At 62.2% G+C, this 56,959-nt stretch carries 57 protein-coding genes and 1 tRNA gene (2 of these 58 cut by a window edge); 14 read left to right on the top strand and 44 right to left on the bottom strand.

The genetic code is table 11. The features are described 5' to 3' along the window. From HU737_RS01265 to HU737_RS01255, 3 genes are all read right to left on the bottom strand, one after another. Positions 1-1,722, bottom strand: the 5' portion of a protein-coding gene (locus HU737_RS01265) for a TonB-dependent siderophore receptor (RefSeq protein WP_186554066.1). 702 nt of this gene lie to the left of the window's left edge; only the first 1,722 of its 2,424 coding nucleotides appear in the window; the start codon lies at positions 1,720-1,722; its stop codon lies off the left edge, out of view. 108 nt (positions 1,723-1,830) lie between these two features. After that, entirely contained in the window at positions 1,831-2,793 is a 963-nt protein-coding gene (locus HU737_RS01260) for a FecR family protein (RefSeq protein ID WP_186554067.1), read from the bottom strand. 17 nt (positions 2,794-2,810) lie between these two features. Beyond that, positions 2,811-3,299: a sigma-70 family RNA polymerase sigma factor gene (locus HU737_RS01255; RefSeq protein ID WP_186554068.1), complete on the bottom strand. Its 489-nt coding sequence runs from the start codon at positions 3,297-3,299 to the stop codon at positions 2,811-2,813. 685 nt (positions 3,300-3,984) lie between these two features. Here HU737_RS01255 and HU737_RS01250 point away from each other — a divergent pair. Then, positions 3,985-5,148 carry a type III PLP-dependent enzyme gene (locus HU737_RS01250; protein ID WP_186554069.1) on the top strand — a complete coding sequence of 388 codons (1,164 nt, stop codon included), beginning with the start codon at positions 3,985-3,987 and terminating at the stop codon, positions 5,146-5,148. Between the two features lie 102 nt (positions 5,149-5,250). Here the strand turns inward: HU737_RS01250 and HU737_RS01245 are convergent, their stop codons facing one another. From HU737_RS01245 to HU737_RS01230, 4 genes are all read right to left on the bottom strand, one after another. Further along, entirely contained in the window at positions 5,251-5,784 is a 534-nt protein-coding gene (locus HU737_RS01245) for a hypothetical protein (RefSeq protein WP_186554070.1), read from the bottom strand. A 285-nt stretch (positions 5,785-6,069) separates the two neighbouring features. After that, positions 6,070-6,591, bottom strand: coding sequence for a hypothetical protein (locus tag HU737_RS01240; protein WP_186554071.1), 522 nt, complete (start codon positions 6,589-6,591; stop codon positions 6,070-6,072). Between the two features lie 53 nt (positions 6,592-6,644). After that, entirely contained in the window at positions 6,645-7,415 is a 771-nt protein-coding gene (locus tag HU737_RS01235; RefSeq protein ID WP_186554072.1) for a tetratricopeptide repeat protein, read from the bottom strand. Positions 7,416-7,417: 2 nt separating this feature from the next. Further along, the gene (locus HU737_RS01230; RefSeq protein WP_186554073.1) at positions 7,418-8,098 is read right to left on the bottom strand and encodes a Fe2+-dependent dioxygenase; all 681 of its coding nucleotides are present in this window, start codon (positions 8,096-8,098) and stop codon (positions 7,418-7,420) included. Positions 8,099-8,317: 219 nt separating this feature from the next. Between HU737_RS01230 and HU737_RS01225 the strand changes: the two genes are divergently transcribed. After that, positions 8,318-10,594, top strand: a complete 2,277-nt coding sequence (locus HU737_RS01225) for a TonB-dependent receptor (RefSeq protein WP_186554074.1) — start codon at positions 8,318-8,320, stop codon at positions 10,592-10,594. Between the two features lie 105 nt (positions 10,595-10,699). Then, positions 10,700-13,255 carry a PepSY domain-containing protein gene (locus HU737_RS01220; protein ID WP_186554075.1) on the top strand — a complete coding sequence of 852 codons (2,556 nt, stop codon included), beginning with the start codon at positions 10,700-10,702 and terminating at the stop codon, positions 13,253-13,255. A gap of 138 nt (positions 13,256-13,393) precedes the next feature. On the opposite strand, the gene HU737_RS01215 is transcribed toward HU737_RS01220, so the two are convergent. The 21 genes from HU737_RS01215 to trmJ form a co-directional block, all read right to left on the bottom strand. Then, on the bottom strand, positions 13,394-14,185 hold the full coding sequence (locus HU737_RS01215; protein ID WP_186554076.1) for an amidohydrolase: 792 nt from the start codon (positions 14,183-14,185) through the stop codon (positions 13,394-13,396). Then, positions 14,173-15,321 carry a pyridoxal phosphate-dependent aminotransferase gene (locus HU737_RS01210; RefSeq protein WP_186554077.1) on the bottom strand — a complete coding sequence of 383 codons (1,149 nt, stop codon included), beginning with the start codon at positions 15,319-15,321 and terminating at the stop codon, positions 14,173-14,175. The genes HU737_RS01215 and HU737_RS01210 overlap by 13 nt, the downstream gene beginning before the upstream one ends. Before the next feature lie 222 nt (positions 15,322-15,543). Beyond that, positions 15,544-17,010 (bottom strand): ribosome biogenesis GTPase Der, encoded by a 1,467-nt coding sequence (der, locus tag HU737_RS01205; RefSeq protein WP_186554078.1) that lies wholly within the window; start codon positions 17,008-17,010, stop codon positions 15,544-15,546. Between the two features lie 116 nt (positions 17,011-17,126). Continuing rightward, complete coding sequence (gene bamB / locus HU737_RS01200; RefSeq protein WP_186554079.1) at positions 17,127-18,269, bottom strand: outer membrane protein assembly factor BamB; 1,143 nt, start codon at positions 18,267-18,269, stop codon at positions 17,127-17,129. Between the two features lies 1 nt (position 18,270). Beyond that, entirely contained in the window at positions 18,271-18,912 is a 642-nt protein-coding gene (locus tag HU737_RS01195) for a tetratricopeptide repeat protein (RefSeq protein WP_186554080.1), read from the bottom strand. A gap of 38 nt (positions 18,913-18,950) precedes the next feature. Then, positions 18,951-20,240, bottom strand: coding sequence for a histidine--tRNA ligase (gene hisS / locus HU737_RS01190; protein WP_186554081.1), 1,290 nt, complete (start codon positions 20,238-20,240; stop codon positions 18,951-18,953). Between the two features lie 24 nt (positions 20,241-20,264). Further along, positions 20,265-21,374, bottom strand: coding sequence for a flavodoxin-dependent (E)-4-hydroxy-3-methylbut-2-enyl-diphosphate synthase (gene ispG, locus HU737_RS01185; protein ID WP_186554082.1), 1,110 nt, complete (start codon positions 21,372-21,374; stop codon positions 20,265-20,267). Between the two features lie 3 nt (positions 21,375-21,377). Further along, positions 21,378-22,406, bottom strand: a complete 1,029-nt coding sequence (locus tag HU737_RS01180) for a RodZ domain-containing protein (RefSeq protein WP_186554083.1) — start codon at positions 22,404-22,406, stop codon at positions 21,378-21,380. After that, positions 22,403-23,164: a type IV pilus biogenesis/stability protein PilW gene (gene pilW, locus HU737_RS01175; RefSeq protein ID WP_186554084.1), complete on the bottom strand. Its 762-nt coding sequence runs from the start codon at positions 23,162-23,164 to the stop codon at positions 22,403-22,405. The genes HU737_RS01180 and pilW overlap by 4 nt, the downstream gene beginning before the upstream one ends. A gap of 14 nt (positions 23,165-23,178) precedes the next feature. Then, positions 23,179-24,324 (bottom strand): dual-specificity RNA methyltransferase RlmN, encoded by a 1,146-nt coding sequence (gene rlmN / locus HU737_RS01170; protein WP_186554085.1) that lies wholly within the window; start codon positions 24,322-24,324, stop codon positions 23,179-23,181. Positions 24,325-24,352: 28 nt separating this feature from the next. Beyond that, positions 24,353-24,778, bottom strand: a complete 426-nt coding sequence (ndk, locus tag HU737_RS01165) for a nucleoside-diphosphate kinase (RefSeq protein ID WP_033701183.1) — start codon at positions 24,776-24,778, stop codon at positions 24,353-24,355. 88 nt (positions 24,779-24,866) lie between these two features. Then, positions 24,867-25,067, bottom strand: coding sequence for a Fe-S cluster assembly protein IscX (iscX, locus tag HU737_RS01160; RefSeq protein ID WP_136916531.1), 201 nt, complete (start codon positions 25,065-25,067; stop codon positions 24,867-24,869). Positions 25,068-25,081: 14 nt separating this feature from the next. Then, positions 25,082-25,423: an ISC system 2Fe-2S type ferredoxin gene (fdx, locus tag HU737_RS01155; protein ID WP_186554086.1), complete on the bottom strand. Its 342-nt coding sequence runs from the start codon at positions 25,421-25,423 to the stop codon at positions 25,082-25,084. Positions 25,424-25,426: 3 nt separating this feature from the next. Next, entirely contained in the window at positions 25,427-27,289 is a 1,863-nt protein-coding gene (hscA, locus tag HU737_RS01150; protein WP_186554087.1) for a Fe-S protein assembly chaperone HscA, read from the bottom strand. Positions 27,290-27,330: 41 nt separating this feature from the next. Beyond that, positions 27,331-27,843 carry a co-chaperone HscB gene (gene hscB, locus HU737_RS01145; RefSeq protein ID WP_186554088.1) on the bottom strand — a complete coding sequence of 171 codons (513 nt, stop codon included), beginning with the start codon at positions 27,841-27,843 and terminating at the stop codon, positions 27,331-27,333. 8 nt (positions 27,844-27,851) lie between these two features. Further along, positions 27,852-28,175, bottom strand: coding sequence for an iron-sulfur cluster assembly protein IscA (gene iscA / locus HU737_RS01140; RefSeq protein WP_186554089.1), 324 nt, complete (start codon positions 28,173-28,175; stop codon positions 27,852-27,854). A 44-nt stretch (positions 28,176-28,219) separates the two neighbouring features. Further along, positions 28,220-28,606: a Fe-S cluster assembly scaffold IscU gene (gene iscU, locus HU737_RS01135; RefSeq protein WP_011532337.1), complete on the bottom strand. Its 387-nt coding sequence runs from the start codon at positions 28,604-28,606 to the stop codon at positions 28,220-28,222. A 46-nt stretch (positions 28,607-28,652) separates the two neighbouring features. Continuing rightward, on the bottom strand, positions 28,653-29,867 hold the full coding sequence (locus HU737_RS01130) for an IscS subfamily cysteine desulfurase (protein ID WP_186554090.1): 1,215 nt from the start codon (positions 29,865-29,867) through the stop codon (positions 28,653-28,655). Between the two features lie 43 nt (positions 29,868-29,910). Continuing rightward, positions 29,911-30,402: a Fe-S cluster assembly transcriptional regulator IscR gene (iscR, locus tag HU737_RS01125; protein ID WP_042111731.1), complete on the bottom strand. Its 492-nt coding sequence runs from the start codon at positions 30,400-30,402 to the stop codon at positions 29,911-29,913. A 165-nt stretch (positions 30,403-30,567) separates the two neighbouring features. Next, a complete protein-coding gene (gene cysE, locus HU737_RS01120) occupies positions 30,568-31,383 on the bottom strand; it encodes a serine O-acetyltransferase (protein WP_186554091.1) in 816 nt (271 codons plus the stop codon). A 3-nt stretch (positions 31,384-31,386) separates the two neighbouring features. After that, on the bottom strand, positions 31,387-32,142 hold the full coding sequence (gene trmJ / locus HU737_RS01115) for a tRNA (cytosine(32)/uridine(32)-2'-O)-methyltransferase TrmJ (RefSeq protein WP_186554092.1): 756 nt from the start codon (positions 32,140-32,142) through the stop codon (positions 31,387-31,389). Positions 32,143-32,292: 150 nt separating this feature from the next. Here trmJ and suhB point away from each other — a divergent pair, with 150 nt between their 5' ends. Beyond that, positions 32,293-33,111, top strand: coding sequence for a type III secretion system regulator SuhB (gene suhB, locus HU737_RS01110; protein ID WP_186554093.1), 819 nt, complete (start codon positions 32,293-32,295; stop codon positions 33,109-33,111). A 215-nt stretch (positions 33,112-33,326) separates the two neighbouring features. On the opposite strand, the gene HU737_RS01105 is transcribed toward suhB, so the two are convergent. The 6 genes from HU737_RS01105 to queA form a co-directional block, all read right to left on the bottom strand. Continuing rightward, positions 33,327-33,875: a glycine zipper 2TM domain-containing protein gene (locus HU737_RS01105; RefSeq protein WP_186554094.1), complete on the bottom strand. Its 549-nt coding sequence runs from the start codon at positions 33,873-33,875 to the stop codon at positions 33,327-33,329. A gap of 121 nt (positions 33,876-33,996) precedes the next feature. Beyond that, positions 33,997-34,905, bottom strand: coding sequence for a protein translocase subunit SecF (gene secF, locus HU737_RS01100; RefSeq protein ID WP_186554095.1), 909 nt, complete (start codon positions 34,903-34,905; stop codon positions 33,997-33,999). Between the two features lie 10 nt (positions 34,906-34,915). Continuing rightward, on the bottom strand, positions 34,916-36,778 hold the full coding sequence (secD, locus tag HU737_RS01095) for a protein translocase subunit SecD (protein ID WP_186554096.1): 1,863 nt from the start codon (positions 36,776-36,778) through the stop codon (positions 34,916-34,918). A 63-nt stretch (positions 36,779-36,841) separates the two neighbouring features. Further along, positions 36,842-37,177 carry a preprotein translocase subunit YajC gene (gene yajC, locus HU737_RS01090; RefSeq protein WP_186554097.1) on the bottom strand — a complete coding sequence of 112 codons (336 nt, stop codon included), beginning with the start codon at positions 37,175-37,177 and terminating at the stop codon, positions 36,842-36,844. Between the two features lie 55 nt (positions 37,178-37,232). Next, positions 37,233-38,348 (bottom strand): tRNA guanosine(34) transglycosylase Tgt, encoded by a 1,116-nt coding sequence (tgt, locus tag HU737_RS01085; protein ID WP_186554297.1) that lies wholly within the window; start codon positions 38,346-38,348, stop codon positions 37,233-37,235. A gap of 14 nt (positions 38,349-38,362) precedes the next feature. Then, on the bottom strand, positions 38,363-39,412 hold the full coding sequence (queA, locus tag HU737_RS01080; RefSeq protein ID WP_186554098.1) for a tRNA preQ1(34) S-adenosylmethionine ribosyltransferase-isomerase QueA: 1,050 nt from the start codon (positions 39,410-39,412) through the stop codon (positions 38,363-38,365). A 108-nt stretch (positions 39,413-39,520) separates the two neighbouring features. On the opposite strand from queA, the gene HU737_RS01075 reads away from it, so the two are divergent. The 7 genes from HU737_RS01075 (at position 39,521) to HU737_RS01045 (ending at position 46,051) form a co-directional block, all read left to right on the top strand. Beyond that, positions 39,521-39,605: transfer RNA gene (locus HU737_RS01075), tRNA-Leu, on the top strand. A 445-nt stretch (positions 39,606-40,050) separates the two neighbouring features. Further along, positions 40,051-40,284 (top strand): hypothetical protein, encoded by a 234-nt coding sequence (locus HU737_RS01070; protein ID WP_186554099.1) that lies wholly within the window; start codon positions 40,051-40,053, stop codon positions 40,282-40,284. 13 nt (positions 40,285-40,297) lie between these two features. Further along, positions 40,298-40,561 (top strand): DUF3077 domain-containing protein, encoded by a 264-nt coding sequence (locus HU737_RS01065; protein WP_186554100.1) that lies wholly within the window; start codon positions 40,298-40,300, stop codon positions 40,559-40,561. A gap of 336 nt (positions 40,562-40,897) precedes the next feature. Further along, positions 40,898-41,398, top strand: coding sequence for a sigma-70 family RNA polymerase sigma factor (locus HU737_RS01060; RefSeq protein WP_186554101.1), 501 nt, complete (start codon positions 40,898-40,900; stop codon positions 41,396-41,398). Positions 41,399-41,401: 3 nt separating this feature from the next. Next, positions 41,402-42,340 (top strand): FecR domain-containing protein, encoded by a 939-nt coding sequence (locus HU737_RS01055; protein ID WP_186554102.1) that lies wholly within the window; start codon positions 41,402-41,404, stop codon positions 42,338-42,340. Between the two features lie 225 nt (positions 42,341-42,565). Further along, on the top strand, positions 42,566-44,974 hold the full coding sequence (locus tag HU737_RS01050) for a TonB-dependent siderophore receptor (RefSeq protein WP_186554103.1): 2,409 nt from the start codon (positions 42,566-42,568) through the stop codon (positions 44,972-44,974). Between the two features lie 186 nt (positions 44,975-45,160). Continuing rightward, on the top strand, positions 45,161-46,051 hold the full coding sequence (locus HU737_RS01045) for a bestrophin family protein (RefSeq protein WP_186554104.1): 891 nt from the start codon (positions 45,161-45,163) through the stop codon (positions 46,049-46,051). Positions 46,052-46,057: 6 nt separating this feature from the next. On the opposite strand, the gene phnE is transcribed toward HU737_RS01045, so the two are convergent. The 4 genes from phnE to HU737_RS01025 are packed head-to-tail and all read right to left on the bottom strand — an operon-like array spanning position 46,058 to position 49,288. Then, on the bottom strand, positions 46,058-46,825 hold the full coding sequence (gene phnE, locus HU737_RS01040) for a phosphonate ABC transporter, permease protein PhnE (protein ID WP_186554105.1): 768 nt from the start codon (positions 46,823-46,825) through the stop codon (positions 46,058-46,060). Further along, on the bottom strand, positions 46,822-47,649 hold the full coding sequence (locus tag HU737_RS01035; RefSeq protein WP_186554106.1) for a PhnE/PtxC family ABC transporter permease: 828 nt from the start codon (positions 47,647-47,649) through the stop codon (positions 46,822-46,824). The genes phnE and HU737_RS01035 overlap by 4 nt, the downstream gene beginning before the upstream one ends. Then, positions 47,643-48,437: a phosphonate ABC transporter ATP-binding protein gene (locus HU737_RS01030; protein ID WP_186554107.1), complete on the bottom strand. Its 795-nt coding sequence runs from the start codon at positions 48,435-48,437 to the stop codon at positions 47,643-47,645. Before HU737_RS01030 ends, HU737_RS01035 begins: the two co-directional genes overlap by 7 nt. After that, positions 48,434-49,288 (bottom strand): putative selenate ABC transporter substrate-binding protein, encoded by an 855-nt coding sequence (locus HU737_RS01025; protein ID WP_186554108.1) that lies wholly within the window; start codon positions 49,286-49,288, stop codon positions 48,434-48,436. Before HU737_RS01025 ends, HU737_RS01030 begins: the two co-directional genes overlap by 4 nt. Positions 49,289-49,526: 238 nt before the next feature. Here HU737_RS01025 and selD point away from each other — a divergent pair, with 238 nt between their 5' ends. Continuing rightward, positions 49,527-50,561: a selenide, water dikinase SelD gene (selD, locus tag HU737_RS01020; protein ID WP_186554109.1), complete on the top strand. Its 1,035-nt coding sequence runs from the start codon at positions 49,527-49,529 to the stop codon at positions 50,559-50,561. Next, positions 50,561-51,673: a tRNA 2-selenouridine(34) synthase MnmH gene (mnmH, locus tag HU737_RS01015; protein ID WP_186554110.1), complete on the top strand. Its 1,113-nt coding sequence runs from the start codon at positions 50,561-50,563 to the stop codon at positions 51,671-51,673. The genes selD and mnmH overlap by 1 nt, the downstream gene beginning before the upstream one ends. Before the next feature lie 46 nt (positions 51,674-51,719). Here the strand turns inward: mnmH and HU737_RS01010 are convergent, their stop codons facing one another. Together HU737_RS01010 and HU737_RS01005 are read right to left on the bottom strand one after the other, a co-directional pair. After that, positions 51,720-52,112 carry a lysozyme inhibitor LprI family protein gene (locus HU737_RS01010; protein WP_186554111.1) on the bottom strand — a complete coding sequence of 131 codons (393 nt, stop codon included), beginning with the start codon at positions 52,110-52,112 and terminating at the stop codon, positions 51,720-51,722. 80 nt (positions 52,113-52,192) lie between these two features. Continuing rightward, positions 52,193-53,110: a LysR family transcriptional regulator gene (locus HU737_RS01005; protein WP_186554112.1), complete on the bottom strand. Its 918-nt coding sequence runs from the start codon at positions 53,108-53,110 to the stop codon at positions 52,193-52,195. An 88-nt stretch (positions 53,111-53,198) separates the two neighbouring features. Between HU737_RS01005 and HU737_RS01000 the strand changes: the two genes are divergently transcribed. Then, on the top strand, positions 53,199-53,672 hold the full coding sequence (locus HU737_RS01000) for a DMT family transporter (protein WP_186554113.1): 474 nt from the start codon (positions 53,199-53,201) through the stop codon (positions 53,670-53,672). A gap of 68 nt (positions 53,673-53,740) precedes the next feature. On the opposite strand, the gene HU737_RS00995 is transcribed toward HU737_RS01000, so the two are convergent. From HU737_RS00995 to HU737_RS00980, 4 genes are all read right to left on the bottom strand, one after another. Beyond that, positions 53,741-54,280 (bottom strand): hypothetical protein, encoded by a 540-nt coding sequence (locus HU737_RS00995; RefSeq protein WP_186554114.1) that lies wholly within the window; start codon positions 54,278-54,280, stop codon positions 53,741-53,743. Next, on the bottom strand, positions 54,262-54,465 hold the full coding sequence (locus tag HU737_RS00990) for a hypothetical protein (RefSeq protein WP_186554115.1): 204 nt from the start codon (positions 54,463-54,465) through the stop codon (positions 54,262-54,264). Before HU737_RS00990 ends, HU737_RS00995 begins: the two co-directional genes overlap by 19 nt. A 31-nt stretch (positions 54,466-54,496) precedes the next feature. Further along, positions 54,497-55,060: a GNAT family N-acetyltransferase gene (locus HU737_RS00985; protein ID WP_186554116.1), complete on the bottom strand. Its 564-nt coding sequence runs from the start codon at positions 55,058-55,060 to the stop codon at positions 54,497-54,499. 204 nt (positions 55,061-55,264) lie between these two features. Then, positions 55,265-56,959 carry the 3' end of an autotransporter-associated beta strand repeat-containing protein gene (locus HU737_RS00980; RefSeq protein WP_367616005.1) on the bottom strand. 13,590 nt of this gene lie beyond the right edge of the window, so 1,695 of the gene's 15,285 nt are visible here — the last part of the coding sequence; its start codon lies beyond the right edge, outside the window — the gene reads right to left on this strand; the stop codon is at positions 55,265-55,267.

Below are 56,959 nucleotides of genomic sequence, written 5' to 3'. Positions count from 1 at the left end.
GAGCTGGAAGTACTGCAGGCTGCCGAACGAGGTCTCGTAGTTGGCGAACACTTTCCACGCATCGGAGAGGTGGTACATCACGCTCAGTGCCGGCAGCGGCTCGTTACTGGTAATGCTGCGATTCTTCTCTGGCACCGGTTTGCCATTGGCGCCGAGCACCGGGCGATCACGCCAGTCGGTGTTGATGTGCTCGAAGCGGATGCCAGGGGTGATGGTCCAGTTGCCCACATCGATCTTGTCGTCGATGTAGTAGGCGCTGGCCTCGGTGCCACCGCTACGGTCCTGGAATACATGGCCATCGGAGGTAGGCGTTGGGGTAGGCACATTGTCGATCAGTTCCAGACGGGTCGACTGCTCACGCATGGCTTCTTTCAGGTAGCGATAACCGACGCTGACTTCCTGGGTCGTTGGGCCGGCGAAGAAGATCCGCGACACGCGCGGCTCGATCGCGAAGGTGTGGTAGTTGCGCGGATACGACGACAAGGTTTTCTGGTCACGCGAAGCGATGGCGCTGCCGCGGAAGCTGTCGGTGTAGTAGGTCAGCACTTCGAACTGGGTGGCGTCATCGATCTGCCGCTGCCATTTGAACGAGACATCTTTGCGCCGGCCAGCAAAATAGTCGTAGTCCCGCACCGACTGGTACGGATCACTGTCGAACTGCGCCTGGGTCAAACCACCGGGCATGTCGGCGCGGCCGTCGTAGTAGTGAAAGTTGAGCCAGAACTCGTCGCTGTCGGTCGGCGCCCAATGGGTCTTGAGGATGACGTCGTCGATGTCGTTGCCATTGTTGCTGCTGCGATAGCCATTGCCGTTGACCCCGGTGTACAGCAAGGCCACCCCCATGCCATTGTCGGCGGTGCCGCCAACGAACGCCGATTCGGTGTGTTTCCAGCCGCCATGGCGGGAGGTTTCCAGGGTGGTGGACAACTCGGCACTGGCCTTCTGCGGGATTGCCCGGGTAACGAAGTTGATCACCCCGCCGACGTTCTGCGGGCCGTAGCGCACCGAGCCTGCACCGCGCACGACGTCGATGCTGTCGAGGTTGCCCGAGGAAATCGGCGCCATCGACAGCTGCGGCTGACCATAGGGGGCAAAGGCTGCGGGGATGCCGTCGATCAACACGGTCGAGCGCGGCGAAAGGCGCGAGGTCAGGCCGCGCACGCCGACGTTCAGCGACAAGTCGCTGCCGCCCGTGCCGTTGGAATCCTGCACCTGCACACCGGGGATGCCGCGCAGTACATCGCGCACGTTCATCGCGCCCTCTTCGACCATCGCTTCACGGCGCACCACGGTGCGCGCGCCGGGGTGATTCTGCACCACGCTTTGCTGGGCATCGCCCAGCCAGTCGCCGACCACCTTCACATCAGTAGGCGCCAGCTCCAGGCTGCCGGTGGTGAGGGTGCCCGCGCCCTGCGCCGGTTTGACCACCACGGTGTCCTGGGAAATTTCGTAGGTCAGGCCACTGCCCTGCAGCAATTGTTGCAGGGCCTGCTCGGGCGCCAGGCTGCCGGACACGGCCGGGGCCTGCTTGCCGGCTACCAGCTCCGGGCTGAAGAACAACTGCAGGTTGGTCTGCTGGCCGAGCTGGGCCAGGGCCGAAGACAGCGGCTGGGCTTGGATCTGGATGGCAGCAGGCGCCTGCTCGGCATAGGTGTGGGCAGAGGCGGCACTGACCGCCAGGGCCAAGGCCAGGGAGCGAAGCTTGGGCTTATTGTTTTTCACGTCGTCGAATGATCCTGAATGTCGGGACAAACGCCAACTGCACGCAAATGTAAATGCTTGGCAGTTGCAGCTGGCGGGGAAGACGAACGGGCGAAAAAAAACCTGAATCTATTTTGCGATTATTTCACTGGAGCCATCGTCATGGGTCTTGATGGCCACCGGCAGAATACTCGGCAAGGCCCGCAGCAGAGCGTCGGGATCGTCAATGCTGAAGGTACTGGAGAGACGCAGATTGGCCACTTTGCCAGGGGTTACCCGCAACGGCTGGGCGCGATAACGGGACACCTCGCTGACCACCTGCGCCAAGGTGGCGTTGTCGAACACCAGCTTGCCTTGGCGCCAGGCAGTCAGTGCGCCAGCGTCGATCGCATAAGGCGCGGCGACCGAACCCTGGGCATCGATGTGCGAACCTTGGCCGGCCGAGAGCAGGGCCAGTGACTGGCCTGTACCCTGCACGCGCACCGAGCCCTGCTCCACCGCGACCCTTGTGCGCTGTGGATCCAGGCGTACGTCGAAGCGGGTGCCGGTGACGGTGACGCTGCCTTGGCTGGTCTGCACCACAAACGGCCGGGCAGTGTCATGAGCTACGGTGAACATAGCCTCACCAGCGTCCAGTACCACGTGGCGCTCAGCTGGGCTGAACTCGACCTTCAAGTGCGTGCTGCCATTGAGCTCCAAGCGCGAACCATCCGGCAGCTCGAGCTGGCGCCGCTCACCCAATGCGGTCTGGTAATGCTCGTGGGTATTGAGCCGTTGGTAGTGCCAGCCGCTCCAGCCCAGCCCCAGCGCCACCACCGCCACGCTGGCAGCCAACGCCAGGCGCAACAAGCGCCGCCGCGGCAGCTGGCGAACCGGGTCGGGCTGGCACAGGGCCTCCAGGCGTTGACCGGGAATCAGGTCAGCGGCCAGCCACAACTGACCAAGCAACTCGTACTCGGCACGGTGACGCGGGTCAGCCTCGAGCCACTGGCGCAGTTGCGCCTGCAGGCCGGCGTCGTGCTGCGCATCCTGCACGCGGGCGAACCATTGCGCCGCCTGCTCGGCTACCGGATCAGCGCCGTGCTGTTTCATCGAAAGGGCCTCCTGACTCATCTGGTCGACACATCCAGGTGCTCACGCAGATGTCGGAGCGTGCGGATCATATACTTTTCGACCATGTTCTTGGTCAAACCCATGCGCTCGGCAATCTCCGCCTGACTCAGACCCTCGATTTTCTGCCAGATGAATACTCGCCGGCAATTGAGCGGCAGTTCAGCCAACGCGCGCTCGACGCTAGCGGCCAGCTCCAGGGCATGCACGTAGGCCTCAGGGTCGCCGTTGGCAGCGGCGCCGTCGTCGAACACGTCATGCGCCATGGCCTGGCGGCGATCCTCGCGGCGAAAGCCGTCCACGGCAATGTTGCGCGCGGTCTGGTGCAAATAGGCACGCGGCTGCTCGACCTGCTCGCGCGGGTTTTCCAGAACCCGGACAAAGGCATCATGGGTGAGATCTTCGGCCTGCTGGCGATTGCGCAGCTTGCGCGTCCAGGTGCCGATCAGCTCATGGTAATGGTCGAGAAAGCCTTTATGTCCGGACACGATCAAGGTCGTCAGGGAGGCAAGATGAGGTCGCGAATAGTAATGTTTCTCATCAAAGCCGGCAATCGACGTTTAGCCAAGCCGACCAAACGTCTGTCAAAGGCCTCGGTAACAAAAAATTTATGGCGAATTTCATCGCTAAAGCCGCGCGCTTTATGTGGCCATAAATATGAACACTTGGCCCTTGCCTACACAAGATCAAGCGGTGATCGCCGAGAGACCGCCTGGCTCTTTTCGTGGCTAAGCCCACTCTTGCATTCCCCTGCTATAGGCACATTGGCAGATCGCCGCGAGCCCGGTGGGAACGGGCTTGCCTGCGAACAAGCCAGCGCGCTATTCCACAATATTTAACGCTGCAAAGCCCTCAGGGAACATCTGCCGGTCATACGAGTCGGTTATTCAAGTGACTGCTCGTCGATCCACGACGAACACGTCGGGATTGCCTGTTGATCTTGCCTGGTTCACGCCCTAAAGTGCGCGCCGAACGTCCATGCTGGAAACGATCCATCCGGCTCAAGTACTGACGACGAGACAGCAAGGTCATCCGCAGCTCCCTACCTGGGCACGGTTGACCTTTTTGCTTTCGGCGACATGCCTTGGGAAGTAGGCGAACCAAAGTGGGGATACGGAGGGCGTTCAGTTTGCAGCCACTTTCTTTTTCAGTTTGCCCATGGAGTCCCTGAGCATGTCGATCCAAGTCGAAGACTATTTCGCACGCGACACCTTCCAGAAGATGAAGGCGTTCGCCGACAAGCAAGAAACCCCGTTCGTACTCATCGACACCCAGATGATCAGCCAGGCCTATGACGACCTGCGCGCCGGTTTCGAGTTCGCCAAGGTCTACTACGCGGTCAAGGCCAACCCAGCCGTGGAGATCATCGACCTGCTCAAAGACAAAGGCTCGAACTTCGACATCGCCTCGATCTACGAGCTGGACAAGGTCATGGGCCAGGGTGTCAGCGCCGATCGCATCAGCTACGGCAACACCATCAAGAAATCCAAGGACATCCGCTACTTCTTCGAGAAGGGCGTGCGCCTGTTCGCCACCGATTCGGAAGCCGACCTGCGCAACATCGCCAAGGCCGCCCCGGGTTCGAAGGTTTACGTGCGTATCCTCACCGAGGGTTCGACCACTGCCGACTGGCCGCTGTCGCGCAAATTCGGCTGCCAGACCGACATGGCCATGGACCTGCTGATCCTCGCCCGCGACCTGGGCCTGGTGCCATACGGCATCTCCTTCCACGTCGGCTCCCAGCAGCGCGATATCAGCGTGTGGGACGCCGCTATCGCCAAGGTCAAAGTGATCTTCGAGCGCTTGAAGGAAGAAGACGGCATCGTCCTCAAGCTGATCAACATGGGTGGCGGCTTCCCGGCCAACTACATCACCCGTACCAACAGCCTGGAAACCTACGCAGAAGAGATCATCCGCTTCCTCAAGGAAGACTTCGGTGACGACCTGCCGGAAATCATCCTCGAGCCGGGCCGTTCGCTGATCGCCAACGCCGGCATCCTGGTCAGCGAAGTGGTACTGGTCGCGCGAAAATCGCGCACCGCCGTCGAGCGCTGGGTATACACCGATGTGGGCAAATTCTCTGGCCTGATCGAAACCATGGACGAGTCGATCAAGTTCCCGATCTGGACCGAGAAGAAGGGCGAGATGGAAGAAGTGGTCATCGCCGGCCCGACCTGCGACAGCGCCGACATCATGTATGAGCACTACAAGTATGGCCTGCCGCTGAACCTGGCCATTGGTGATCGCATGTACTGGCTGTCGACCGGTGCCTACACCACCAGCTACAGCGCTGTGGAATTCAATGGATTCCCGCCGCTGAAGGCCTACTACCTCTGAAACGAACCTGGGCGCGGGTGAAGACCCGCGCCCAGGCAGTTACCGGACCGTGCGCTCCTCAAACCGAGGCTGAAGGAAACTGCAAGGCCACTCATTGCTACCTTAGCGATACTTTACGTCTTTGATAGCCTTGAACATAAAGTGCGAGGCGTTTTCACTCGCCGTTAACTGCAAGTACGTAAAGGGCGAGTAATGAACAAGCCTGACAAACTTAGCCTGGGCTACATTCCACAGTTTGAATACTGCACGGGGTTCGCCTTCATATTCCCTCACCTCGCCGGTATAGATCAAATCCCATTGGGCGCTTTTACCAAAGTCCTCAGGCTTTTCCCAGAAGTCTGAAGCGAGATAGGGATAATCACGTTCGTCATAAAGAAGTATGTCGTCTTTAAAACCCGCGAAATCAGTCGCACAGGTAATATAAGTCCGCATCTTCTCCAGATATGGGCTGATCACCTGAAAACTAAAATCCAGGGTTTTCACTTGAAACGAACGCGTTCCGCCCTCCGTTACCAGTCGGCCATTATATCCCGGCAGCCAATGATCACTCCTGGTGATAACCTTGACGGGGCGAACCTCTTCACCCACATGGTACAGCACTGCGACAAATGAGCGAACAAGATTGTTATCCGACATGACAATGCTCCTGACCCTGAACTGGTAATCGCACTTCTCAGGAACCAATTCAGGCAATGATCGTGGGGGCGAGAAGTGAGCTCAAGCATGAAACGAAGCGATAAAGCATTTAATGCTGAACAATTTCCCTACTGCACTGCGTGCTGAATAAGACGCACCTAGACAGTTACCAAACCTGCTATTTTCAACTTACTGCAAAACAAAAAAAGCACACACCGAACAGTTCGGTGTGTGCTTACGGCGCAGCAAGCGATCTCGTTACATCGCCGACACATCAGTCACAACTTACAGAGGCGCATCGACGCCCATCCGGATGATCTCAACCTCAAATACTGCAGCCGGCGCCACGTCAACACAGAGATAGCTGGCCATACGTCCGGTGGTCCAGGCAGCCCTGTCCCAGTAAATACCAATCGCTTTGTCAGCCAGCGTAGTAATACGAACTTGCGATCCACCTACTTGTTGCAGGCGCCACAGCGGACCCACAGTAGCCTTGTGCTCATAGAGACCAAGGTATCCATTGGTACTGACATCTACCCGGCGGTTGAACAGCGGATGGGCGTTGTTACCGGTCCACAGACGGATCTCATACGCATCCTCGCCGCCAGCCTGCTGCACTGCGCCGAACCACAGGGTCAGCGGCTCTCGATCCTGGCGCGATGTGGTCAGCCACTCGCTGGCGTGCCAGAAAGTATTACCGTTGTAGCCTGGGCTGTATTCCCAGCGCCCGACTGGCCCCGTATACTGGGTGTTCACTACATTCAGACGAGCGATGAAGGATTTCTCGGCGATATAGGACTTGGCCATGGTGCAACTCCGTTGGATGAGTCACCACAGCATGGCTATTGCCCCTGGCCCATTTAAGACTGTAGGTTTTCCCCGGCAGACTCTCGGCGCCGGATCTCATCGGCATAGGCCAGGACATCGGTGGCGAGCAACGCACCAGCCCCCTGCAAACTCTGCAAGGCTGTGCGCAGAAACTTCATATTGCCCTGCGCGCGTGCTCGTTCAAGCCATGGCGCCGCCGCCAGTACATCGCCGCGTTCGACCAGCACCATCGCCAGGCTGAACATGCCACGAAAATCCCCCGCCTCGGCGGAGCGCCGATACCAACGCAAGGCGCGCGCGGGGCTGGCGGGTGTGGCAATGCCCTCTTCCAGATACCGGCCTAGCAAGTTCATCGACTTGGCGTGGCCCAAGTGCGCGGCCTTTTCGTAGCACGCCAGCGCCAACGGCTGATCCTCCTCGACACCGCGTCCGGTCGCGAGCAGATTACCCAAGTTGTACATCCCCCAATCCAGGCCCGCATAGGCCGCAGCCTGATATGCCAACGCCGCGCGCGGCAAATCCACCTCGCCGCCCCAACCATGCTCCAGGCAGCGCCCGAGCATGTTGTGCGCCATGGCGCTGCCAGCTTGCGCCGCAATCGCGAACCACTGCCGGGCAAGCGGGACATCACGTTCGATGCCGCGCCCATCGAGCAGAATCTGACCGAGCAGCAATTGCGCTTCAACCACGCCCTGCCCCGCCGCGGCCAAAATCGCCTGGGCAGCTTGGCTAGGGCTGTGCTCGAGCATTGCTTGCAGGCCCGCCACATCCACCACGTTTTCGCGCCGCACCTGGTAGGTCATGCTCAAACCTGCGCCCAGCGTCGCAGCAGGTTGTGATAGGTGCCGGTCAGTTGCACAAGCGAGGGATGCTCAGGCACGTCGGCGGTCAGCTGGCGAATGGCGTTGTCCATCTCGAACAACAATGCCCGCTGACTGTCTTCGCGCACCAGGCTTTGGGTCCAGAAAAACGCCGCCAGGCGCTCACCACGGGTGACCGGGTTGACCTTGTGCAGACTGGTGCCGGGGTACAGCACCAGATCACCGGCTGCCAGTTTGATCTGCTGCACACCGTAGGTGTCGTGGATCACCAGCTCACCACCGTCGTAGCTGTCGGGGTCGCTGAGGAACAAGGTCGAGGACAGGTCGGTGCGGATTCGCTCGGCACTGCCTTGCGGCTGACGCAGGGCGTTATCGATGTGCAAGCCGAAGTTACCACCCTCGCGGTAACAGTTGATCAGCGGGGGAAACACCTTGTGCGGCAATGCCGCCGACATGAATTGCGGATTGCGCCACAGACGTTCGATCAAGGCCGCGCCGATTTCCTTGCTCAGGGGGTGCGCCTCCGGCAGCTGCAGATTGTGCTTGGCCTTGGCCGACTGGTAGCCCGCGGTGATCTTGCCGTCCGCCCAATCGGCCTGCGCCAGCGCTTCACGAATACGGGACAGCTCATCAGCTTCGAAAAGGCCAGGGATGTGAAGCAACATGGTGGCGGCACCGTAGGCTGGAGGGGCAGCAATGATATTGATTCCCTTTTACTCGCCACAAGCCCCGTTTGCCGGACATGACGTACGAGACCGGAAAATCCGTAAGGATAAATTGTAAAGATTGTAAATTTGTAGCGAATGGAAACGCTTCTCAATTGTTACTTACATTTGCTTACATTACCATCCGCGGCCTTCATACCTTGGGGAAGGCCAATCACAATGCGTCCTGTGCCATCTGCTGTGAGCTCACCACGTCTGCTGACTTGCGCCATCGGCGTTGCCATCAGCGCCACCTCTGCCTATGCCGCCGACCCTGCCGGCAGCCCTGCCGTCACCCTGGATGCGACCAGCGTCAACGGCAAGGTCGAGCAAGCTAATACCGACTACAAGGCAGACAAAGTCTCCTCGCAGAAGTACACCGCACCGTTGGTGGACATCCCCCGCTCGGTCACCGTGGTCCCGCAACAGGTCATCAAGGACACCAACGCGCTGAACCTGCAAGACGCTCTGCGCACCGTGCCGGGGATCACCATGGGCGCTGGCGAAGGCGGCAACCCTTCGGGTGACCGGCCGTTCATTCGCGGCTTCGACAGCCAGAGCTCGATGTACCTCGATGGCGTGCGCGACACCGGCTCGCAGACCCGCGAGATCTTCGCCGTAGAATCGGTAGAAGTCGCCAAAGGCCCGAACTCGGCGATTGGCGGACGCGGCGCGGCTGGCGGCACCATCAACCTGGTGAGCAAGCGCGCCCACCTGGGCAACTCGACCGAAGGCGCCTTCACCTGGGGTTCGGACCAGACCAAACGCTACACCTTCGATGGCAACTATCAGTTCCTCGACAGCGCCGCGTTTCGCCTGAACCTGATGAGTCACGAAAGCAATGTGGCCGGTCGCGACGAGGTCAACTACGACCGTTGGGGGGTAGCACCGTCGCTGGTATTCGGGCTGGGCACCGACACCCGCCTGAACCTGGATTACTACCACGTCGAAAGCGACGATTTGCCCGACTCGGGCGTGCCTTACAGCCTGCGCTCCGGCAGCTCGGCCAATCGCACCTCGGCCAACCCCGACAAGCCGACCCATGGCGGCGGTCACAGCAGCAATTACTATGGCCTAGTCGACCGCGACTTCTACAAGACCCGCGCCGACATCGCCACCATTGCCATCGAGCACGACCTGAGCGACGCGCTGACCCTCAAGAACACCCTGCGCCATGGCAACACCCTGCAGGACTACATCTACAGCCAGCCGGATGACAGCAAGGGCAACATCCTCAACGGTGAAGTCTGGCGTCGCCCGAACAACCGCGTGGCCAATACCCGCACCACCACCAACCAGACCGATCTGTTTGGTGAGGTCTACATCGGTGGCTTCAAGAACACCTTCTCCACCGGTATCGAGTTCAGCCGCGAGGCTTCGGTCAAAACCGGTTATGACGTCACCGGCTTCGCGTCGGGCAAGTGCTCCACTGCCACCGGGCAGATTTCCGGTGTCTGCACCTCGTTCCCCAATCCCAATCCCAATGAGCCTTGGGATGGCAGCGTCACGCGCAACGACCTGGGCGCCGACACCACCGGCAACACCCGTGCGCTGTACCTGACCGATACCCTGGAGCTGACGCCAGAGTGGTTGCTGACCATGGGCCTGCGTTACGACCACTTCGACACCAAGGTCAAGAGCCGTGCGCTGACCAAGGGCAAGCTGACCTACTTCAAGACCGAAGACACCAGCGAGTTCGTCACGGGCCAACTGGGCCTGACCTGGAAGCCTGCCGAGAACGGCAGCGTCTATGTGTCCTACGCCACCTCCGCCACCCCGGCGGGCGCCTGGCTCGGCGAAGGCTCGGACGGCAACCCGCTGCTGACCGCCACCACCCGCAGCGAGCTGAAGGCCGAAGAGACCACCAACTACGAAATCGGCACCAAGTGGGACTTGCTGCAAGAGCGACTGTCGCTGACCGCGGCGATCTTCCGCACCGAAAAAGACAACGCGCGGGTGCTGGTTGATGCCGATACCTACCAGAACGTCGGTAAGACCCGCGTAGACGGTTTGGAGCTGAGCGCCACCGGTAAACTCACCAACGACTGGCAAGTGTTTGCTGGCTACACCTACTTGGACGCCAAGCTGGTCGATGGCGGCGCGCAAAAGGTCGGCACGGCGATTATCGACGGCTACAACGACGGTAATCAGTTGCCCAACACGCCGAACAACAGCCTGACCCTGTGGACTACCTACAATGTCACGCCCAAGCTGACCATCGGCGGTGGCGCCTTCTATGTCGATGACGTGTTCGGCAACACCACCAACAGCGTGATGGTCGATTCCTACTGGCGCTATGACGCTATGGCCAGCTACAAGCTGACCAAGAACGTCGACTTGCAACTGAACGTGCAGAACCTCACCAACGAGGTCTACTACGACAAAGCCTACGGTGCGCACTATGCCAACCAGGCTGCCGGTCGCACGGCGTTGCTGACCACCAGCGTGCACTTCTGATAATGAAGTAAGCGCAAGCCCCGTTCATTGCAGTGAGCGGGGCTTTTGCGTAGCAAGGCATAATGCACGCGGTGCGGACTTGAGCGGCAAGACAAGGTGATCGATGTGGTGAAGAAATCGCTGTTCCAATTGCACTGGTTCTTTGGCATCACCGCTGGCCTGGTGCTGGCACTGATGGGCACCACCGGTGCCATCTGGTCGTTCCAGGAAGAACTGCTGCGCCTATTCAACGCCGAGGTGCTCAAGGTTCAGGTACGCCAAGAAGGCGTATTGCCGCCCGCCGAGCTGGTGCGCCGGGTCGAGGCCGCGCAGGGCGACAAGGTGTCGATGCTGTGGGTCGATACTCGCGAAGGCAACGCCGCGCGGGTCTTCTTTACCCCGCCGCCCGGCCAACGCCGCGGTGAACTGCGCTATGCCGATCCTTACACCGGCGAGCTCAAAGGTGAAGTCGCCGGACAAGACTTCTTCAACCTGATGCTCAACCTGCATAGGTTCCTGACCATTGGCGACACCGGTCGGCAGATTACCGGTGCCTGCACCCTGCTGCTGATTTTCTTCTGCCTTTCCGGCCTGTACCTGCGCTGGCCGCGCAAGGCACTGAACTGGCGGACCTGGCTGACCCTCGATTGGGCCAAGAAAGGCCGCGCCTTCAACTGGGACCTGCACGCGGTCGCCGGCACCTGGTGCCTACTGTTCTACCTGCTGTTCGCCCTGACTGGCTTGTTCTGGTCCTACGAGTGGTATCGCGACGGCCTGAACAGACTGCTGGCCGATGCCCCCGCTGCCGGCGAACAACACAAACGCGGCGAAGGCCGTGGCCGCCATGGCCCGCAGAAAGTCGACAATAACGCACCTCCCCTGGTGGTCGACTACGATGCCATCTGGAGCAACCTCAAGGATGCCGCCGGCCCAGGCCTGACCACCTACAACCTGCGCCTGCCGCCGGCCGGGGGCCAGCCGGCGACGCTGTTCTACCTGCTCGAAAACGCCGCGCATGAGCGCGCCTTGAACACCATTACCCTTGACCCCGCCACTGGCCAGATCACGCGCCTGGAGCGCTACGCCGACAAGTCGTTCAAGGCACAGTTGCTGCAAAGCGTGTATGCCTTGCATGTGGGCAGCTACTTCGGCTTGCCGGGGCGCATCATCGTCACCCTCGCCAGCCTGAGCATGCCGCTGTTCTTCGTCACCGGCTGGCTGCTGTACCTGGACCGCCGCCGCAAGAAGCGCCAGGTCTGTGCTGCCCGTGGCACTGTCGACAACGCTTCGAACGCGGCTGACAGCTGGTTGATCAGCTTTGCCAGCCAGAGCGGCTTTGCCGAGCAATTGGCCTGGCAGAGCGCAGGCCAATTGCAGGCCGCCGGCTTGTCCGTGCAAGTACGTGCCCTGGGTGAATTGGGCGAACAAGACCTGCGCCAGGCGCGCCGGGCCTTGTTCGTGGTCAGCACCTTCGGCGACGGCGAAGCGCCCGACAGCGCCCGCGCCTTCGAACGCAAAGTGCTCGGCCAAGCCTGGTCACTGGAGCACCTCGACTACGCTCTGCTCGCCCTCGGCGATCGCCAGTACCCGCACTTCTGCGGCTTCGCCCGGCGACTGCAAGCCTGGCTCGGCGAGCGCGGCGCCAGCAGCGCTTTCAGCGCAATCGAAGTCGACAACGCCGATCAGGCCGCCTTGCAGCAATGGCAACAAGCGCTGGGGCAATTGACCGGTGCGCAGCCGGTCAGCGCCTGGCAGCCGCCGAGCTTCGCTAACTGGACGCTGACCCGTCGCGAGCGACTCAACCCGGGCAGCCAAGGCCAACCGGTCTATCTGATTGGCCTGCAACCTGAGGCCCCGGCCAGCTGGCAAGCCGGTGACCTGGTAGACATCCTCCCGCGCAACGGCCAGGCACGGGTCGAGGCCTTCCTCAGCGGCCTGGGGCTGGACAGCGAAACGCGGGTGCAGCGCGATGGTCTGAGCGAGCCCCTCGCTCAGGCGCTTGCCAGCCGGCAACTGCCGGTCAGCCGCGAACACCTGGTGGGCCTGCATGCGCAGGCGCTGGTCGATGCCCTGGTGCCCATCGGCAGCCGTGAATACTCGATTGCCTCGATTGCCAGCGACGGCGTGCTGGAGCTGATCGTGCGCCAGGAGCGCCATGCCGATGGCAATCTTGGGTTGGGTTCGGGTTGGCTGACCGAGTACCTGCCGGTGCAAGGCAGCGTCAGTCTGCGGCTGCGCCGTAACAGTGGCTTCCACCTTCCTGAAGGACCGGCGCCGCTGATCCTGATTGGTAACGGCACCGGCTTGGCGGGCCTGCGCAGCTTGCTCAAGGCGCGGATCAGCGAGGGCGAGCAGCGTAACTGGTTGCTGTTTGGTGAGCGCAATCGAGCTTACGATCTGCTCTGTGCTGATGAGCTACAAGGCTGGCTGGACAGCGGCGATCTGCAACGGCTGGACCTGGCGTTTTCGCGCGATCAGGCAGAAAAAGTCTATGTCCAGGATGTGTTGCTGCAGCAGGCTCAAGCGCTGCGCCAGTGGTTGGCTGACGGCGCTTGTGTGTATGTCTGCGGCAGTTTGCAGGGGATGGCTGCGGGGGTGGATGCGGCGCTCAAGGGCATTCTGGGCGATGAGGCGGTGCAGCGGCTGGTGGAGGATGGGCGGTATCGGCGGGATGTGTATTGATCAAGGCATGAGGTAGCGCCCTGTGGCCCTATCGCGGGACAAGCCCGCTCCTACGATCGAGCAGGTCGTGCCGGAGCGGCGGTTCGCCGCTCCTGCATGCCCCGCGATAGAGCCGGCGCTGTCGAAAGATACGTTCAATCAATGCAATTCGAAGGTATCGGCATCCAGGTTCGCCGGAAAACGCGTGCGATAGGCCGCCAGATCCGCCGCGCGCAGTACCACGGGAAACACCCCGTCCGCCTCCCCGGCGTTCATCAGGCTTTCACCCTGGAAGTCCAGCACCTGGCTGTCCCCGGAATAGGCAAAGCCCTTGCCATCGGTGCCTACCCGGTTCACCGCCGCCACATAGCACAGGTTCTCGATCCCACGCGCCGGCAACAGTCGGTTCCAATGCTGGCGCCGCGCTGCCGGCCAGTTCGCGGTGTACAGCAACAGGTCGGTATCCTGGGCATCGCGGCTCCACACTGGGAAGCGCAGGTCGTAGCAGATCAGCGGGCGAATCCGCCAGCCCTTGAGCTCGAACTGCACCTGACGTTCACCCGGGGTGTAGTGCTTGTGCTCCCCTGCCATACGGAACAGATGGCGCTTGTCGTAATGCAGGATCTCGCCATCCGGGCGCGCCCACAGCAGTCGGTTGCGGTGGCTGCCATCGGCAGCCTGGATGATCACACTGCCGGTGATCACCGCCTCGATTTTCTTCGCCTGGGCCTTGAGCCACTTATAGGTCGGGCCGTGTTCAGGCTCGGCCAGGGCCTCGGACTCCATGGAAAAACCCGTGGTAAACATCTCCGGCAGGATCACCAGGTCGGCGCCACGCGCCTGCTCCAGCAACACCTCGAAATGTGCATAGTTGGCTTCGCGGTCGTGCCAGGCCAGGCTGGTCTGCACCAGGGCGATGTTCAGATTGGGCAATGCAGTCAGATCGCGCATAGTTTTTCCGCCGCCTGTCGCAGCGTCTCCTCACGTTTGGCAAAGCACAGGCGCACCAGGCGTTGCTCGGGGATAGGTCGCTGGTAGAACACCGACACCGGAATGGTCGCAACGCCGTGCTCACGGGTCAGCCACAGGGCCATGTCGACGTCGTTCAGGTCCGGGCGGATCTGCGAATAGTCCACCAGCTGGAAATAAGTACCCGGGGTACGGGTAAAGCTGAAACGCGAGGCCTGCAATAGGTTGCAGAACATGTCGCGTTTGGCCTGGTAGAAGCCTGGCAATTCATCGATATGCTCAGGGTGCTCGGCCATGAAGTCAGCCAGCGCGCATTGCAGGGGCGTTACCCCACAGAAGTTGACGTACTGGTGGACCTTGCGCAGCTCGGCGCTCAATGCTGGCGGGGCGATCACGTAGCCGGTCTTCCAACCGGTAACATGGTAGGTCTTGCCGAACGAGCTGATGACGAACGCGCGCGCATAGAGCTGCTCGTGGGCCAGGACACTGGCATGGCGTACGCCATCGTAGATCAGGTGTTCATACACCTCATCGCTGACCAGGTAGATGTCGCGCTCGGCAATCAGCTGGGCCAGCTGGTCGAGGTCTTCGCGGCTGATCAGCGCGCCGCTGGGGTTGTGCGGCGAGTTGAGGATGACCATGCGTGTGCGCGGGCTCAGTGCGTCGCTGAACTTCTGCCAGTCGATACGAAAATCGCCATCACTGAGCTGAACGTGGATGCAACGTCCGCCAGCCAGCTCCACCGAAGGCTCGTAGCTGTCGTAGGCAGGGTCGAACACGATCACTTCGTCACCGGCCTGGATCACCGCCTGGATAGCGCAGAAGATCGCCTCGGTGGCGCCGGGGGTGATGGTCACTTCCTGATCGGCATCGACTTTTACCCCGTACAGCCGGGCAACCTTGGCTGCTACCTGCTGGCGCAAAGCTGGCAGACCAGTCATCGGCGCGTACTGGTTGTGGCCGGCGGCCACGTGCCGGCCAACGGCATCAAGCAGCGCCTGCGGGCCGTTGAAGTCAGGGAAGCCTTGGGAAAGGTTCAGCGCACCGGTCTGGACTGCCAGTTGCGACATGGTGGTGAAGATGGTCGTGCCGACGTTCGGCAGTTTGCTGCGGATCATGGAGCCCTCTTTCCTGGGGTGTATCCGGCACGGGATGGAGTCCGAGCATAGCGGATCGAGCAGTCAGGAAAAAGGTTGAAACAATAAGGGAATGTATTGGCGCCGCTGCGCAGGCAAGCCCGCGCTCACAAGGGCCGCGCGAACTTCTGATCTACGCTGTTGCTGTGGGAGCGGGCTTGCCCGCGATGGGCCGCAAAGCGGCCCCAATTACGCGAAACGAGCTTACTTACGCTTGTCCTTGCGCTTCTTCTCGGCCTTCTTGTGGTGCGACATCAAGCGGCGCTTCTTGTTGACCTGGCGGTCGGTGAGGGTGTTCTTGTTACCCTCGTACGGGTTCTCGCCACCCTTGTACTCGATGCGAATCGGCGTACCGACCAGCTTGAGCACCCGGCGATAGGTGTTTTCCAGGTAACGCGAGTACGAGCGCGGGATCTTGTCGGTCTGGTTGCCGTGGATGACGATCAGCGGCGGGTTGGCACCACCGAGGTGGGCATAACGCAGCTTGATCCGACGACCATTGACCAGCGGCGGCTGGTGCTCGCTGACCGCGTCTTCAAGGATTTGGGTCAGGCGGCTGGTCGGCCAACGGGTGACCGCCGACTTGAACGCGGCCTGCACCGACTTGTACAGGTTGCCCACGCCCGTGCCATGCAGCGCGGAGATGAAGTGAATATCGGCGAAGTCGACGAAGAACAGCCGGCGCTCAAGCTCAGTCTTGACGTAGTCACGCTCGCCCGGCTGCATGCCATCCCACTTGTTCAGGGCGATGACGATGGCGCGACCAGCTTCCAGGGCAAAGCCCAGCAGGTTCAGGTCGTGGTCGACCACCCCTTCGCGGGCGTCCATGACGAAGATCACCACGTTGGCGTCCTTGATCGCCTGCAGCGTCTTGACCACCGAGAACTTCTCGACTTCTTCATGGATCTTGCCGCGCTTACGCACCCCGGCGGTGTCAATGAAGGTGTACTTCTCGCCATCGCGCTCGAACGGGATGTAGATACTGTCGCGGGTGGTGCCCGGCTGGTCGTAGACCACCACACGCTCCTCGCCGAGCATGCGGTTGACCAGGGTCGACTTGCCGACGTTAGGGCGGCCGATGATGGCGATCTTGATGCCATCCTTCTCGCTTGGGCCAGGGATGCGCACGGCCTCTTCGCCTTGGGCCACGTCCTGGTCGAGCGCTTCCTCTTCCTGGTCACGCGGAATATGGCCGAGCACAGACTCCATCAGGGCGTTGATGCCACGGCCCTGGGAGCCGGCCACCGGAATCGCATTGCCCATGCCCAGCGGCGAGAACTCGGCGCGGGCCACATCGGCATCGATGTTGTCGATCTTGTTGGCAACCAGGATGGCCGACTTGTTGCGCTTGCGCAGGTGCTCGGCAATCATCTGGTCAGCGGCGGTCATGCCGGCGCGGGCGTCGACCAGGAACAGCACATAATCGGCTTCTTCGATGGCCATCAGCGACTGCTCGGCCATCTTCTCGTCCATGCCGACTTCATCACCGGTGATACCACCGGTGTCGATCAGGATGTACGAACGACCCTGCCACATGGCGTCGCCATACTGGCGGTCACGGGTCAGGCCCGACAGGTCGCCAACGATGGCGTCACGGGTTTTGGTCAAACGGTTGAACATGGTGGACTTGCCGACGTTCGGCCGCCCCACCAGGGCGATTACGGGAACCATACGGCTCTCCACTCGTGAATTCTTGAAAATGCAAAGGCCGCTGCGAAGCAGCGGCCGGAGTTCGTGCGGCGCTTCGTGCGCCGCGGCTCGAGGCCGGCAAGGCCTCAAGCATAGCTTCAGCGGATGGTCAGTGCCTGGAGCTTGCCGCTGTTGCCGAAGACATAGATGGTGTCACCGACCACCAGAGGGCGGGCGCGCAGACCATCACTGTCGATACGCTCACGGCCAACGAAGCGACCATCGACCTGGCTGAGCAGGTGCAGGTAGCCTTCGAAGTCACCGACAGCGACGTAGCTGGAGAACACTTCCGGCGCCGACAGCTGACGGCGAGCCATGGAATCGTTGCTCCACAGGGCGCTGGAGGAGCGCTCGTCAACGCCTTCTACGGTACCCGAGGCCTCGCTGACGTAAACGTTGCCAAAGCCCTGGGCGACACCCACGTAGCTGGAGGCATCACGCTGCCACAGTACCCGGCCGCTTTCCAGATCCAGGCCCGCAACGCGGCCCTGGTAGGTGCTGACGTACAGGGTACCACCAGACAGCAGCAGACCGCCGTCGATATCCACTACCCGGTCCAGCTCCGAACGGCCTTGCGGGATGGCTACGCGGCTTTCCCACACAGGCACGCCGTTCTGGGTATCCACGGCAATGACCTTACCGGTCGACAGGCCAGCGATGGCCAGGCGATTGGTCACGATCGGTGCACCGGTACCACGCAGGGTCAGTACCGCCGGGGTGCTTTCGTAAATCCAGCGACGATCACCCGTGGCGGCATCGAGGCCGATCAGGCGGTCGTCCTGGGTCTGCACCACCACAACGTCACCGTTGTTGGCAGGCGGCGCCAGCACTTCACTGGTGACGCGGGAGCGCCAGCGCTCCTCACCGGTGCTGCTGTCCAGGGCAATCACTTCACCTTTGAGGGTGCCGAGCATGACCAGGCCGTAGCCTACGCCGACAGCGCCGGAAACCGGCAGCTCCAGATCCTTCTTCCACACAACGTCGCCGTTGACGCGGTCCAGGGCCATCACCAAGCCGTTGACGTCAGAGGCGTAGATACGGTCGTTCTCGATGGCCGGGACCAGGGTGTTGTAGGTCTCACCCTGACCGTCACCGATCGAACGGCTCCACTGCTTCTTGAGCACCACTTCTTCGGTGAACTTGGTCAGCTCGGCCGGAGGCAGTTCCTTCTTGCTGTTGCTGCTGCAACCCGCGGCCAGTACGGCCAGGGTCAGCACTGCTGCTTGTTTCCAACCGATCACGTCAAGCGTCCCCTTTGGCCAGGTCGTCCAGCTTCAGTTGCAGGCCACCGACCGCTGCTTCATCAGACAGCGCGGCCTTGGCTTTTTCGTATGCATTGTGGGCGTCACCGGCACGACCGAGCTGTACCAGCAGGTCGCCCTTGAGCTCTTCGCGGCTGGCCTGGAAGGCTTTGTCAGCATCGCCGTCAAGCAGCTTGAGGGCGTCTTCAGCCTTGTCCTGGGCAGCCAGGACACGCGCCAGACGCTGGCGCGCTATTTCGCCCAGGGTGGCATCGGCCGGTTTGTCCAGCACGCTCTTGAGTTCGCTGGCAGCATCGTCGAGCTTACCGCTATCGACCGCCACTTTAGCCACGAACAGGCTGCCGTATTGGGCATAGGCGGTGCCAGCGAATTCGCTCTTGAGCTTGCCGGCCAGTTCCGCGACCTTGGCCGCATCAGGTTGGCCAGTTGGCGTCAGGCTGGTTTCCAGCAGGTTCTGGTACAACACAGACGCGCCCTGCGACTGGTTATTCTGGTACTTGTGCCAGGCCTGCCAGCCCATTACCAAGGCAGCAGCCAGCAGGGCGCCGGTCAGCAGCGGCTTGCCGTTGCGGTCCCACCAGTCCTTGACCGCAACCAGGCCATCATCATCGGTACTCGACACCCCAATACTCCTATTCAGCAATTCGGCTGTTTGACTGCTTACGCTTGCGCGAGAGCAGCTTGCAGGTGCTCGGCCAGAGCATCCCAGGCAATGTTCTGTTGTTCGCCCTGGCCACGCAGGGGCTTGAAACCTACCACTTGTTGCGCCAGTTCGTCGTCACCCATGATCAGGGCGAACAGCGCGCCGCTCTTGTCGGCTTTCTTGAACTGGCTCTTGAAGCTGCCGCCACCGGCGTTGACCGCCAGGCGCAGGCCGGGCACTTGGTCACGCAGGGTTTCGGAGAGCTTCAGGCCCGCCAGCTCCGCCTGCTCGCCAAAGGCGCACAGGTACAGGTCGATCTGGCGGCTGATCGACTCGGGCACCTTGCCCAGTGTCTCGAGCAGCAGGATCAAGCGTTCGATACCCATGGCAAAGCCCACACCCGGGGTCGGCTTGCCGCCCATCTGCTCGACTAGGCCATCGTAGCGACCACCGGCACAGACAGTGCCCTGGGCGCCGAGCTTGTCGGTGACCCACTCGAACACGGTCTTGCTGTAGTAGTCCAGGCCACGCACCAGCTTGGTGTTGATCACGAACGGGATACCGGCAGCGTCCAGGCGGGCCTTGAGGCCCTCGAAGTGCAGGCGCGATTCTTCGTCCAGGTAATCTTCCAGCTTCGGCGCACCGACCAGCACCGCTTGGGTGCCTTGGTCCTTGCTGTCGAGGATGCGCAGCGGGTTGCTTTTAAGGCGGCGCTGGCTGTCTTCGTCGAGCTGCTCCAGGCGCGCCGAGAGAAACTCGACCAGCGCGTCACGGTAGCGGGCACGGGCTTCGCTGGTACCCAGGCTATTGAGTTCAAGCTTGACTGCGTCCTGGATGCCCAATTGGCCCCACAGGCGCCAGGTGAGCATGATCAGCTCGGCGTCGATGTCCGGGCCGTCAAGGTTGAACACTTCCACGCCAATCTGGTGGAACTGGCGGTAGCGGCCTTTCTGCGGGCGCTCGTGGCGGAACATCTGGCCGATGTACCAAAGCTTCTGCACCTGGCCATTGCCCGTGATGCCATGCTCGAGCACTGCACGTACACAGGCGGCGGTGCCTTCGGGACGCAGGGTCAGCGAATCGCCGTTGCGGTCCTCGAAGGTGTACATCTCTTTTTCGACGATGTCGGTGACTTCACCGATCGAGCGCTTGAACAGCTCGGTGAACTCGACGATCGGCGTGCGGATCTGGCTGTAGCCGTAACCATCCAGCAGGCCGGCCACGGTGCCCTCGAAGTAGCGCCACAGCGGCGACTGCTCAGGCAGGATGTCGTTCATGCCACGGATGGCTTGCAGCGATTTGCTCACGAAAAGTCCTTACCAATCTGTGTTTCAGCCACGGGCGATCAGCGCCGCATCGGCCTCGACCTTTTCGGCCGCTTTCTGGCGGATGAGCTTTTCCAGTTCATCGACCAAGTTGTCATTGTTCAGCTTCTGCGCAGGCTTGCCGTCGATGTAGACCAGGTTCGGCGTACCGCCGGTCAGGCCCACATGCGACTCCTTGGCCTCACCCGGGCCGTTGACCACGCAGCCGATCACGGCCACATCCAACGGCACCAGCAGGTCTTCCAGGCGCGTTTCCAGCTCGTTCATGGTCTTGACCACATCGAAGTTCTGCCGCGAGCAGCTCGGGCAGGCGATGAAGTTGATGCCACGCGAACGCAGGTGCAGCGACTTGAGGATGTCGTAGCCGACCTTCACTTCTTCAACAGGGTCTGCGGCCAGGGAAATACGAATCGTATCGCCAATGCCTTCGGCCAGCAGCATACCGATGCCGACGGCGGATTTCACTGTCCCCGAACGCAGGCCACCCGCTTCGGTGATGCCCAGGTGCAGCGGTTGGACGATCTGCCGGGCCAGCTGGCGGTAGGCTTCGACGGCCATGAACACGTCGGATGCCTTGACGCTGACCTTGTAGTCCTGGAAATCCAGGCGGTCGAGGTGCTCGACATGGCGCAACGCCGACTCGACCAGCGCGGCTGGGGTCGGTTCGCCGTACTTCTTCTGCAGGTCCTTTTCCAGGGAGCCGGCGTTGACGCCGATGCGGATCGGGATACCACGATCACGCGCAGCATCGACCACCGCGCGTACGCGGTCTTCGCGGCCGATGTTGCCAGGGTTGATGCGCAGGCAGTCGACACCCAGTTCAGCCACACGCAGGGCGATCTTGTAGTCGAAGTGGATATCGGCCACCAGCGGCACGCTGACCAGCTGCTTGATGCGGCCGAAGGCTTCGGCGGCGTCCATGTCCGGTACCGAGACACGGACGATGTCGACGCCAGCATCGACCAGGCGCTGGATCTGCCCGACCGTGGCGGCGACGTCATTGGTGTCGGTGTTGGTCATGCTCTGCACCGCGATGGGCGCATCGCCGCCCACCGGCACATTGCCGACCCAGATTTTCCGGGATTCGCGACGTTTGATCGGAGATTCGCCGTGCATGACTTACTGTCCCAACTTCAGGCGAGCGGTTTCGCCACTGGTGAACGGTGCAACGTCGACGGCCTGGCCGTTGTAGCTGACCTGGGCGCCACGGGCAAAGCCCAGGCGTACCGCGAACGGCGGCTTGCCGGTCAGTTCCAGGCTGTCACCCTTGCGCTTGATGGCGCTGAACAGCACCTTGCCGTTGCCGTCGGAGACTTGAGTCCAGCAATCGGCGGTGAATTGAATTGCAACCTTGGCGCTGCCGGCTGGGGCCGGGGCGGCAGGTTCGGCGGCGCTAGCCGGCACGCTGGCGGCCGGGGTAGCAGCTGCTGCTACTGGCGCTACTGGCGCGACCGGTGCAGCTGCAGGAGCCTGTGCCGCAGCGGCCGGGGCTGCCGGCGCTGGGGTGCTGGCAGCAGCCGCGGGCGTGGCCGGCGCAGTAGCTTCTTCATTGGCGGAGCCGCTGGTCTCGCCAGCAGGTGCCTGCTCTAGCGCCAATGGCTCGGTTTGCGGCTGCTGGCCTTCGCTGACGGCTTGGTCTTCTGGCTCGTCCAACGGGTGAATCTGCGTGGTGCCGTCGGCGCTTTCGACTTCAACGTGCTCCAGGGCGATCTTGGCCAAGTCCTTGCCGCGCAGGCTGGTCTGGTCTTGCCACCAGAAAAAGCCACCGCCGACCACGGCCACCAGCAACAGCAGACTGACACCGCGCAGGATGTTGTGCGACAAGCGCACCGGCTCTTCGATACGGCCCAGCGCATGCACTTGGCTGCCTTGGGCATGGGTACCGGTGATCTGGTCGAAGGCGGCCACCAGCGGGGCTTGGTCCATGTCCATCAGCTTGGCATAGGCACGGATGTAACCACGGGCGAAGGTGTGCCCTGGCAGCTTGTCGAAGGCGCCGGATTCCAGGTTGTTCAGCGAACTCAAGGTCAGGTTGAGCTTGCGGGCTACCTCGGCTTGCGACCAATCGCGGTTTTCGCGGGCCTGGCGCAAGATCTCACCGGGGTGCTGGTGAGACGCTGCTGCTACTTCGGGATGAGCGGCTTTCATCGTTGCTCCGACAGGTATTGCTGATATTCCGGCGTACCGGGATAAAGTCGTTGTAATTGCTGGCCCAGTTCAGCCACCACGGCCGGTTCAGCGAACACCCGCGCCAGGCGGCTACCCAGCAGCAGGCTGCGGGCTTGCGGGTCGCTCAGCTGGCTGAAACGATCGTAGTAATCACGGGCCGGCACATAATGCCTGTTTTCGTAGGACAACTCAGCCATTTCCAGCAACGCCCTGGGTTGCCGTGGGTTGAGTTGCAGGGCTTTTTCCAAATACTCGCGCGCTTGCTCTGGACGCCCTAGCTTCATGGCGGTCAGGCCAAGGTTTTCAAAGACTCGCGAGCGCTCAGGATACAGGGTATCGGCGCCGGCCTGGCGAAAGACCTGCTCGGCCTGACTAAAACGCCCCTGAGCATATAGGAAACTGCCGTAGTTGTTGCGAATCCGCGTGTCATTGGCGCGCTGCGCCAAGGCCTGGCGAAAATGCTCTTCGGCCAGGGCGGGTTCGCCTTGCGCCTGGAACACCAAGGCCAGGGCGGCATGGGCGTCGGCATCGCGGTCATTCAGGGCCAGGGCTTTGGCCAGCGGCGCCTTGGCCTGCTCGGTCAAACCTTGTTGCAAATAACCCAGGCCCAACTGTACATAAGCCCGCCCCGCCTCGACCCGACCTTGATGGCTGGCCAGCGGATCGCCGGCGCCGCCGGACACGCAGCCGGCCAGCAGCAACAGCGTCAGGATCGACAGCGCGGCGCGCAGGGTCATTGGCAGGTTCTCGGTCAGTGGCGCGCGGCGCTATCTTGCGTCTGTACGTCGTCGTTGAGCTGACGCACGGCAATGTAGCGCTCACTGCGGCGGGTGCGGTCCATCACCTGGCCAACCAGCTGACCACAGGCGGCGTCGATATCTTCGCCACGGGTGGTGCGGGTGGTGACGTTGAAACCACCGTGATGCAGCATGTCCTGGAAGCGGCGGATGGCGTTGTTGCTCGGCCGCTCGTAACCGGAATGCGGGAATGGGTTGAACGGGATCAGGTTGATCTTGCACGGCACATCGCGCAGCAGTTCGATCATCTGCGCCGCGTGTTCCGGCTGGTCGTTGACGTCCTTGAGCAGGGTGTACTCGACGGTCAGTACGCGCTTGCCACCCAGGGTGGCCATGTAGCCCATGCACGACTCGAGCAGCACCTTGAGCGGGTACTTCTTGTTGATCGGTACCAACTTGTTACGCAGTTCGTCGTTCGGCGCGTGCAGCGACAGCGCCAGGGAAACGTCGATGTGCTTGGCCAGTTCGTCGATCATCGGCACAACGCCGGAAGTCGACAAGGTGACGCGACGCTTGGAAATGCCATAGCCCAGATCATCCATCATGATCTTCATGGCGGCGATGACATTGTCGAAATTGAGCAACGGCTCGCCCATGCCCATCATCACCACGTTGGTAATGGCGCGGTCGACTTTGGCCGGGACGGTTCCGAAGGATTTGTTCGCAAGCCACACCTGGCCAATGACTTCGGCGGCGGTGAGGTTGCTATTGAAGCCTTGCTTGCCGGTGGAGCAGAAACTGCAGTCCAGGGCGCAGCCGGCTTGGGACGAAACGCAGAGGGTACCGCGGTCGTCGGTGGGGATGTAGACGGTCTCGACGCAGCTGCCGGAGGCAACGCGGATCACCCATTTACGGGTGCCGTCGGCGGAAATGTCTTCACTGACCACTTCCGGAGGCCGAATCTCGGCAACAGCCTCGAGCTTTTCGCGCAAGGCCTTGCCGACATTGGTCATGGCGGCGAAATCATCGACGCCAAAATGGTGAATCCATTTCATTACTTGACCGGCACGGAAGCGCTTCTCCCCAATCGAGTCGAAGAACTGTTCCATTTCCGGCTGGGTCAGACCCAACAGGTTGATTTTGCCAGTAGATGTCGTCATGGATTCACCCTCACCCGTAAGCTTTCGCTTAGCGAGTGGTTACCTCGGTAGCAGCGAAGAAGTAAGCGATTTCGCGAGCAGCGGCAGCTTCGGAGTCCGAACCGTGAACGGCGTTGGCGTCGATCGACTCAGCGAAGTCAGCACGGATGGTGCCGGCAGCAGCTTCTTTAGGGTTGGTAGCGCCCATCAGCTCGCGGTTCAGAGCGATGGCGTTTTCGCCTTCCAGAACCTGAACGACAACTGGACCGGAAGTCATGAAGGCAACCAGGTCACCGAAGAAACCGCGCTCGCTGTGCTCAGCGTAGAAGCCTTCAGCTTCGGCTTTGGACAGTTGCTTGATTTTCGAAGCAACGATTTTCAGGCCAGCGTCTTCGAAGCGAGTGGTGATCTTGCCGATGACGTTCTTGGCAACTGCGTCAGGCTTGATGATCGAGAAAGTACGTTGAACAGCCATGGTAACTCCAGAAAATTGAGTGTTGCGAAAAATTAAACCCGCGAATTATACGCGGGTTCCAGGGGATTGCCTAACCTGCAGATAACGCTCAGTCGGCTTCTTCGATCCAAGCCGCCTGGATGGCCTCGAGCACTTTCTCACCGCCGCGTGACGGATCGTCGCTAAATTCTGGCAGGGCCAGTACCCAACGGTGCAGATCGACGAAATTTACATAACGAGGATCGACCTCAGGCTTGCTTTCTGCAAGCTGGATGGCGATCTCAAGTACATCAACCCATTTCAGACTCATGCCAGCCTCCAGACTCAGTGCGGCGCTTCAGCGGCGTGGTTGAGCGAATATTTGGGGATTTCGATGGTCAGGTCTTCATCACCGACCACTACCTGGCAACCCAGGCGCGACTGTGCTTCCAGGCCCCAGGCCTTGTCCAGCATGTCTTCTTCGAGCTCGTCGGCTTCTTCCAGCGAGTCGAAGCCCTGGCGCACGATGCAGTGGCAGGTGGTGCAGGCCTTGACGCCGCCGCAGGCGCTTTCCATCTCGATATGGTGCTCGTGAGCCAGCTCGAGGATGTTGGTGCCAGCCGGCACCTCGACCACCAGGCCCTCCGGGCAGAACTTCTCGTGCGGCAGGAATTTCACCTGGGGCATCGGTTACTCCTCGATCTCATTCAGGTTGCGCCCGGCCAGTGCGGCTTTGACCGTCGAATCAAGGCGACGGGCGGCAAATGCATCGGTCACCTGCGACAGAATCTTGGTCTGTTGCTCGATGGCAGGGCCATCGGTGCCGGCCAGCAAATCACGTAGTTGTTGCATCTGGAAGGCAATAGCCTCGCGCTCTTCGGCGCTTAGCAGGCGCTCGCCATCGGCGTCCAATGCGCCCTGCACCGCTTCGAGCAGGCGTTCGCCGTCGACCTGGTGCTCACGCAGCTGACGCGCCTGCTTGTCGGAACCTGCGTGCTCGAAGGAGTCCTTGAGCATGCGGGCGATCTCTCCGTCGGTCAGGCCGTACGACGGCTTGACCTGAATGCTCGACTCCACGCCAGAGCCCAGCTCGCGGGCGGCTACGCTGAGCAGCCCGTCGGCGTCGACCTGGAAGGTCACGCGGATTTTCGCCGCGCCCGCCACCATTGCCGGAATGCCGCGCAACTCGAAGCGAGCCAGGGAGCGGCAGTCGCTGATCAGCTCGCGCTCACCCTGCAGGACGTGGATCATCATGGCCGACTGGCCATCTTTATAAGTGGTGAACTCTTGCGCGCGGGCCACAGGGATCGTGGTGTTGCGCGGGATCACCTTCTCCATCAGGCCGCCCATGGTCTCAAGACCGAGCGACAGCGGGATGACGTCCAGCAGCAACAGCTCGCCGCCTTCGCGACGGTTACCCGCCAGGGTGTCGGCCTGGATCGCGGCGCCGATGGCGACCACCTGATCGGGGTCGATCGACGTCAGCGGGGTACGGCCGAATAGCGTACCGACTGCTTCGCGCACACGCGGAACGCGGGTCGAACCACCCACCATGACCACCGCCCCGACCTCTTCGAGTTCGATGCCGCTGTCGCGCACGGCGCGCCGGCAAGCCTTGAGGCTGCGGGCGATCATTGGCTCGATCATCGCTTCGAAGGCCGCCCGGCTCAGCTCGCCCTGCCAGGCGCCGTGCTGAACGCTAACGACGTCGGCGTCAGTCAGGGCTTCCTTGGCGGCGCAAGCAGTCTGCAGCAGCAAGCGCTGGGTAGCGGGGTCGAGGTCAGCGGACAAACCCGCCTGCTCGATGATCCAGCCAGCAATCGCATGATCGAAATCGTCACCACCCAGGGCCGTATCGCCCCCAGTGGCCAGCACTTCGAAGACGCCAGCGGTAAGACGCAGGATAGAAATATCGAACGTACCGCCACCCAAATCGAAGATCGCCACCACGCCTTCGGCGTTTTGGTCCAGACCATACGCCACGGCAGCAGCGGTCGGCTCGTTGAGCAGGCGCAGAACGTTGAGCCCGGCCAGTTTGGCGGCATCTTTGGTGGCTTGGCGCTGGGCGTCGTCGAAGTAGGCCGGGACAGTAATCACCGCCCCTACCAGGTCGCCACCCAGGGTCTGCTCAGCACGCTGGCGCAGCACCTTGAGGATATCGGCAGACACTTCCACCGGGCTCTTTGGCCCTTGGACCGTGTCGATGAACGGCATATGCGACTCGCCGCCCACAAAGCGGTAAGGCAGCTGTTCGCCAAGTTGCTTGACGTCTGCCAGGCCACGACCCATCAGGCGCTTGACCGACAAGATAGTATTGAGCGGGTCGCTGGAGGCAGCGTCGCGCGCAGCCTGGCCGACTTCAATGCGGCCATCGAGGTAGCGCACGGCGGACGGCAGGATGACACTGCCCTGCGCGTCGGGCAGCGGCTCGCTCAGGCCACTGCGCAAGGCGGCAACCAGAGAATTGGTGGTACCCAGGTCGATCCCCACCGCCAGGCGGCGCTGGTGCGGCTGTGGGCTCTGACCGGGTTCGGCGATCTGCAGTAGGGCCATGCTTATCTAGATACCTTAGGCGTCGTCACGGCAACGCCGGGTTAATCGTCGAGGCGCTCTTCCAACTGGCGCACTTCTTGGGCGAGCTTGTCGAGGAACTGCATGCGGCGCATCAGGCGCTCGGCCTGTTCACGCTGCGCAGCATCATCCCAGCAGGCGGCGAAATCCTCGTTGAGCGTGTCTTGGGCAGCCTTGAGGCGCTTCTTGAACACCGCGACACCGTCCAGATCGTCCAGCTCTTCGAGCTCCTCACGCAGCTCCATTTGCTGCAACAGGAAGTCCGGGTCATGCACGGTGACTTCCTGCGGCACTTCATGGCCACTGATGGCCAGCAGATAGCGGGCACGCCGCGGGGCGCTGCGCAGGGTCTGGTAGGCGTCGTTCAACGCTGCCGAGTTTTCCAGGGCAATGCGCTGTTCACGTTCGGAGGCATCGGCGAAACGGTCCGGATGGACCTCGCGGGCCAGCTCGCGGTAGCGAACGGCCAGCTTGTCGAGGTCCAGACGAAAGCCCGGCTTGAGGTCAAACAGAGCGAAATGGCAAGGAGTACCCACGTCAAGCCTCAGACATTGAAGCTTTCGCCGCAGCCACACTCACCGCGCACGTTGGGGTTGTTGAACTTGAAGCCTTCGTTCAACCCTTCCTTGACGAAGTCGAGCTCGGTACCGTCGAGGTAGACCAGGCTTTTTGGGTCGATGATGACCTTCACGCCGTGGTTCTCGAACACCTGATCTTCAGACGCCACTTCGTCGACGAACTCCAGCACGTAGGCCAGGCCCGAGCAACCGGTGGTGCGCACGGCCAGGCGAATGCCCTCACCCTTGCCGCGCCCGTCGAGGGAACGCCGCACGTGGTTGGCGGCGGCTTCTGTCATGCTGATAGCCATCGGAGCTCCTTTGCTTAGCTGTGCTTACCGTTGAGTCTTGCGACTCAGATCAAGCCTTTCTTCTGCTTGTAGTCGCGTACGGCCGCCTTGATGGCGTCTTCGGCGAGTACCGAGCAGTGGATCTTGACCGGCGGCAGCGCGAGTTCCTCAGCCAGCTGGGTGTTCTTGATGGTTTCGGCTTCGTCCAGGGTCTTGCCCTTCATCCACTCGGTGGCGAGGGAGCTGGAGGCGATGGCCGAACCGCAGCCATAGGTCTTGAACTTGGCGTCTTCGATGACGCCCTGCTCGTTGACCTTGATCTGCAGACGCATCACGTCACCGCAGGCCGGGGCGCCGACCATGCCGGTGCCGACATCCGGATCGTCGGCGTTCATCTTGCCGACGTTGCGCGGGTTTTCGTAGTGGTCGATGACCTTTTCACTGTATGCCATGGTGCAATTCCTTCCTCATCAGGGAGCCGCTCTTGCCGGCGACTGCTTAGTGGGCGGCCCACTCGATCTTGGAGATGTCGACGCCGTCTTTGTACATGTCCCACAGCGGCGAGAGCTCACGCAGCTTGTTGACTGCCTTGCAGACTTCCTGCGCGGCGTAGTCGACTTCTTCTTCAGTGGTGAAGCGGCCGAAGGAGAAGCGGATCGAGCTGTGTGCCAGCTCGTCGTTACGGCCCAGAGCGCGCAGTACATAAGACGGCTCGAGCGAAGCGGAGGTGCAGGCGGAACCCGACGATACCGCGATGTCCTTGAGCGACATCAGCAGCGACTCGCCTTCAACGTAGTTGAAGCTCAGGTTCAGGTTGTGCGGCACGCGGGCAGTCTGGCTGCCGTTGACGTAGAGCTCTTCGAGGTCCGAGACCTGCTTGAAGAAGCGGTCGCTCAGGGCCTTGATGCGGACGTTCTCGCTGGCCATTTCCTGCTTGGCAATGGCAAACGCCTCGCCCATGCCGACGATCTGGTGGGTTGGCAGGGTGCCCGAACGCATACCGCGCTCATGGCCACCGCCGTGAATGATGGCTTCCAGGCGAACCCGTGGCTTGCGGCTGACGTACAGCGCGCCGATGCCTTTCGGGCCGTAGACCTTGTGGGCCGAGAACGACATCAGGTCGACCTTGAGTTTCTGCAGGTCGATTTCGACCTTGCCAGCCGACTGGGCGGCGTCGACATGGAACAGCACGCCGCGCGAACGGGTCAGTTCACCGATGGCGGCGATGTCGTTGATCGAGCCGACTTCGTTGTTGACGTGCATCAGCGAGACCAGGATGGTGTCGTCGCGCAGCACCGCCTCGACCTGGGCCGGGGTGACGATGCCGTCTTCGCCTGGCTCGAGGTAGGTGACTTCGAAACCTTCACGCTCGAGCTGGCGAGCGGTATCCAGGACCGCCTTGTGCTCGATCTTGGAGGTGATGATGTGCTTGCCCTTGGTCTGATAGAAGTGCGCAACACCCTTCAGCGCCAGGTTGTCGGACTCGGTAGCACCGCTGGTCCAGACGATCTCGCGCGGGTCGGCGTTGATCAGCTCGGCTACTTGGCGACGGCCGTTCTCCACCGCTTCCTCGGCGCGCCAGCCGAACACGTGGGAGCGCGAAGCCGGGTTACCGAAGTTTCCGTCGACCAGCAGGCAGTCGGCCATCTTCTGAGCCACACGTGGGTCGACCGGGGTGGTCGCGGAGTAATCGAGGTAGATCGGCAACTTCATTGAGTATCTCCTATCAGGCGTTGGCGTCGCTCGTCGTCACGGTTCAGTCGACGGCGGACGTCTCAATCTTGTCCAGCTGGGCGGATCGGCCTGCGACACGGCGCAGGTCCTGGCGTTGGGCGACTTCTTGCACCTCACGGCGCATCACGAGGTCGGCCAGGCTGATGCCACTGAGGAATTCATGGATCTGCTGGCTGAGGTCGCACCACAAGTGGTGAGTCAGGCAGGTGTCACCGGCATGGCAATCCCCCAGGCCCTGGCAGCGGGTGGCATCGACCGATTCATTGACCGCATCGATGACCTGGGCCACCTGGATGGTTTCCATGCCCCGCGACAGCTGGTAGCCACCGCCTGGCCCGCGCACGCTGGAAACCAGGCTGCTACGGCGCAGCTTGGCGAACAGCTGTTCCAGATAAGAGAGGGAAATGCCCTGGCGCTCGGAAATGTCGGCCAAAGACACCGGCCCATGCTGCGCGTGCAGTGCCAGGTCAAGCATGGCGGTCACGGCGTATCGGCCTTTGGTAGTCAGTCGCATGGCGTATGGGTACCACGGGAGTTACAAGATGTGAGCGAGTATGCGATTCCCGAGCATTTAAGTCAACTATAAGACCTACTGCTTTAGTCGGGTTTGCATCTGGGAGGCGGGCGCGAGTGTAGCAGACATGGGGCGTGATCACACGCCCCAGATGACGAACTGATGTCAATGCGGCTGGGTGTCGCCCTGCGCGGCTTGCTTGGCGTCGGCCGGCTTGGCCTCGCCCTGAGTCAGCTCGACGAAGTCTTCTTCAGGCAAAGCCGGCAGTTCCTTGCCACAGTAGTCGCTACCCAGGTTGGTCAGGGCGCCACACATGCCCTCCAGGCGCTCGTCGACGGCCTGCAGATGATCGAGCATCTGGCCAATCGCTCGCGCCACCGGATCGGGCATGTCGCCACTGACGCCATAGGCATCAAAGCCGATTTTCTCGGCCATGGCCTTGCGCTTGGCCTCGACTTCGCTGTCTTCGGTCTTGACGATGATGCGCCCTGGGATACCCACCGCCGTGGCGCCTGGCGGCACTTCCTTGGTGACCACGGCGTTGGAGCCGATCTTGGCCCCGGCACCGACGGTAAACGGGCCCAGCACCTTGGCGCCGGCACCGACTACCACGCCGTTCTCCAAGGTGGGGTGGCGCTTGCCTTTATTCCAGCTGGTGCCGCCCAGAGTCACGCCTTGGTACAGGGTGACGTCGTCACCGATCTCGGCAGTCTCGCCAATGACGATACCCATGCCGTGGTCGATGAAGAAGCGCCTACCGATGGTCGCGCCGGGATGGATCTCGATACCGGTCATCCAGCGACCGAAGTTCGACACCAGCCGAGCCAGCCATTTGAAGTCACGAAGCCACAGGGCATGACCGAGACGGTGCAGCCAGATGGCGTGCATCCCCGGGTAGCAGGTCAGCACCTCGAAGGCGTTGCGCGCTGCCGGGTCACGATGAAATACGCTTTGGATATCTTCACGCAGACGTTCAAACATCTTTCAGTCCTTCCGCTTATGCGGCTCGCCTCGGGCGACCTTCTGGGTCTCGGTGAGGATGCCGCGCAAAATGCTCATTTCCGAACGATCGACCGCACTACGCCCATACAACCGGCGCAGACGCGCCATCAGGTGCTTGGGCTTCTCGGGATCGAGGAACGCGATATCCACCAGGGTTTTTTCCAGGTGGTCGTAGAAGCGCTCCATTTCGTCCAGGGTCGCCAGCTCGCCGGCGTCCGCTTTCTCGACTTTCGCCGGTGCGCCCTGCTCGGTCAGCCAGGCCATGCGCACCTCGTAGGCGAGCACCTGGACAGCGGCAGCAAGGTTCAGCGAGCTGAAGTCGGGGTTCGAGGGAATGTGCACGTGGAAGTGACATCGCTGCAGTTCGTCGTTGGTCAAGCCGGCATGCTCGCGCCCGAACACCAGGGCGATTTCCTCACCGGTAGCGGCCCGCTCTACGGCCTTGGCGCCGCACTCACGCGGGTCGAGCATGGGCCAGGGCAGGCTGCGGTCACGGGCACTGGTGCCGATCGCCAGGCTGCAACCGACCAGCGCCTCTTCCAGCGAGCCGACCACTTGGGCGCCATCGAGCACATCGTCGGCGCCGGAGGCACGGGCGCTGGCGTCGGCAGCGGGAAAGTCCAGTGGCTGAACCAGCACCAGGCGCGACAAGCCCATGTTTTTCATGGCACGAGCAGCGCCGCCGATGTTGCCGGGGTGGCTGGTATTGACCAGAACAACACGAATATTCTGCAGCAAGGTGTGTGCTCATAGATGCGATTGAAGGGGGTATTGATCTTACAGAACCGACCAGCGTAACGCCACGAAAGCAAATGTCACACTTCTGCCGCAGGAGTTTTCTGCTAGAATGTGCGGCTTTCTTCTTTAACATCCCCAGGTGAAACGCCCATGCAGCCTATGCTGAATATCGCCCTGCGCGCTGCTCGCAGCGCCAGTGAACTGATTTTCCGCTCCATCGAACGCCTGGATAGCATCAAGGTCGACGAAAAGGAAGCCAAGGACTACGTCTCCGAGGTTGACCGCGCTGCCGAGCAGAGCATCGTCAACGCCTTGCGCAAGGCCTACCCGAACCACTCCATCCAAGGCGAAGAGACCGGCCTGCACGCTGGCTCCGGCGAAGAAGGCAAGGACTACCTGTGGATCATCGATCCGCTGGATGGCACCACCAACTTCCTGCGTGGCGTTCCTCACTTTGCGGTCAGCATCGCCTGCAAATACCGTGGCCGCCTGGAGCACGCCGTGGTCCTCGACCCAGTGCGCCAGGAAGAGTTCACCGCCAGCCGTGGCCGTGGCGCCCAAGTCAACGGTCGCCGCCTGCGCGTCAGCTCGCGCACCAGCCTGGAAGGCGCACTGCTGGGTACCGGCTATCCGTTCCGCGACAACCAGATGGAAGACCTGGACAACTACCTGGGCATGTTCCGCGCCCTGACTGGCCAGACCGCCGGCATCCGCCGCGCCGGCTCCGCCAGCCTGGACCTGGCCTATGTCGCCGCTGGCCGTTTCGACGCCTACTGGGAGTCGGGCCTGTCCGAATGGGACATGGCTGCCGGCGTGCTGCTGGTACAAGAAGCCGGCGGCCTGGTGAGCGACTTCAACGGTGGCCATGACTTCCTCGAGAAGGGCCATATCGTTGCGGGCAACATCAAGTGCTTCAAAGCCGTGCTGACTGCCATCCAGCCGCACGTGCCGCACTCGCTGAAACGCTGAGGCGGATTTCAGCCACAAAAAAAGCACCCTACGGGGTGCTTTTTTGTGGCTATTGCCCTGGTGAGATGCGTGGGAGCGGGCTTGTCACGCGATAGCATGCGCCCATCAACCTAGGAAGCCCGCCTGACGCTATCGCGGGGCAAGCCCGCTCCCACGATGCACTGCGTCCACGATACTGCCGTCCAAGATGCACTGCGTCAGTCAGAGAACTAGCCTTACTGCCCCGGCTGCGCCTGGCTCAGCACCAGCTTGCCATTCTCATCCAGCGGAATGGTCGAGCCCGGCTCGTGATCCATCTTCACCTTGCCGACCTTGTCGCCAATCGAATAGGTCACGTTGTAGCCAACCACCTTCTCGCTGAGGTCGTTGACCGTATTGCAGCGGGTTTGCGTGGTGGTGTAGGTGTCACGCTCCTGCATGCCCTCCTGCACCTTGTTACCGGCATAACCGCCACCGACCGCACCGGCCACGGTGGCGATCTTCTTGCCGGTACCGCCGCCAATCTGGTTACCCAGCAAGCCGCCGGCCAGTGCACCGACCACGGTGCCGGCAATCTGGTGCTGGTCCTTGACCGGCGCCTGACGGGTCACAGTGACGTCCTTGCACACTTCGCGCGGGGTCTTGACCTGCTGTTTAATCGGCTGCACGTCCGTCACCTGAGCAACCTCAGGGCCTTTGTTCACCAAGCTGTAGGTCGCCACAGCACCTCCGGCAGTGACACCGACAGCACCCAGCACCGCACCCACTAGCATTGATTTATTCACGTGAACCTCCTGATCGTACTTGCGGGTCCGAACCCGCGCTTCTCCCAGCCTTGGAGTAAAAAAAAAGCCGCGAGTTCAACACTCGCGGCTCTCTTTGCGCCAAACGGCGTAGGACAAATCCTTACGGACGGTCGTCCACACCCTCTGCCTTGACCGGTGGAATCAGGTCTTCGCTGTTCAGGTTCAGCCAGATCAGTACCACGTTGGCGATGTAGATCGACGAGTAGGTACCGGCCATGACCCCGATGAACAGTGCCAGGGAGAAGCCGAACAGGTTGTCGCCGCCGAAGAACAGCAGCGCCGCGATGGCCAGCAAGGTCGACACCGAGGTGGCGATGGTACGCAGCAGGGTCTGGGTGGTCGAGACGTTGATGTTCTCGATCAACGAAGCCTTGCGCATGACCCGGAAGTTCTCACGTACCCGGTCGAACACGACGATGGTGTCGTTGAGCGAGTAACCGATGATCGCCAGCACCGCCGCCAGCACCGTCAGGTCGAAGGTGATCTGGAAGAACGACAGGATACCTACGGTCACCACCACGTCGTGGATCAGCGAGATGATCGCGCCCACGGCGAACTTCCACTGGAAGCGGAAGGCCAGGTAGATCAACACCCCGCCCAGCGCCAGGAGCATGCCCAGGCCACCCTGGTCACGCAGCTCCTCACCCACCTGCGGGCCGACGAACTCGACGCGCTTGAGGGTTGCCGGGTTGTCGCCACCGGCCTTCTGCAAGGCCGCCGCGACTTTGCTACCCAGTTGCGGGTCGTCGCCAGGCATACGCACCAACAGGTCGGTGGTCGCGCCAAAGCTCTGCACCACGGCATCGCCAAAACCCGACTCGACCAGCTCGGCACGCACGGTTTTCAGGTCTGCCGGACGCTCGTAGGTCAGCTCGATGAGCGTACCGCCGGTGAAGTCCAGACCGAAGTTCAGGCCCTTCTGCCACCAGCTGAACAGTGCCAGCACGGTAAGCAGTACGGTGATGGCGAACGCGACATTGCGCACGCCCATGAAGTTGATGGTTTTCATGGTTATTCCCTCAAACCCACAGCTTCTTGATGTCACGCCCGCCGCAGGTCAGGTTGACCATTGCGCGGGTCACCATGACGGCGGTGAACATCGAGGTGAAAATCCCGAGGGACATGGTAACCGCGAAGCCTTTGACCGGACCGGTACCCATGGCGAACAGGATGCCGCCGACCAACAGGCTGGTCAGGTTGGCGTCGATGATCGCGGTGTAGGCACGGCTGAAGCCTTCGTGGATGGCGCGCTGGACCGTCATGCCGTTTTTCAGCTCCTCGCGAATCCGCGAGAAGATCAGCACGTTGGCGTCAACCGCCATACCCATGGTCAACACGATACCGGCAATACCTGGCAGGGTCAGGGTCGCGCCGAGCAGCGACATCAGCGCCAGCAGCAGGATCATGTTACCGGTCAGGGCAATGGTCGCGATCACACCGAAGCCACGGTAGATGGCGATGATGAACAGCGAGACGAACAGCATGCCCCACAGCGATGCATCGACACCCTTGGTGATGTTGTCAGCACCCAGGCTTGGACCGATGGTACGTTCTTCAGCGAAGTACATCGGTGCGGCCAGACCACCGGCACGCAGCAGCAGGGCCAGTTCGGACGATTCGCCCTGACCGTTCAGACCGGTGATCCGGAACTGGCTGCCCAGTGGCGACTGAATGGTCGCCAGGCTGATGATCTTCTTGTCTTCCTGGAAGCTCTGAACTGGCACTTCCTTCTCGACACCGTCGACCATCTGTTTGACGTAGCGGGTCACCGGCTTCTGCTCGATGAAGATTACCGCCATGCTGCGCCCGACGTTGCTGCGGGTAGCGCGGCTCATCAGTTCGCCGCCATGGCCATCGAGGCGAATGTTGACCTGCGGACGGCCCTGCTCGTCGAAGCTGGCCTGGGCATCGGTGACCTGGTCACCGGTGATGATCAGGCCGCGCTCGACGGGCGCCGAGCGACCACCGTCACGGAACTCGAAGACCTCAGTGGTGGCCTTGGACGCGCCTGGCTCGGCACCGAAGCGGAACTCGAGGTTGGCAGTCTTGCCGAGGATACGCTTGGCTTCGGCAGTGTCCTGCACGCCTGGCAGCTCGACCACGATGCGGTTGGCGCCTTGGCGCTGCACCAGTGGCTCAGCCACGCCCAACTCGTTGACACGGTTACGGACGGTGGTCAGGTTCTGCTTGATCGAGTATTCGCGGATCTCGGCAACTTTGGCCGGGGTCAGCGCCAGACGCAGCACGGCGAGCTCGTTGCGCTCGGTGGTGGTCAGGTCGAAATCAGTGAAATTCTTGCGGATCAGGGCACGGGCCTGTTCGCGGGTGGCGTCGTCGGAGAAGCCCAGCATGATGCCGCCGTCCTGCTGAGGCAGGCTGCGATAGCGGATGCGCTCTTTGCGCAAAAGGGTCTTCACTTCGCCTTCGTAGACTTTCATCCGGGCGCTCATGGCCTTGTCCATGTCCACTTCGAGCAGGAAGTGCACACCACCGGACAGGTCCAGACCCAGTTTCATCGGGCTTGCACCCAGGTTACGCAGCCACTGCGGGGTGGTCTGGGCCAGGTTCAGGGCCACGACGTAATCATCGCCCAGTGCCTTGCGCACCACATCCTTGGCAGGGAGCTGGTCTTCCTGGTTGGTCAGGCGCACCAGCGCACTGCCCTTCTCGCCCAGGCTACCGCCCTTCACGGCGATACCGGCATCGCTCAGCGCCTTGGTGACGCGATCGAGGTCGGCTTGGTTGACCTGCAGTGCGGAGCTCGCACCACTGATCTGCACCGCCGGATCATCCGGGTAAAGGTTGGGAGCGGAATAAATGAAACCGATCGCCAGTACCAGCACGATCAGTGCGTATTTCCACAGAGGGTATTTGTTCAGCATCACGCCGCCCGTTCAAGACGCGGGGCGCGTTGCGCGCCCCGACTGGAAAAGAAAACCGGTAACTCAGATAGCCTTGAGCGTACCTTTTGGCAGGGTCGCAGCCACGGCGCCCTTCTGGAACTTCAGCTCGACGGTGTCGGACACTTCCAGAACCACGAAATCATCGGAAACCTTGACGATTTTGCCGGCGATGCCGCCGTTGGTGACAACTTCGTCACCTTTTTGCAAGTTGCCCAGCAGGTTCTTCTGCTCTTTGGCACGCTTGGCCTGTGGACGCCAGATCATCAGGTAGAAGATGACCAGGAAGCCAACCAGGAAAATCCACTCAAAGCCAGTACCAGCAGGGCCGGCGGCCGGGGCAGCTGCGTCCGCGTAAGCGGCGGGGATCAAAAAGCTCATGTGACACTCCAGTTGTTAAGTTGCACGTGTTGAGTTGGCAATACGTGAGAGACAGTCAGTCCAAAGGCGGCACAGGCAGCCCGCGTTTGGCATAGAAGGCGTCGACAAAGGCGGCCAATTTACCTTGTTGAATAGCCTCGCGTAAACCGGCCATCAGACGCTGGTAATGACGCAAGTTATGGATCGTATTCAACATGCTGCTCAACATTTCGCCGCATTTGTCCAGGTGATGGAGATAGGCGCGGGAGAAGTTAGTGCAGGTGTAGCAATCGCAGGTCGGATCCAGCGGCGAATCATCGTGGCGATGGAACGCGTTGCGGATCTTGATCACCCCGGTATCGATGAACAGATGGCCGTTGCGCGCGTTGCGCGTCGGCATCACGCAGTCGAACATGTCGACGCCGCGGCGCACACCCTCTACAAGATCCTCGGGTTTGCCTACACCCATAAGGTAACGAGGTTTGTCAGCCGGCATCTGCGCAGGCAGATAGTCCAGCACCTTGATCATCTCGTGCTTGGGCTCACCGACCGACAGGCCGCCGATGGCCAGGCCATCGAAGTCGATGTTGACCAGCGCTTCGAGCGAGCGCATGCGCAGGTCCTGGTACATGCCGCCCTGGACGATACCGAACAGCGCCGCGGTGTTGTCGCCATGGGCGTTCTTCGAGCGCTGGGCCCAACGCAGCGACAGCTCCATCGAGGTACGGGCGACATCATGCTCGGCCGGGTACGGCGTGCACTCGTCGAAGATCATCACGATGTCCGAGCCCAGGTCGCGCTGGACCTGCATCGACTCTTCCGGGCCCATGAACACCTTGGAGCCATCGACGGGCGAAGCGAAGGTAACGCCCTCCTCCTTGATCTTGCGCATGGCGCCCAGGCTGAACACCTGGAAACCACCCGAGTCGGTGAGGATTGGGCCTTTCCACTGCATGAAATCGTGCAGGCCGTTGTGCTTCTTGATCACCTCGGTGCCCGGGCGCAGCCACAGGTGGAAGGTGTTGCCCAGGATGATCTCGGCGCCAATGGCCTCAATGTCCCGCGGCAGCATGCCCTTGACCGTGCCATAGGTACCGACCGGCATGAACGCCGGGGTCTCGACCGTGCCACGGGGGAAGGTCAGGCGACCACGACGGGCCTTGCCGTCGGTGGCCAGCAGTTCGAAGGACATTCGACAGGTGCGACTCATGCTTGATCCTCGGGGCCGCGTGGCGCCGGATTGCGGGTGATGAACATCGCATCACCGTAACTGAAGAAGCGGTACCCCTGCTCGACTGCTGCCGCGTAGGCAGCCATGGTCTCGGGATAACCGGCGAAGGCCGAGACCAGCATCAGCAGCGTGGACTCCGGCAGGTGGAAGTTGGTGACCAAGGCGTCGACCACATGGAACGGCCGGCCAGGGAAGATAAAGATGTCGGTGTCGCCACTGAACGCCTTGAGCTGCCCGTCACGCGCAGCGCTCTCAAGCGAGCGCACGCTGGTAGTGCCGACGGCCACTACCCGACCACCGCGCGCGCGGCAGGCGGCAACGGCATCGACCACCTCCTGGCTGACCTCGAGCCACTCTTTATGCATGTGGTGGTCTTCGATCTTGTCGACCCGCACCGGCTGGAAGGTGCCCGCGCCCACATGCAGGGTGACGAAGGCGCGTTCAACGCCCTTGGCTGCGATCTTCTCAAGCAGCGCTTCATCGAAGTGCAGACCTGCGGTTGGCGCAGCAACGGCGCCAGCGCGCTCGGCATAGACCGTCTGGTAGCGCTCGCGATCGGCGCCTTCGTCTGGGCGATCGATATACGGCGGCAGCGGCATATGCCCGACCCGCTCCAGCAGCGGCAGCACCTCTTCGGTGAAGCGCAGCTCGAACAGCGTGTCATGGCGCGCGACCATCTCGGCCTCGCCGCCGCCATCGATGAGGATCTGCGTCCCGGCCTTGGGCGCCTTGCTGGCGCGCACATGGGCCAGCACCCGGTGGCTGTCGAGCACCCGCTCGACCAGCACTTCGAGCTTGCCGCCGGAGGCTTTCTGGCCGAACAGCCGCGCCGGGATCACCCGGGTGTTGTTGAACACCATCAGGTCGCCCGGACGCAGGTAGTCGAGCAAGTCGGTGAATTGCTGATGCACCAGCGCCCCGCTCGGTCCATCAAGAACCAGCAGTCGGCTGCCATGGCGCTCGGCCAGCGGGTGGCGGGCGATCAGGGAATCGGGGAGTTCGAAGGAAAAATCGGCGACGCGCATGATGGTGTTCGGTTCGACAGGGCCGCAAAGTTTAGCCCAACGAATGAAAATTCTCCATGAAAGCCGATTGACCGACCGAAGGACCCTCTCTATACTGCGGCGCCACAAGCCCTGATGGCGGAATTGGTAGACGCGGCGGATTCAAAATCCGTTTTCGAAAGGAGTGGGAGTTCGAGTCTCCCTCGGGGCACCAAAATCCAGAAAAAACCGACCTTGATAGGTCGGTTTTTTTTGCCCTGAATCTGCTGCAAAACGCCACTCCTGTGGGAGCGGGCTCGCCCCGCGATGTGGCCAGCCGCCGCCCAGCCAATTCCACACCTGCGCCCCAGAACCCCGCCAAACTTTAAGAATTTCCCCATTCCCTGTAGTCCATTTCCCAAACATACTCCGCCCGCCTTACAAGCCATTGCGGTGCTTTGGGTCGCCCTCTAGTCTCGGCCGGTCGTTGCCAATTCAGCGACCGGTTTTGACAGACCGATTAGTCAAAGAACCGTATGGCTTCGTCTTTATGGCGGCTGTACGTGGGGCACCTCGTGTGCGCCGGGTTCCTTTGCTACCGGTCTGTCAACCCGCGTACAGCTGCCACCCTCTTGTTGACAGCAGGAGGTGGTAGCTCCACTCGAGCAAAGGACTTCATCATGTTAAAAATTGTCCCCGATCCACCCCACTCCCCTGAAACCTGCCACACACTCGAAGAGCTTCTGATCCAGACTGCCGAGTACCTGGTCTGCGCCCTTTCCATTGCCAACCAAAGCACGCTGTTCACCTTCAACACCCCAGCACATCCGCTCAATCTCGCAACCCTTCACGAAATCGAAGCTGCCCGTGGGTTGGTCGAAATGGCCTTGGGAAAACTACAGATACGTCACTGACATGGAGAGTCGAATGATGGGCGCAAAGACTGTTGGCAAAACCGGCTTCGGCTACGGCGATGGCGATCAACCGCTGTTCCGTGTCAACGCTGGCCACGATGCAGGCAGGGCAATGGAACAGGCCTCGGCGATGATGGCCTGCGTGCGGCGCATGACCTTGCTGGCGGCCACCGACGGGGAAGCGGACCTGGGTTGGGCCGCGCATCTGCTCAGCGATATGGTCAAGGCGGTGATGGATGATGTGGAACTGGGCCAGGCTGAGAAGGCTGGCCATTAGCACCCGCAGCCGCTATACGCCGATGCGGCCTTACCCGCTCCACAGCAGAACTTGCAGGGTGAGACTGGCTTGGTGTGCCTGTGCTGGCCTCTTCGCGGGCAAGCCCGCTCCTACAGCGATCGAGTTGACCACAGTTTTTGCGCTACGCACCGTTCGGGTAGGAGCGAGCTTGTCCCGCGATGAGGCCAGCTCTGGCACCCTTCCGGCCTTTTAACCAGTACTCATCTACCCGCACCAAACCAAACACCATCTGCATACTCAATAGCCGCCTGCCACTTGCCCCCACCCAACGATCCAGCCAACAATAGATAGAATCATTCTCAGGTACAGTCCGCCATGCCTCCAGCCGACGCCTCTGCCCTGCACGATCTCTATCACACCCACAACGGCTGGCTGAAAACCTGGCTGCGGGCGCGCCTTGGCAATTCCAGCGATGCGGCGGACCTGGCCCAGGACACCTTTCTGCGGGTACTGACCGCGCGCAACGTCGACGCCATCCGCGAGCCGCGCACCTACCTCAGCTCGATTGCCAGGGCGTTGATGATCGACCGCTTCCGCCGCCGGGCGGTGGAGCAGGCTTACCTGGATGTATTGGCGTTGCGCCCGGAGGCGCTGGATATCTCGCCAGAAACCCGGCTGTTGATCCTGGAAACCCTGACGGCCGTGGATGCCATGCTCGATGAGATGGGGCCGCGTACGCGTACGATCTTCCTTGCCGTGCAGCTGGAGGGGCTGAGCTATGTGGCCACGGCCGAGCGCTTGGCGGTGTCGGTGACGACGGTGAAAAAACACATGATCCGCGCCATGACCCAGTGCCTGATTCTGGTCGAGGACTGAGCCGTGCTCGAGCGCAAGATTCTCCAGGCGGCAGCCACTTGGTATGTGCAGTTGCACGCTGCGCCGCCGAGCGAGGCCGAGCGCCTCGGCTGGCAGGCTTGGCTTGCCCAGGATGCGCGTCACGCCCAGGCCTGGGCGCGGGTGGAGAAGCTGCAACGGCAACTGGGCCATTTGCCTGAAGAGGTCGCATTGCCCACCCTTGCCGGAGTGCGGGCGCGGCGACGGGCTGTGGCCAAGGTGCTGGGCTTGCTGCTGGCCGCTGGGGCGACGGGCTGGGGCCTGCACATCATCGAGCCGATTAGCTCGCGCATGGCCCAGCACCGCACGGCCAAGGGTGAGCGGCGCCATCTGCGCCTGGCCGATGGCGGGGTGTTGGATATCAACACCGACAGTGCTGTGGATATCCGCTATGGCGCTGGCTTGCGGGAAATCCAAGTGCATCGTGGCGAGGTGCTGATCCAGACGGCGGCCGATCCACAAGGTCGGCCGTTTGTCGTGCATACACCGCAGGGCAGCGTTCGTGCACTGGGTACGCGGTTCAGCGTGCGCAGTGAGGGTCAGCAGAGTGTGGTTCAGGTGCTGGAGCATGCAGTCGAAGTCAGGCCTGCGGCGGCCGCCAATCGGCTGATGCGGCTTGAGGCCGGGCAGCGGGTCGCGTTTAACCGTGAGCGGGTCGATGCGCCGGAGCCAGGGGCACGGGATAGCGATGCCTGGGTGCGGGGCATGCTGATGGCGGTGGAGTGGCGCTTGGTGGACCTTGTAGCTGAGCTGCAGCGCTATCGGACCGGGCGGTTGCTGTGCAGCGATGCGGTTGCCGGGTTGCGGGTCTCTGGTGGTTTTCGCTTGGATGATACCGATACGGTGCTGGAAAACCTGGCGGCGTCTTTGCCTGTCCGTGTGCATTACCTGACGCGCTACTGGGTACGGATCGATGCGGTCTGAAAGCGTGTGCGATGGCAGGTCTGGCCTCTTCGCGGCTGTTTGGCGTCCCGACAAGCCCGCTCCTGTCAGCACCGGCCTCTTCGCGCTTTAGCTCGCTGCCTCCGGCGCCGCTGCGATATGCGCAAAAAAATCAATTAGGGGTTGCCGATTTTCATTCTCATTCGGCCAAGCACTGAAGCGGCGATAACTGCCGCACTGTGCCCTGCCAACCCCAAGGAACTTTCGATGTCTCGTCTTCCCCTGGCCCGCGCCGTCCAGCTGGCCCTCTTCGGCGTGCCCCTGATCGCTTTCACCCCTGCCAGCGTTGCGGCGCAAGTCCAGCAGTCGACCCGTTTCGAGATTGCACCCGGGCCGCTGGGCACAGCCTTGAGCGAGTTCGCCAGCGCCGCCGGGGTGACCCTGTCATTCGCCAGCGAGCAGACCCAGGGGCTCAGCTCGCCAGGCCTGCAAGGCACCTTCAGCGTGGAGGAAGGCCTGGCGCGCTTGCTCGGCGGCAGTGGCCTGCAAGCCAGCCGGCAGAGTAATGGCGGCTATGTGTTGCTGCCGACTGCCTCTGCGGCCAACGGCGCGATGGAGCTGATGCCACTGAGCATTTCCGGCAAGGCCCCGGGGTCGACCACCGAGGGCTCTGGCTCGTACACCACCGAGTCTTCGAGCAGCTCGACGCGGCTCAACCTGTCGATCAAGGAGACCCCGCAGTCGGTCACCGTGCTGACCCGCCAGCGCATGGAAGACCAGAAGCTCGACACCCTCACCGACGCCCTGGACGCCACCGCCGGTATCACCGTCATCCGCGAGAGCATCGGCGCCGACAGCACGCCGTACCTGTCCCGTGGCTTTGCCATCAGCAACTACGAGATCGACGGAGTACCGACCTCCTCGCGCATGGACAACTACACCCAGAACACCGCGATGTACGACCGGGTCGAAGTGGTGCGCGGCGCCACTGGCCTGATCAGCGGCCTGGGCAACCCGTCGGCGACCATCAACCTGATCCGCAAGCGGCCCACCCAAGCGCCACAAGTGCTGCTGTCGGCCGAGGCCGGTAGCTGGGACCGCTACGGCCTGAGCGTGGATGTTGGCGGCGCGCTTAACGAGGCGGGCAACGTGCGCGGGCGCTTCGTCGCCGATCAGAAGGACCAGCATGCCTGGATCGACCGCTTCAATCAGGAAATCTCCACCCTGTACGGCATCAGTGAATTCGACCTGAGTGAGTCGACCTTGCTGACGCTCGGCTTCAGCCATCAGGTGACCCATGCCAATGCCCCCATGCGCACCGGCTTTCCGCTGTTCACTACCACTGGCGCGCTGACCGACATCAAGCGCTCGTTCAACAGCTCGCCGGATTGGTCCTACTACGATCGCAAGCAGAGCAGCCTATTCACCTCGATCGAACAGCACTTCGCCAACGGGTGGAGCGGCAAGCTCGAATACAGCCATGCGCGTAACGACTACGACACCGTGGCCACCTACATGACCGGCGATATCGACGCCGCCACCGGCGCCGGGGCCTTTCTCATGCCGACCCGCTGGCAAGCCAGCCCCGAGCAGGACAACCTGGATGCCTACCTGACCGGCGCGTTTCCCTTTCTGGGGCGCGAGCATGAGCTGATCACTGGCGTAACCCTGTCGCGCATCGAAGAACGTGGCACCGCCAACTACGGCGGCTGGCAGCGGCGCGGCACCTACGATGGCGACATCGACAACATCTACACCTGGAACGGCCAAGCGCCCAAGCCGCGCTTTACCAAGATCGGCGAGAGTGACCTGACCGAAACCCAGTACGCCGCCTACCTGACCTCGCGCTGGCACCTGACCGACGCGGCCAGCCTGATTCTCGGCACCCGCGTAGTGGACTGGAACCGCGAAACCACCAACCGCATCTACGGGGGCGCGACCACCAAGACCGAACGCACCGAAACCGGCATCGTCATCCCCTATGCAGGCTTGGTCTACGACCTGGACGATACCTGGACCGCCTATGCCAGCTACACCCAGATCTTCAACCCGCAGAATGCCAACATCCGCGATGTCAGCGGCTCGCCACTCGATCCGCAGGAAGGCACCGGCTATGAGATTGGACTAAAGGCAGGCTTCTATGAAGGTCGGCTCAATGCCAGCCTGGCGCTGTTCCGGGTCGAGCAGGACAACCTCGCCGTGGCCGATGGCGACAACCTGCAGCCTAATAACTTCCAGGCCTACCGTGCCGAGAGCGGCACCACCAGCGAAGGGGTCGAGCTGGAACTCAACGGCGAAATCCGCGAGGGCTGGCAGCTCACCGGCGGTTACTCCTACAGCGTCAGTTTCGATGACGACGACAAGCGCATCGTCACCGAAATCCCGCGTAACAGCGTCAAGCTGTTCACCACTTACCGCCTGCCGGGCGCGCTCGACAAGCTGACCGTCGGCGGCGGCGTCAACTGGCAGAGCGAGACGGGCTACAACACCAGCTACGCCACCACCCAGAGCAGCTACGCCCTGACCAGCCTGATGGCGCGCTACCAGATCAGCCCGTCGTTGTCGGCGACCTTGAACGTCAACAACCTGTTCGACAAGGAGTACTACTCGACCACCGCAGCCGGGCTGTACGGCGCCCCGCGCAACTTCATGACCACCCTGCGCTACGCCTATTGAGTGAGCCCGATCCTTTAGCGATGCCGCAACTGGTGACCGTGCCTTGGCGATGTACGCCAGGGCGCGGATGCAAAAACGATCTTTGCTTCTCGCACACTTCTGGAAACACCGCGCGACGAACAGCAGCGAACCTTGCCCGCCAGCCGGCGTCCGAACCTGCATCCGCTTCGTTTCGAGGTTCGCCGTTTGAAAGAGATCATCGCGCGCAAGATCCGCCTGGTGGTGAAGACCTTCGGCTATATCGGCTGGTCGCTGTTCTGGCTGCTGATCTGGGATGTATTGGTCACCATCGATTTCATGCTGTTCTTCAACAGCAAGTTCACCCTGCCACTGATGCCGCTGACCTTGCTCGGTTCTGCGCTGGTGGTGCTGGTGAGCTTTCGCAACAGCAGTGCCTACAACCGCTGGTGGGAGGCGCGTACGCTGTGGGGTGCGCTGGTCAACAGTTCGCGCAGCTTCGCCCGCCAGGTGCTGACGCTGATCGACGACGGCGACGAGGGCTTGAACCCGGTCAAGGCCACCTTGCTACGCCGGCATGTGGCTTACGTGAACTGCCTGGCGGCGCACCTGAAGGGGGAGAAATGCCCGGACGAACTGATGGCGTTCATCCCGCCGCAGGAGTTCGAGCGGCGCAATCGTTCGAACAATTTCGCCAACGATATCCTCAGCGGCTCAGCCGCGCTGCTGGCGCGTGAATACAAGGCCGGGCGGCTGGACAGCATTCGCCTGGCACGGCTGGAGTCGACCCTGGTGGACCTGTCCAACGCCCAGGGCGGCATGGAGCGCATCGCCAATACGCCGCTGCCCTACCCTTACGTGTACTTTCCGCGGCTGTTCATTTCGTTGTTCTGCCTGATCGTGCCGATTGGCCTGGTGGAGTCGCTGGGTTGGTTCACGCCACTGGCCTCGACCGTGGTCGGTTTCATGCTGCTGGCGATCGAGCGGATTGGTACCGACCTGCAGAGCCCGTTTCGTTTCAGCGAGCACCAGATTCAGATGGACACCATCTGCGAGACCATCGAGCGCAATCTGGAGTCGATGCAGCGTGAGGCGCAGTGCGGCGAACGGGTGCAATGAAGCCGCTCATACGCGCACGTAACGCTGACGCAGCAGGTCGCTCAGTGCGTCGACCAGCAACACCAGCACCAGCATGCCGATGATCACCGTGCTGGCCTGGGCTTCCTGGAACAGGCTCAAGGTGGTGTAGAGCATCTGCCCCAGGCCACCCGCACCAACAAAGCCGAGCACGCTGGCCATGCGGATGTTGTTCTCCCAGCGGTACAAGCTGTAGGCGAGCATCTGAGGCCAGAGATTGGGCAGGGTGCCGTAGCAAAACGCCGCGACTTGGCTGGCGCCGTGCAAGCGGATCGCCTCGGCAGGTTCGCTGGGGGTGTTTTCCAGCGCTTCGGCGAACAGCCGGCCGAGCACGCCGGTCGTATGCAGCGCCAGCGCCAGGGTGCCGGCATTGGGGCCCAGGCCTGCGGCCAGCACAGTCAAGGCGGCCCAGACCAGCTCGGGAATGGCCCGCAAGGCATTGAGCAGCAGGCGCGCGACGCCTTGCAGCGGCCAGCCGAAACGCCCCGCGGCAGGTAACGCCAAGAGCAAACCAAGCACCATCGCCAGCAAGGTGCCCAGACCAGACATGGCCAAGGTTTCCAGCGCGCCACGCATGACCGCGCGCAAGTGTTCGGCAGACACGTCCGGGCTGAGAAAGCGCGTCGCATACTCGCCCATCTGCGCCAGCCCACCGCTGCCCATGACGGCGGCCAGATCCAGCTCCAGATAGCCAAACGAAGCGACCACCGCCAGCACAATCGCCAGTAACACCAGCAGGTTGAACGCCCGGCTCATGCCAGCCTCCCGCGCAGAAAGCGGCTCAACAGGTCTGCCAGCATCACCAACAGCAGGAAGGTCAGCAGCATGCTCGCCACCTCGGCCCCAGCGAACATGCGCATCGATAGATCGATCTGCTGCCCCAGGCCTCCGGCGCCAACGAAGCCCATCACCACCGAGGCGCGTATCGCACACTCCCAACGGTACACGGTGTATGACACCAGCTCGCTCGCCGCCCCCGGCACGATGCCGTAGAAGAATGCCAGCAATCGACCGCTGCCCGCTTGCAGCAGCGCGTGCGCTGGGCGCTGGTCGACCGATTCGTAAATCTCCGCATAGACCTTGCCGAGCATGCCGCTGTAGGTGATGGCGATCGCCAGCACGCCAGAGGTCGGCCCCAGCCCGACGGCGCGCACGAACAGCAAGGCCCAGACGATCTCCGGCACGCTGCGCAAAAAGATCAGCACGCCGCGCACGGGCAGGCGCAACAGGCGCGAGCCGGCTGTCAGCCGCCCGGCGTTGGAGGCGGCGCGCTGCGACAGCGCACGGCTGGCCAATAGGCTCGCCGGCAGCGCCAGGATCAATGCCAACGCCATGCCCGCAGTGGCCACGGCCAGGGTCTGTAACGTGGCTTCGAACAACAAGGACAGGAACGCTGGATCGTGCGCAGGCGGCCAGAACGCGCTGAGGAAATTGGCCATCTGCCGACGGTTTTCTGCGTGCAGTAGAACGCCGGGGTGCAGCTCGCTCAGCTGCAACCCCGGCCACAGTAGCGCCAGGCATAGCAAGGTAAACAGCAGCCGAGGCAGCGCAGCCGGGTCGCGGCGCTCGACACTCAGCATCGTGGCAACTGCACCACGATGCTCGGCGCCGTTGTCGTCGGCGCCAGCAACTGCTCGTTGGCGTACAGCGCATCGAGCATGCCCACGCTGACCTCATTGGCCGGGCGGTCGAACACCACTTGCCCCTCACGGATGCCCACGATGCGCGGAAAGTGCGCCAACGCCAGCTCCACCGCGTGCAGGCTGGCGACCAAGGTCACGCCATGCGCCTGGGCATGGCGATTGAGCAGACTCAAGCTGTGCTCGGCGAGTACCGGATCCATGGCCGACACCGGCTCATCGGTAAGTAACACCTCGGGCCGCTGATACAACGCCCGAGCGATGCCCACGCGTTGCAACTGGCCGCCAGAGAGTTGCCCACATTGCACGAACATCTTGTCTGCCATACCCAGCGCCGCCAACGCCTGCCGCGCACCCGGCACGTCGGTGGGATAGATCAGATTGAGCAGCCCACGCAGCATGCCCCAATGCCCCAGACGGCCAGCCAGTACCGCGGTGATGACACGCTGGCGCGAAGGCAACGGTGGCGCCTGGTGCACCAGGCCGACCCGCGCCCGCAAGCGCTGACGCGCGCGCGCCGAGAGTGCCCAGGGCTGCTCACCGAGCACCTCCAGGTGACCGGCGCTAGGCCGAACGGCTGTGGCGATCAGGTGCAGCAAGCTGGACTTGCCCGCCCCCGAGGGCCCGATGATCGCCACCCGTTCGCCGCGCTCGATCAGCAGATCGAGCGCCTCCAGGGCATGCACCTGGCCGTGGCGCAAGCTCGCCCCGTGCAGGCGAATAGTCACTTGAGCAGCCCGGCCTCGCGTGCGGCTTCTTCGGTGCCCTTGTAGTTATCGGGGCTGGTTTCGATGAAGCGGCTGGCGGCCTGCAGATCGAGGATCGCCTTGTGCTCAGGGTTGGCCGGATCAAGATCGAGGAAGGCCTGCTTGATCTTGGCTTTCAAGCCGGCGTCCATGTTGCCGCGCACGGTCCAGTTGTAGTCGTAGTAGGTCGGCGTGGTGGCGAACACCTTGACCTTGTCGGTATCGACCTTGCCGGCGTCGACCAGCTTCTGCCAGACACTGGCATTGAGCACACCGGCATCGGCCTTGCCGGCCTGGACCCAGGCCACGGTGGCATCGTGGGCGCCGGAATAGGCCACGCGACTGAAGTAGGTTTCAGGCTTGATGTTGTCGTTCTTGAGCATGAAGTAACGCGGCATCAGGCTGCCGGAGGTCGATGAGACAGAGCCGAAGGCGAAGGTCTTGCCTTTGAGGTCGGCCAGGCTCTTCACATTGGGGTCGGCGGTGATGAATTTGCTGGTGAACTTGGCGTCTTGTTCACGCTGCACCAGCGGGGTGGCGCTGGGGTCTTTGAGGTGCACCTGAACGAAGGTGAAACCGCCCAGCCAGGCCAGGTCGAGCTTGTCGCTGGCCAGGGCCTCGACCACTGCCGGGTAGTCGGCCACTGGCACGAACTTCACCTCCATGTCCAACTGCTTGTGCAGGTATTGGCCCAGTGGCTTGAACTTGCGTAGCAGTTCGGTGGGCGCTTCGTCGGGGATGGCGCTGACCCTGAGGGTTTCGGCGGCCTGGGTGAGGACAGCACAGCACGAGAACACAAGGCCTGCGGCGAGCGCCAGTGGACGTTTGAGCATAGGAGTTTCTCCGGTTCGAGGACGGGGAAGACTGGGTGTTGCCAGTTTGGCGGTAGTGCCGCCCTCATCGCGGGGCAAGCCCGCTCCCACGCAGATGGCTGAGAACTCAAAGGCGTGGGAGCGGGCTTGCCCCGCGATGAGGCCAACCCTGACGCCCCGCAACACCCGTCGAAGTATAGTGCCCATGGCCCAAACGCCAGGTTTGCTAGACTCGCCCAACACACAATGCGAGGTGCGTATGAGCGAGCCGATTCGTCTTACCCAGTACAGCCACGGCGCCGGTTGCGGCTGCAAGATCTCGCCCAAGGTGCTGGATGTGATCCTCGCCGAGAGCGGCAGTCAGGCCCTAGATCCGAACCTGTGGGTCGGCAACGCCTCGCGTGACGACGCTGCCGTCTATGCCCTGGATGATGAACGCGGGGTGGTCTCGACCACCGACTTCTTTATGCCGATCGTCGACGACCCATACGATTTCGGCCGCATCGCCGCCACCAACGCCATCAGCGACATCTATGCCATGGGCGGTGACCCGCTGATGGCCATCGCCATCCTCGGCTGGCCGATCAACGTATTGCCGCCCGAAGTTGCACGCGAAGTCATCCGGGGTGGGCGCGCAGTCTGCGCCGAAGCCGGTATCCCCTTGGCCGGCGGACATTCCATCGATGCCCCTGAGCCGATCTTCGGCCTGGCCGTGACCGGCGTGGTCAACAAACGCCATCTCAAGCGCAACGACACCGCCACGGCCGGTTGCCGCCTGTACCTGACCAAACCGCTGGGCATCGGCATCCTTACCACGGCAGAAAAAAAGGCCATGCTGCGCGAGCAAGACCAGGGCCTGGCGCGGGACTGGATGTGCACCCTGAACACCCCAGGCAGCCACTTTGGCAAGCTCGATGGAGTCAAGGCGATGACCGACGTGACCGGCTTTGGCCTGCTGGGCCACCTGGTGGAACTGGCTGAAGGCAGCGGCCTGACGGCGCGCCTGGATTATCGAGCCGTGCCGCGTCTGCCGAGCGTCGAGCACTACCTGGCCGAGGGCTGCATCCCTGGCGGAACCCTGCGCAACTACGACAGCTATGGGCACAAGATCGGCGTGCTGAGCGAGCAGCAGCAACAGCTGTTGTGTGATCCGCAAACCAGCGGCGGCCTGCTGGTGGCGGTCAGCCCGGAGGGTGAGGCGCAGTTTCTGGCGGTGGCCACTGAACTTGGCCTGCAGCTGTCGCCGATTGGCGAGCTGGTCGAACGACAGCGCCACGCGGTCGAGGTGATTTGATGCGCCTTGACTGCTCCGACTACCGCCAGCTGTTTCTCGATGATGCGCCAATGATGGACATGCGTGCGCCCATCGAGTTTGCCAAGGGTGCGTTCCCCTGCGTGGTCAACCTGCCGCTGATGAACGATCAGGAGCGGCAGAAAGTCGGTACTTGCTACAAACAGCACGGCCAGGCCGCGGCCATTAGCCTCGGCCATCAACTGGTCAGCGGCGCGACCAAGGACGAGCGGCTATACGCATGGGCGTCCTTTGCCAAGGCTCATCCCAATGGTTACCTGTACTGCTTTCGCGGCGGCCTGCGTTCGCTGATCGTGCAGCAGTGGCTGCGTGAAGAAGTGGGCATCGCCTACCCCAGGGTCAGGGGCGGCTATAAGGCCATGCGTACGTTTTTACTGCAGACCACTCAACAGGCCGCAGCCCAATGCGACTTCGTCCTGCTCGGCGGTTTGACTGGCACTGGCAAGACTGAGGTGCTACACCAACTGAACAATGTGCTGGATCTGGAAGGCCACGCCAATCATCGCGGCTCGAGCTTCGGCAAGCGCGCGAGCGCCCAGCCGGTGCAGATCGACTTCGAAAACCGCCTGGCCATCGATGTGCTGAAAAAGCGCGCGCGCGGCATCGAGCAATTCGTGCTGGAGGATGAAGGGCGGATCATTGGCAGTTGCACCCTGCCGCTGGAGCTCTACCAAGGCATGCAGCACTATCCATTGGTGTGGTTGGAAGACAGTTTTGCCAACCGGGTCGAGCGCATCCTGCGCGATTATGTCATCCATCTGTCTGCCGAGTTCGTTGACCTGCACGGGCCTGAGCATGGCCCTCGGCTGTATGCCGAACGCATGCTGCAGAGCATGGCCAATATCCACAAGCGGCTGGGTGGCGAGCGATTCCAGCGGCTGGCTGAATGGCTCAAGCTGGCCCTTGATGAGCAGGTGCGCAGTGGTGCAGTGGAGCTGCATCGAGGGTGGATCGAGGGGTTGCTCAAGGAGTATTACGATCCGATGTATGCCTACCAGCGCTCGGCCAAGGCCGAACGCATCGAGTTTGCTGGGGATGCAATAGAGGTGCAGGCCTATCTGAAGGCTCGCCACCAGCGCCAGGCTCGTGGATAACGTCAGACAAGGGTGACTTGGCCGTTGGCAGTCACCTCGATTTCCCTCACTGCCCCGGGCTGAGCACCCGCTCCAGCTCCGCCGCGCGGTCACGGCTCATGTCCATTTCGCACATGGCCCCTTCGATGCGGTAGATACTGCCGCTGCTCAAGCGGCCGTGGAAGGCGCAGTTGCCGTCGCGGTACTTGATCCATGTGCGTTGCACATCGCGCAGGTTGGTTTTCTGCTCTTTATCGAGCTTGGCCATCAGTTGCTTGTACACCCGGTTCAGCCGCTCATCCTGCAAGCGGGTCTCGGCCTGGATACAAGCGCCCATGGCCAATGTGCTGGAGGCCTTGTCCATGCACTGGGTGTAAGTTTGCGAGTAGTCCTCGGCCTGGGCTTGGCAAGCAAAGCACGCCAGTAGGGCGGCACTGGCGATAGTGGATCGGCTGAGCATGGCGGGTCCTTGCATTCAAAGTTGGCAACCAGCCTAGCATTCTCTGGCAACTGGCCAACCACGCCGAACAAACATCAGCATCAGCTCGCCCCGGCACTACACTCACTCAGAACCCGCACTCGTTCACGCAGCCAGGCATGCCCAGCATCGCCTTCGCGCCGCGAATGCCAAACCTGGGCAAAGGCAAACGGCGCAATCGGCAGCGGCGGCGCGAAGCTGCGCAGGGCGGGGTCGAGGCGGGTGCCGAGCAGGCTGCGGCGGGCCACGGTAAGAATCAGGTCGGTGCCCGCGATCAGCGTCTGGGCAACGCCCCAGTGCGGCAGCGTCAGGGCAATCCGGCGCTGCTCAGCCAGCGCCTCTAGGGCCAGGTCGATCTCGTTGTCGATACCCGGACGGACCGCCACCAGCACATGCGGGCGCGCCAGCCATTGCGCCAGGGTCAGCCCACCCCGCGACGGCAGGCCACGCCGGTCAGCCAGACAGACGAACGACTCTTCGAACAGTACCTGGCACTGCACCTCAGAAGGCAGCTCGGGAAACACCCCCAGGGCCAGATCCACTTCGCCATCGATCAGTTGCCCCAGCATCGCCTCGCGACTGCCCTGGGAAACCACCAAGTCCACCCCTGGGGCATCCTGGCGCAGTTCGCGAATCAACGCCGGCAATACTACCCGCGCGCCATAGTCGGACATCGCCAGGCGAAACGTTCGCCGCGCCCTGCCCGGCTCGAACCCTGGGCTGCCGAGCAGACCATCGAGTTGCTGCAAGGCGTGTTGCAGAGGCTCACGCAAGGCTTGCGCACGGGCACTCAAGTGCAGCCGCCCGCCGCGCCGGACCAGCAGCGGGTCGGCGAAGATCTCGCGCAATTGCGCCAACGCATGGCTCACCGCCGGCTGGCTGCGATGCAAACGCAAGGCCGCGCGCGAGACGTGCTGCTCGCTGAGCAAGGCGTGCAGGGTCAACAACAGGTTGAGGTCGATACGGCGCAGATCATCCATGGTGCGAATACAGCCTGTGCAGACTTCGAATTTCCATCATTGAAATGGATAACCGAGACTGAAACCAGCCCTTTTACTGGAGAACATCATGCCGCAAGCATTAGCTCTATCTGCCCTGCTGCCATTGCTCGTTGCCGTGCTGGCTGGCGCCGCCGTGCCATTCCAGGCGGGCAGCAATGCCGCCCTGGGTCGGTTGCTGGGCCATCCGTTGTGGGCCGCGGGGGTGTCGCTGCTGGTCAGTTTGTTGATGCTGGTGCCAGCGCTGCTGGTGATGCGCGCACCGCTGCCGCAGTTGCAGAGCCTGGCCCAGGCGCCTTGGTGGGCGTGGTTTGGCGGCGTGGCCGGGGTGCTGTACATCACCGCTGCATTGGTCCTGACGCCCCGGCTGGGGGCGGCGGGATTCATCGTCTGCGTGATTGCCGGGCAGGTGCTGTCGTCGCTGCTGATCGATCAGTGGGGGCTGATGGGTCTACCGGAGCGGCCGGTGAATGTCTGGCGGCTGGTGGGGGTGGGGATGATTGTGCTGGGGATGCTGGTGGTGCAGTGGGGCACCTCGCGCTGATGCCCCAGTGTGCTGTTGGCAGTGCTGACCTCATCGCGGGACAGGCCCGCGCCTAGCACTGATGCAGTTCAAAACGCCTGCGGCTGCTCGGGCGGCATCAATACCTTATCGACCTGAAAACGCAGCGAGGGCATCTGCGTGCCGGCATACACCGCCACCCCCAGCGCCGCGATCAGCGCCACATCGAGCCAGCGCCAGCCGGGCATGTCAGTGCTGCTGCGAGCCTTCCAGCACCACCAACCCTGGCCCAGGCAAAACAGCGCAATCGCCCCCAGCCACAGATAAAAACCTGCACCAAAGCCAATCAAATCCTGGAACGCATAGCTGCGGTTATCCGGCAGCCGATCGATGCCAAGGCTGCTGGCCGCCAGGTACAACGCCGCCAACCCCAGTACCAGCGCCAGCCGGCGAAAACGTCGGTGGGCCAGCACCGCCAGTGCCAGCAACGGATTGGCGAACCACTGGTACAAGCCGAACGGCACGCCCCACGGCCCGTACAGCAGCATCTGCAAGGCCGGCATATGGCGCCCGGCGCTCATTACGGCACCCTCGAAGTACAAGCTGACGAGGTACAACAGCAGGCTGAAAGTCAGGTAGAAAGCGGGCAAGGTCGCACCAGGAGCAAACGGGACAAGCTGCGACCATACCCCAGGGCTGTACCTGGCTCAAACCACTCAGAGTCCTGGATGGGCACGGTGTTGCCCTGGGTGATGAGCGCGGGCGCAGCCTTCATGGCCTGGTCGATGTCAGTCAGTTGCAGGTCTTCGAGCAACGGACTGATCACCAGCGACACGAAAACTGTCCCCCGAAAAGTAGCTATTCGCCTATGCAACAGGCGGTTCCAGCAACAGCCCGTAGAGCCCTGAGTCGGACAGCTCGCCCGCCACGCACCAGCGTGCGCGCAAGGTGCCTTCAAGGACGAAGCCCTGGCGCTCCAGGGTTCGCGCCGAGCCCTGGTTACGCGGGTCGATCTCGCCTTCCAGGCGGCGCATGTGCAGGGTGTGGGCGAGGTAGTCGATGAAGCAGGTCAGCGCTTCGTCCATGTACCCGCGGCCTTGCACGCTACTGGCCAGGCAGTAGCCGATCTCGCCGCGGCGGGAAATATCATCGATGTTGAACAACTGGACCATGCCGATCAGCTCGCCGTTGTCGCGGCGGTACATGCCCAGTTTGAGCAGCTCGCCATTGGCGTAGGCTTGGCGGTCGGCGGCCAGTGCGCTTTCGGCCTCGGCGAGGTTTTGCCAGGGTGCGTGGTGCCAGTAACGCATGACCTGCGGATCGGCCATGATCGCCAGCCACTGCGCAGCGTCTGCATGGCGCATGGGGCGCAGTTGCAGGCGCGGGCTTTCAAGGCACAGGTCACTGGGGAAACTGCGGGGTTGGGTCACGCCGGACCTCCTGTCCATTGCTGGAAAGGACACAGTCTAGCGTTACTGAGGGTGTGCTGGGCAGCCTGGTTTTTTCTGCAGCAGTACCGGCCTCATCGCGGGGCAAGCCCGCTCCTACAGGATCAGCAGCGCAGCCAGTCCTGTAGGAGCGGGCTTGCCCGCGAAGGGCCGCAGAGCGGCCCCGAGGCCAGTGCAGCAAAACAATCAGAAGCCCATGCTGAAACTCAGCACCACACCATGGTCGCGGTTCTCGCTGGAGAGCTGCCCGGAGTAACCCAAGCCAAGCTTGCCGCTCTCACCCACGGACAAGTCGACCCCGGCCTCGACCACCGCAGCATCGCGGGCAATCGGCACCCCTTCGACGCTAAAGCCCGCGCCGCCCTGAACGAAGTTCATGTCGGCATCCGGCTTGGTGTCGCCGAAGGCGTGCCGCCAGCCGACCGACAGCCGTGGGGTGACCTCACTGCCGTTGTCGAGGGTGATGCGTTTACCCGCACGCACGCCAACGGTGGAGAAGGTCACGTCCTGGTCGACACTGGCTTCAAGCCGCCCTACCCCACCTTTCTCGCGCCCGGTGTCGCTGTCGTAATTGACGTATGCCAGGCCTGCGAATGGCTCCAGGGCGACACCGCCGACATCGAAGGCGTAGCCCACTTCACCAAACACCTGGGCACTGCGCGCCTTGTAACTGGACTTCAGACGGTCGTCGTAGGCGCCCACCTGGACATCACGCTTGGTGTCGATGTCATGCCAGCTGTAACCGGCACCCAGTCGCGCGGCGAAGGCGTCGAGCTGGTAGTTGAGGTAGGTTGCCAGGTGGTAGCTGTCGACCGAAGCATCCGAGTTGCGCCGGCTGGCGTCGATGCTGGTGCGGGTATAGCCGGCGGCGACACCGACTTTCCACTGGTCATCCAGCGCGCGGTCAACGCCGAGAATGAAGCCCGACAGCTCGCGGTCGACACTGGCGTGGTTGCTATTGCCATCGTAATCACCCCAGCCACCGAGGGCGCGCATCCAACCCACGGCCTGACCTTGGCAACCCTCGCTGCTCATTTGCTGGTTGGCGGTCGGCGCCAGGGTGCGCCGTGGGTCGTTCTGCGCAGTGCAGTCGGCCTGGCGCATGCGGTCGTTGACGGCCTCGCGGAGGTAACGCGAATCCTCGATCAGCACCGTGGCGGTACTGGCGTGGATCTCGCCGGAGAGGCTGTCGAAGGCTGCGCGGGCCTGTTGCTGATCCATGGTCAGGAGGGTGTTCTGCAGCGCCGTTGGTGCCGCCGTGGTGTCCAGAGCACTGGCCACCGCGTGCTGGTTGCGGGTAGCTGCGACGTCGGCGAAATCGTTGTCGTTGCGGCTGACAGTAATGGTGACGTCGTTGTCGCCATAATCGATATCGCTGTCGATGAACGCGCTGTTGCTCAGGTTGGTGGTGGCGAAGGTGCCCTCCACGCCGTCGTCAGCAGTGACCACCGTGTACTGACCGTTACCGTCGGCCAGGCTGGTGACTTGCAAGCTACCCCCCAGGTTGGCGGTACCGCCGACGTTCAAGGCACTCACGGTTGGCTGGTCGAGGGCCACTACCAAGGTGCCGTCGGCGGCGTTGGTGAAATCACCAGTGACGCTCAGGTTGCCATCGCTGCCCGGCAGCACGGTACCGTGGTTGGTCAGGCTGGCGAGGGTGCCGTTACCGGTCAGGCCGGCGCCGCTGCCCACGGTAACTTGCGCATCGAGGCTGGCATTGGGGTTGGCGGCGTTGCCGACCTGCAGCACGCCCTGGTTGACGTTGAAGGCGCCGCTGAACGGGTTGTCGCCCGTCAGCAACAAGGTGCCAGCGCCAGTCTTGGTGGTGGTGCCGGTGCCGCTGAGAGCGCCTGCGTAGGTGCCGTTGGCCGCCTGCTGGAA

The sequence above is a fragment of the Pseudomonas urmiensis genome (assembly GCF_014268815.2).
GTDB lineage: Bacteria > Pseudomonadota > Gammaproteobacteria > Pseudomonadales > Pseudomonadaceae > Aquipseudomonas > Aquipseudomonas urmiensis.
The sequence above is the reverse complement of the archived record's forward strand: the minus strand, read 5'-3'. Positions and strand labels throughout refer to the sequence as shown.

Excerpts from the sequence above, each read along its gene's own strand:
- HU737_RS01260 (WP_186554067.1), bottom strand. The coding sequence starts at position 2,793 with ATGAAACAGCACGGCGCTGATCCGGTAGCCGAGCAGGCGGCGCAATGG.
- HU737_RS01250 (WP_186554069.1), top strand. The coding sequence starts at position 3,985 with ATGTCGATCCAAGTCGAAGACTATTTCGCACGCGACACCTTCCAGAAG.
- HU737_RS01245 (WP_186554070.1), bottom strand. The coding sequence starts at position 5,784 with ATGTCGGATAACAATCTTGTTCGCTCATTTGTCGCAGTGCTGTACCAT.
- HU737_RS01240 (WP_186554071.1), bottom strand. The coding sequence starts at position 6,591 with ATGGCCAAGTCCTATATCGCCGAGAAATCCTTCATCGCTCGTCTGAAT.
- HU737_RS01235 (WP_186554072.1), bottom strand. The coding sequence starts at position 7,415 with ATGACCTACCAGGTGCGGCGCGAAAACGTGGTGGATGTGGCGGGCCTG.
- HU737_RS01230 (WP_186554073.1), bottom strand. The coding sequence starts at position 8,098 with ATGTTGCTTCACATCCCTGGCCTTTTCGAAGCTGATGAGCTGTCCCGT.
- HU737_RS01225 (WP_186554074.1), top strand. The coding sequence starts at position 8,318 with ATGCGTCCTGTGCCATCTGCTGTGAGCTCACCACGTCTGCTGACTTGC.
- HU737_RS01215 (WP_186554076.1), bottom strand. The coding sequence starts at position 14,185 with ATGCGCGATCTGACTGCATTGCCCAATCTGAACATCGCCCTGGTGCAG.
- HU737_RS01210 (WP_186554077.1), bottom strand. The coding sequence starts at position 15,321 with ATGATCCGCAGCAAACTGCCGAACGTCGGCACGACCATCTTCACCACC.
- der (WP_186554078.1), bottom strand. The coding sequence starts at position 17,010 with ATGGTTCCCGTAATCGCCCTGGTGGGGCGGCCGAACGTCGGCAAGTCC.
- ispG (WP_186554082.1), bottom strand. The coding sequence starts at position 21,374 with ATGCACGGCGAATCTCCGATCAAACGTCGCGAATCCCGGAAAATCTGG.
- HU737_RS01180 (WP_186554083.1), bottom strand. The coding sequence starts at position 22,406 with ATGAAAGCCGCTCATCCCGAAGTAGCAGCAGCGTCTCACCAGCACCCC.
- pilW (WP_186554084.1), bottom strand. The coding sequence starts at position 23,164 with ATGACCCTGCGCGCCGCGCTGTCGATCCTGACGCTGTTGCTGCTGGCC.
- rlmN (WP_186554085.1), bottom strand. The coding sequence starts at position 24,324 with ATGACGACATCTACTGGCAAAATCAACCTGTTGGGTCTGACCCAGCCG.
- ndk (WP_033701183.1), bottom strand. The coding sequence starts at position 24,778 with ATGGCTGTTCAACGTACTTTCTCGATCATCAAGCCTGACGCAGTTGCC.
- iscX (WP_136916531.1), bottom strand. The coding sequence starts at position 25,067 with ATGAGTCTGAAATGGGTTGATGTACTTGAGATCGCCATCCAGCTTGCA.
- fdx (WP_186554086.1), bottom strand. The coding sequence starts at position 25,423 with ATGCCCCAGGTGAAATTCCTGCCGCACGAGAAGTTCTGCCCGGAGGGC.
- hscA (WP_186554087.1), bottom strand. The coding sequence starts at position 27,289 with ATGGCCCTACTGCAGATCGCCGAACCCGGTCAGAGCCCACAGCCGCAC.
- iscA (WP_186554089.1), bottom strand. The coding sequence starts at position 28,175 with ATGGCTATCAGCATGACAGAAGCCGCCGCCAACCACGTGCGGCGTTCC.
- iscU (WP_011532337.1), bottom strand. The coding sequence starts at position 28,606 with ATGGCATACAGTGAAAAGGTCATCGACCACTACGAAAACCCGCGCAAC.
- HU737_RS01130 (WP_186554090.1), bottom strand. The coding sequence starts at position 29,867 with ATGAAGTTGCCGATCTACCTCGATTACTCCGCGACCACCCCGGTCGAC.
- iscR (WP_042111731.1), bottom strand. The coding sequence starts at position 30,402 with ATGCGACTGACTACCAAAGGCCGATACGCCGTGACCGCCATGCTTGAC.
- cysE (WP_186554091.1), bottom strand. The coding sequence starts at position 31,383 with ATGTTTGAACGTCTGCGTGAAGATATCCAAAGCGTATTTCATCGTGAC.
- suhB (WP_186554093.1), top strand. The coding sequence starts at position 32,293 with ATGCAGCCTATGCTGAATATCGCCCTGCGCGCTGCTCGCAGCGCCAGT.
- secF (WP_186554095.1), bottom strand. The coding sequence starts at position 34,905 with ATGAAAACCATCAACTTCATGGGCGTGCGCAATGTCGCGTTCGCCATC.
- secD (WP_186554096.1), bottom strand. The coding sequence starts at position 36,778 with ATGCTGAACAAATACCCTCTGTGGAAATACGCACTGATCGTGCTGGTA.
- yajC (WP_186554097.1), bottom strand. The coding sequence starts at position 37,177 with ATGAGCTTTTTGATCCCCGCCGCTTACGCGGACGCAGCTGCCCCGGCC.
- tgt (WP_186554297.1), bottom strand. The coding sequence starts at position 38,348 with ATGTCCTTCGAACTGCTGGCCACCGACGGCAAGGCCCGTCGTGGTCGC.
- queA (WP_186554098.1), bottom strand. The coding sequence starts at position 39,412 with ATGCGCGTCGCCGATTTTTCCTTCGAACTCCCCGATTCCCTGATCGCC.
- HU737_RS01070 (WP_186554099.1), top strand. The coding sequence starts at position 40,051 with ATGTTAAAAATTGTCCCCGATCCACCCCACTCCCCTGAAACCTGCCAC.
- HU737_RS01065 (WP_186554100.1), top strand. The coding sequence starts at position 40,298 with ATGATGGGCGCAAAGACTGTTGGCAAAACCGGCTTCGGCTACGGCGAT.
- HU737_RS01060 (WP_186554101.1), top strand. The coding sequence starts at position 40,898 with ATGCCTCCAGCCGACGCCTCTGCCCTGCACGATCTCTATCACACCCAC.
- HU737_RS01050 (WP_186554103.1), top strand. The coding sequence starts at position 42,566 with ATGTCTCGTCTTCCCCTGGCCCGCGCCGTCCAGCTGGCCCTCTTCGGC.
- phnE (WP_186554105.1), bottom strand. The coding sequence starts at position 46,825 with ATGAGCCGGGCGTTCAACCTGCTGGTGTTACTGGCGATTGTGCTGGCG.
- HU737_RS01035 (WP_186554106.1), bottom strand. The coding sequence starts at position 47,649 with ATGCTGAGTGTCGAGCGCCGCGACCCGGCTGCGCTGCCTCGGCTGCTG.
- HU737_RS01025 (WP_186554108.1), bottom strand. The coding sequence starts at position 49,288 with ATGCTCAAACGTCCACTGGCGCTCGCCGCAGGCCTTGTGTTCTCGTGC.
- selD (WP_186554109.1), top strand. The coding sequence starts at position 49,527 with ATGAGCGAGCCGATTCGTCTTACCCAGTACAGCCACGGCGCCGGTTGC.
- mnmH (WP_186554110.1), top strand. The coding sequence starts at position 50,561 with ATGCGCCTTGACTGCTCCGACTACCGCCAGCTGTTTCTCGATGATGCG.
- HU737_RS01010 (WP_186554111.1), bottom strand. The coding sequence starts at position 52,112 with ATGCTCAGCCGATCCACTATCGCCAGTGCCGCCCTACTGGCGTGCTTT.
- HU737_RS01005 (WP_186554112.1), bottom strand. The coding sequence starts at position 53,110 with ATGGATGATCTGCGCCGTATCGACCTCAACCTGTTGTTGACCCTGCAC.
- HU737_RS01000 (WP_186554113.1), top strand. The coding sequence starts at position 53,199 with ATGCCGCAAGCATTAGCTCTATCTGCCCTGCTGCCATTGCTCGTTGCC.